Below are 54090 nucleotides of genomic sequence, written 5' to 3'. Positions count from 1 at the left end.
AGGTGCTCGCTTGATCGGCGAGGCGCCCGACTACATGAGCGCGTTCGACGCCGCGCTCGATGCGATCCGCGCGAACGATGCCGCCGCGCTCGACCGCGCTCAAACCGAGATGCGTTTCGAGGAGATGCGCGCTCAAACCGATGGGGAACGGGAGTGAGTTTCAGCCTTAACGAAGTGAAGTTGATCGGCCATCTCGGCGCCGATCCCGAAATCCGGCGCACGCAAGACGGCCGGCCGATCGCAAATTTCTCGCTCGCCACGTCGCAGAAGTGGCGCGACAAGACAACAGGCGAGGCCAAGGAAAAAACCGACTGGCACCGCGTCGTCGTGTTCAATGAGAACCTTTGCAAGGTCATTGAACAGTACGTCAAGAAAGGCGCGCACGTCTTTATCACCGGCTCTTTGCAGACACGCAAATGGACGGATCAGAGCGGCGCCGAGCGCTACGTGACGGAAGTTGTTTGTCAGGGGTTCGACTGCAAGCTTGGCTTGCTCGGCGGCCGTCGCGACGGGGTGCCGGCGAACGATGGATCGGGGCACGACTTCAACCGCGAGCCGACATCCTCCGCACCGCGCCGGGCCGCTGGCGCCGGGCGCAATGCGGACATGGACGACGACATTCCGTTCTGATGGCGCCGGCCTTCGATAGCCGCGCCGAGTGGCAAGATCAGCGCAGCGAGGCCGAGCGGCCCGCTGATTTCTCCGAACCAACCAAGCGCGAACTACGCGAGAAAATCGCTGAGGCGATGCGCAACACTGCGCGACTGCCGATCAAGGGAAAGGGCAAGACGTGAAATCTGTTCTCGATCTCCTCGACACCATCATGCGCACGCCGGGCGTCGATGCCGACGTTAAGACCCGCGCCGGCTTCCTGCGCTGGCGTCTCGCCGGCGCCCTTCGCTCGACCTTCGGGGTGTGAGGGCGCAGCGATGGCCGAATCCTTCTGCGATGGCCGCGTGACGCTGCACCGGGGCGATATGCTCGCGGTGTTGCCGTCGCTGCCCGAGGCGTCGATCGACGCTTGCGTTTGCGATCCGCCCTATGTCCTGCCCAAGGTGGCGGCGCGGTTCGGGAAAGAGGATTCGGCCGTCGCGCAAGGGCGCGTCTATCAGGGCGCGCTTGCGAATTTCGTCGGCAAGCCGGCGATCGTCGGCGATGTCGCGCACAAGGCCGAGACATGGCGCGAGGTGTACCGCGTCTTGAAGCCCGGCGCGTGGGTCGTCGCCTTCTCGGCGGCGAACAATTTCGGCGGCCTGCAAAATGCGCTCGTCGCCGCCGGCTTTGAAGTGCGCGAGGCCGTGCTCGACATCATCGACGCCTCGCACCGCGTCGCCGCCTTCCTTGATTTGCTGTCGGATGCGCAACGGCTCGCGTTCCTCGAATGCGTCGTCGAGCGATCGAGCGCCGGCAATCTCCTCGCGTGGGTGTTCGGCTCGGGCTTCGCGCATGGCAAGCCGATCGGCAAGTTTATGGATCGCCACTATCTCGGCGATCAACTCGACATCGACGAGATCGCGCGCGGGCCGGTGACGCATAGCGCGGCATTCTATGAGGGCGCCGACATCGTTCTCAAGCCGGCTTTCGAGCCTATTGTGATGGTGCGCAAGCCGCTCGTCGGCACCATCGCGGAAAACCTCGCCGCGTTCGGCACCGGAACGCTCAACATCGACGCGTGCCGCGTCAAGGGCACCGATCAGGATCGCAACCCGTCAAACGTCATTCACGACGGCTCGCCGGCGGCGCTCGGCGCGTTTCCGGGCGGCGCCGATCGGTTCTTCTACAGCCCGAAGGCCGATAGCCGCGATCGCGCCGGCTCGCGGCATCCGACGGTCAAGCCGCTCGACGTGATGCAATGGCTCGTGCGGCTCGTGTCGATGCCAGGGCAAACGGTGCTCGATCCGTTCGCCGGCTCGGGCACCACCGGCGAGGCGGCGCTCGCCGAGGGCCGCCGCTCGATCCTCGTCGAGTTGGACAAGCAATTTCAAGACGACATCGCAGATCGCATGCGCACGGCCTTGGCCGGCCCTGACGAGCGCAAGCGCCAACTAATCAAGGCGAAGGGCACCGACACGCCTTTCGAGGCCGGCACGCTGTTCGCAAGCTTGTGGGGGACTACATGAAACCGAAAATCTATCTTGCCGGCCCGATCTTTGGCGCAACCGGCGCAGAGGCGAACGATTGGCGCCGCGATATGATCGCCCGGCTCGCGCCGCACGGCATCATCGGCATTTCGCCGCTGCGCTGCGAGCCCATGGTCGGCACGCGGTACGATCTCCACTATGCCGATCCGTGTTTCGGCACGCCGGCGGCGATCCTCGGCAAGAATTTTCTTGATCTCCGCGCGTGCGATCTCACGCTCGCCTATCTGCCTTCGCCGCCCGAGGTTGCCGAGCTGGGCGCGATCGCCGATCGCATGGGCAGTCTGTCGGGCGTTGTTAGCTCGATCGTCGGACCGGTTGACAGCGAGGAGACGGAAGCGATCGCGGCCGATGCCGAGTCGCTTAAGCGCATTGTGCGCAAGGGCGTGCAACGCTCCGTCGGCACGATCGGCGAAATCTCGTGGTGCTACGCGCTGCAAAAGCCGCTCGCGATCGTGAGCGACGATCCGCTCGTGCGGCATCATCCGTTTTTCACTGAGCAAGCCAATTGGAAGCTTTCGACGCTCGACGAGGCCGAGCGGCTGATCGTCGGCCTCTTTGCGGACTACGCGCGCTCATGAGCAACCGGGGGCAATCCTTCATCGTCGAGGTTCGGCGCAAGCCGAATCCCGACTACCAATCCAAGCCGGGCGACGCGCGTCGCTCGGGCCGCGCCGATCCCTCCGGCCTGGTGCCGGTGCACGTCACTTTCGACGAGCGGGCGCACACGATCGAGGCGCGGCTCGGCGTCGTCACGGTTGGCGCAGTGACGCATGACACGACGAGCAAGGGCTATTTTTGGGCCATCTATCTGCCCGGCATGCCCAACACGCCGAGGCCGGCCAAAGACGCCGACGCGGCTCGCCGTGCGATCCTGCACAAGGTTCGCGAGTGGTGCGAGGCGGCGCGGCTGATCACGGCGGCGCGGCGATGATCACGCCGAAACGGGTAAACGGCGGTGGCGGCATGACATTCGGGCGCGTGGATATGGCGGGGCGCGGCGAGCCGTCGAGCCCCGCACCCCGCGATGGCCGGATCAACTGGCTCGACATGGTGACGGTCATCGACAACGAGCAAGGGCGCCATGTGATCGGCGCCAAGCTGGCGCGCGCCGAGTTGGCCGAGGGGAAGCTAACGGGCGTGGCGCTCGAAACTGCGCAACGTGTGCTCGCCGAGCGCGAGCGGCTTGCCGCGATCTTTGACGCCGTGTCGCGGCTGATCGAGCGCGTGCGCACCGACGCCGTGATGTTGGATCGCCTCGTGAAGCTTGAGCGCGGCGAGGCCGATCAAGACGACGAAATCCGGTACGATTAAGATGATCCCTGATCATGAGCTTTTGGCGCTGAAAGAGCGCAACCCGGTGCACGAGATCGCCGGGCGATGGGTGAAACTGCGGCGCAACGGCCGCAAGGGTTATATCGGGCCGTGTCCTATGTGCTCGGAAAACCCGCAAGGCCGATCCGCGACGAAATTCGAGTGCAACAGCGTCAAATGGGTTTGCGCCGGCCAATGCCAAGACGGCGGCGACGTGATCAAACTCGTGCAGAAGCGCGAGGGGGTGGATTTCCGCGCGGCGATCGAACGGCTCGGCGGCGTGCGCGATGAGAAGCCAACGCCGGCGCTCGCCCGCATGGCCGGGTTGCGAGCATATCAGGCGGGCGAACCGCTCGGCGAGGTGCCGGCGCCGTTCGGCGATGATCCCGATTTGCGCATGGCGTGGGTTCGCGGTTGGGGCGATGGCCGCAAGCGCGCCGACTATGAGGTGTTCGCACGCGAGCGCGAGCGCAAGCGGCTTTATGATTTCTGGCAAGCCGGCTCGCGCTGGCAAGGATCGAGCGTCGAGGATTATCTCGCGTGCCGTGGCGTCCTGGCGCCCGAGAACGCGAGGTTGCGGTTTCATCCCGACATGCCGCTGTTCGCCGACGGGCGCGAGCACGAGCCGTTGCTCGTGCATCGCGGGCCGGCGATGCTGGCGCCGTTCCTCGACGCCGCCGGCGTGTTCCGCGGTTTGCATATCACTTGGATCGACACCTCGGCTGAGCGCTGCAAGGCGATCGTGCATCATCCCGAAACCGGCGAGGTGTTGCCGGCCAAGAAAATGCGCGGCACGAAAGCCGGGTGTTACATCGATCTCGGCACGAGCGACGGCCTCAAGGGGCAACGCGTGCCGCACCCGCGCGTGATCGTCGGCGAGGGCATAGAGACGGTTTTAGCCGTCTACACGGCGTTGTTGCGTGCTGGGCGGGATATGTCCCGCACCACGTTACGCGCTGCCGGTGATCTCGGCAACCTCGCCGGAAGGGCATTAGAGACGGTGCCGCATCCGACGCTCAAGACTGCAGCCGGCCGCGCGCAACGCGTGCCCGGCCCCGATCCCGATCCGCAATCGCCGGCAATGCCGGTGCCCGATCACGTCGCTGAGCTGATCTTGCTTGGTGACGGTGACTCCGAGCCGTTCCTGACGCGCAACGCGCTGGAACGCGCCTCACGCCGCCATGCGCGCGCCGGCCGCACGATTCGCGTCCGCTTCGCACCCGACGGCCTCGACTACAATGATGCACTGCAAGGCAAGAGCAAATGACTAACCACGACGACGACAACGTGCCACCGCACGAGCAAATCGCGGCATGGATCGAGGGCGATCACGACGCCGATCTCTCGGGCTTCGCCGCCGCCTCCTATGCCCCGCACCCCGCCGATGGGGGGTCCAATTTTGAAGGGGCAGGCGAGGAGGATGTCGCGCCGGCTGATGACGAGCGGCCCGCCGACGCCGATACGTTGCCGCGCGAAATCATCGTCGCGTGCTCGCACGAGCCGCAAAACGACACCGGCAACGGCAAGCGCTTGTTGCAATGGTTCGGCGCCGATCTCGTGCATGTGCGTGATATGGGCTGGCACGCGTGGGTCGGGACGCATTGGGAACGCGAGGGCGGGATCGAGGCGGCAACACGTTGCGCGCAAAAGGTGGCCGAGCGCATCGTGCTTGAGGCCGACGTGATGGCCGCGACACCGAACGAACAGAAGGCCATTGACGCCGCGAGCCAAGCCCGAGACGCGGCGGGAGCGATCGAGGCAGCCAAGGGCGCCGAGGCGCGCAAAGATCAGCGCTGGCAAATGCTGATGCGTGTTGTGGCCGCCGGCGAGGCCGCGCAAACCGCCTTGGCGAGCCGCCAAGTCGCCCGCCGCAAATACGCGATCTCAAGCGGCAACGCGGCCAAGGTGCGCAACATGCTCGATCAGGCGATGCCGCATCACACGATCGAGATCGACAAACTCGACGCTGATAAGCTGGCGTTCAACGTGCGCAACGGCACGCTCTGCTTTGTCGCCGACGAGATGCCCGATCCCGACGCGAGCGATCACTCTAACCAGGTGCTCAAGAGGTGGCGCGTCGAGTTTCGTGAGCATAACCGTGCGGACTACATGACAAAGGTCGCGCCGGTTGACTATGATCCGAAAGCGAAGTGCCCGACGTTCGATGCCTCGTTGCGGCGGTTTCAGCCGAGCGCGGACATCAGGCGGTTTTTGCAGCGCTATCACGGCTATGCTTTGACCGGCCTCACGGGCGAGCAATGCTTGATCTTCAACTATGGTGGCGGATCGAACTGGAAATCGACGTTTGTCGAACTGATGTGCCGCATCAGCGGCCCATACGCGCAAACGATCCCGTTCGAATCGATCTCGGGCGACGTGCAAAAGAGCGGATCGCAGGCGTCCCCGGAGTTCGCGCGCTTGCCCGGTTGCCGGCTGTTGCGCGCCGGCGAGCCCGATCCGAACGTGCAATTCAAAGAGGGGCTGATCAAGTCATTAACAGGCGGCGAGCCGATGCTCACGCGGGCTAATTTCAAGGACTTTTTCGAGTTCCGGCCCGACTTCAAGATCGTGCTATCAGGTAATCACAAGCCGAAAATCTCCGGCGTCGATCACGGCATTTGGCGCCGTATCAACCTCGTGCCTTGGGGGATCACGATCGCGGATCACGAAAAGCGGCCGATGCCCGACGTGCTCGCCGAGCTAATGGCCGAGGCGAGCGGCATCCTCAATTGGCTCGTCGCCGGCACGCTCAACTACTTGAACGGCGGATTGAAGCCGCCGCCCGAGGTTGTCGCGGCTACTGCGGCCTATCGTGAGCGTATGGACCCGGTGGGCGCGTTTGTCGGGCAATGTGTCACGGTGTTGCCGCCGCCGGCCGCGCACGCCGGCGCGGCGTTCGTGCCGGCGCGGCAGATGTACGGCGCCTTTGTCGCGTGGTGCTCGGTCAACGAGCAAAAGCCATGGGGCGAAAAGGCGTTCGCCGGCGTGATGGAAGAAAAGGGGTTTGAGCGGCACCGATCCAACGCCGGCATGCGCTACCTGAATGTGCAGCTGCATGACGTGCCCGAGCGCGACGGCATGGGCCGAGACGACGTTCCGCCGCATCCTGGCGCCGACGACGCGCCCGTTCCCGTGTAGCCGTGTAGCGTGGTGTACGGTCGCCGCCAACCCTACACCCGCAATTCGGCTAGGCGGATCAGTAGTTTATCCGCGAAGTGTAGGAAGTGCAGGGAAACGGGGATCTATATCAGTATTTTCTCTAATGGGGGTAAGGGGGAAACTCTCAACTCTCATATGTCACCCGACACCTCAACCCTGCATCCCTACACTTTTGGGGTGTAACTAGCTGATAAAAAAAGAAAAAAACAAGTGTGTAGGGTCAAAAATCTCCCTACACCTCCCTACATCGCTACACTTTTGAAATTCAGCACGATCACCAGGGGGCAATCCGCCGTGAAAACGAAAATCGACATCGAAAAACTCGTGCAATGGGCCGTGCGTGAGGAATTGCCGAAGGGGCAGGCGGTTGCGGCGACGCCGTGGCAGGTGATCACGCAATACTGCGCCCTCGGCGTGCGCGTCGATGTCTCGGCGAGCGGCGGCGGCCTCGGCTTCCTCGCCGGTGATCCTCACCCCGACGCGCTGATCGTCGGCGCCGCGATCCGTGCTCTCGACACGTTCGCGCAATTCGAGGATCGCGTCGAGGTTATGCCGCTGTTCGGCGATCTCGTCGGCATCGCCGGCCATGCGCCCGAGGCGATCATGTCGGCATCGTTCGATCCGCGCTCGATCGTTATTAGTTCGGCGACGCAAGGCTCGCGCCCGAAATGGCGCTTTGACGATCCGGCGCCTCGGCAAGTGTTCGTCGAGGCGCTTAACGAGCGCGGCGAGTTGCGCGCTATGCCGCTTGTGCACGGCCTCGACGCCGAGGGTTATGAGATCGCGATCAAGAAAAATCGCGGCCGTGCTCGCATGCGCGACGGCGAGTGGAACGCATCTATGCGCCCGCGCTCGCCGATCGAGTGGCACGATCCTTCGCCGCTGTCGGTTGCTCACTCGCGCGCCGAATGGGTGGCGTGGCACGGCGCCTTGTCGGCGCTCGCGCTCGATCTCGCCGGTGCGCTGCGCCAGTATGAGCCGACGCCGCCGGCGTTGCCGCTGATGCCTTGGCTCGATCCGGCGCCGCTCGCGGCCCGCGTGATCTTCCGCGATGCGTTCGCCGCCTATGAAGCCAAGGGCTATCCGCTGTCGCCTCGGCGCCGGCCAGCCGGTAAGCCGATCGAGTCACCCATCGAGGCCGAGACGGTCGCGAGCTACAAAAAAGCGAGCCGGGAGAAAATGCGGAAACCCCGTGCGGCATAGGGTTTGCCGGCTTTCTTGATGGGGGTGGGTTGCCGGAACGCGCCGCTTGACATACACCCGGAGCGTTCCAAAAGGCGAACAAAGAAGCCCGCCCGCAAGGCGGGTTTGGCGTTTCTTGATCCTGATTGATTGAGCCTAGATCGCCAACAAGGGAAAACGGCAATGAAGTAACAAGCTTGCTTCCCGGTTTGTGTGAGACTACCCGGCGCGCGAGTGGCGCGGCCGGTTCGACGGGGCGCCGATAGTGGCGCAATGACTGAAAGCCAACGCCCGCTAAATGCGGGTGATTTTGCATCCTACTGATGACGCAACGCGATGCGCCATAGATCGCCGCCTTAACGCACAACAAACCGGATTAACGGTTTCCGACCGGCTCTTGTCGCGGACTATCTGTGCGGTGACATCGGCAAACTCGCAAAGACTGAAAGCCGGAAGGCAAGCGCGCTGCGGCGACGCGCTCTAAAATATCGCGCGCACTGTTTCGAACATCATCACGCGCACGGCGACGGGCCTCCAAGTCAGAAAGCCTTTGTGCGCAAGTGCCGCGTTCGCTCGCGTGATGATCCCCTTTGTGAGGTGTGACATGGGTTGCCGCTGCAATGAACGCAAACAAGCGATCGTGCGCGGCGTGTCCGCCGCCGTGCGTGGTGACGTCAAAACGCTCGCTGAATCGGCGGGCTTTGTGGCGCGCACGCTTTCGCAGGATGCGCGCTCGGGCGCGCTGCGCACGGCGGCGAGTAACCAACTCGCCTTGCTCCGATCCAACCTCACGAGGCCACGCTGATGGCGTTCGCAAAGCTTGAGATCGACGCGGCGAAGGTCGAGCACCTTGCCGCGCTGTTCAAACAAGCCGAGGCGCAAGCGCCGGCGGCGATCAAGCGCGCGGTGTTCCGCACCGGCACGATGGCGAAAACGCGCATGATCCGCGCGCTCGTCAAGCAAACCGGCCTTAAGCGCGCCGTGCTCGCCCGCGCCCTCGTCGGCAAGCCGGCCGGCGGGGGCTATCAAATCAAGTCGCGCGGCGGCAACGTGCACCTCAAGTATTTCGGTGCGCGTGAGACACGCAAGGGCGTCTCGGCGGCGCCGTGGAACAAGCGGCGCGTGTATGGCGGCACGTTTACCAGGGGCGGCAAATTCCCGCATCGTGTCGGCCTCAACCTCGGCGGCCAAGTCTACATGCGGGCAGGCAGGGACCGCACGCCGATCTCGTCGCAGCGCTCGGGCCTGTTCATCCCGAAAGAGATGATCAGCGGCGCGAGTGAGCATGAGTTCCTAGCCGCTGTCGCAACCATTCTTCCCGCGCGTTTGCAGCACGAGATTGCTGCGATCCTCGCCGGCCACGCCTGAGGCGATTATGACGAAACATAAGTTGGTCGAGGTGCTGTTCAATTGGAGCATGCGCGCTGCAATGCTCGGCGTTCTGTTGTCAGGTGCGACGGTAATCTCGCTTGCGGTGTGGCTTGCTGGCGGCTCGGCGACGGCTGTCATGCTGCCATCCCTCGGCGCACTCGTGCTCGGCGGCGTGGCCGGTGCGGTCCTCGTGCGGTAAATCGGCCGGGTCCTTCCGGGGCGCCGCCCCCCTACGGCCCAAGCGCGCCCCGAGATTTCGCCAGCGGCAAAAATCGAAACTTGGGTTGACACGGTTGACAGGTTGACATCATGCGAGTCGTTCTTTGCGTCGTCTGCGCGCTGTTTGTTTGGTGGGTGATCTTGCCAATCGGGTATGAAGCTGTAACGGGTCGTTGGGCGCCGCATTGGATGGATGCACCGTGGTCTCGCGATCGCTCGGCGCCGCAGCCTTGCTTCATTTGTGGAGGGGGATCGCCGCTATGAGCGACGACTCGCGCCTCGATCTCCACGCCGGCCTTTGGCTGTCGGTATCGGAAATTGCGCGCCAGCACGGCAAATCACGGCAAGCGATCGCGAAGCGGGTCGACTCGCTCGTCGAGGCCGGCAAGCTCGAAGCACGGCCGGGGCCGAACGGAACGAAACTCGTGAACCTCGCCGCGTTCGATCTCGCCGTCGGAGAAACCGGCGACGCGATCAAGGAAGGCGCCGCCGAGACGCGCGCCGAGGCCGAGACCGGCAACACGCCGACATCGCCGGCGCTTCGCGATCATCAGGCGCGCAATGCGCAGTATACCGCCGATCTCCGCTATCTCGAGCTTGAGGAACGGCTCGGCCGCCTCGTGCCGGCGGCCGAGGTGAAAGAGGCCGGGCAGAAGGCCGGCGAAAAGATCGTGAGCATTGTTGACGGCTTGCCGACGTTCGCCGAGGCGATCGCCGCCGCCGCCGTCAAGGATGGCGTGCAGGGCGTGCGCGGGCGCCTCAAAGAGATCGCCCGCGATCTCCGCGCGGCGATCGCCGATGCAATGGAAATGCTCGCGTCCGAGGCCGAGCCGTCAATGATCGAGCCGGACGAAAGCGAGCCGGCCTAACCAGCCGGTGCAACATGCTACGTTTCAAACACGCGGCCCTCGCGCTCTATGCGCGCGAGGTCGCGGCGCTTGCGCGCCCGCCGCGCAAGGTGCTGCCGGCCGAGTGGGCGGCGCAAAACCTGATCGTGCCCGACGGCCCGCGAGCCAACACGCTTTGGGACCCTACGCTTACGCCGTACGTCGTCGAGCCGTTGAACAATTCCGGCCCGGACTCGCCGGTCAACAAAGAGGCGATCAAAAAGAGCGCTCAAACCGGGTTCACGGTTATGGCGATCGCTGTCGTCGGCTCGTCGATCGATACCGATCCCGCCGGCGGTATCTTGCTTGTGCAGCCAACCGACGGCGCGCTCGCCGACTTCATCGCCGACAAACTCAATCCGGCGATCGAGCAATCGAAGGCGCTGAAAGCGCGGGTCAAGCCGCAAGTGTCGCGCTCGGGCGAAGGCTCGACGACGTATCTCAAGCGCTACCCCGGCGGATCGATGGCGCTCGCGATCGCCAACTCGACGGCGGATTTGCGCTCAAAGACCAAGCGAAAGATCATCAAAGACGAGGCGAGCGAATATCCGGCCGATCTCGACGGGCAGGGATCGCCGCACGCGATGATCGAGGCGCGTTACGAGTCGTTCCTCGCCACCGGCGACTGGAAAGAGATCAACATCTCGACGCCGACGGTGAAAGGCGCTTGCTACATCGACGAGCAATTCAACGCCGGCGATCAGCGCTATTGGCATGTGAAATGCCCGCAATGTGACGAAAAATTCGCGTTCCGATGGGGGCCGAATTTCAAATTCAACGAGCAATTCCCGTACGCGGCGCACTACATCGCGCCGTGTTGCGGCTATCCGGTGCAGGCGCACGAGAAAAACGATCTCGTGCGCAAGGGCGAGTGGATCGCGACGGCGCCGGCACCGGGCAAATTCCCGTCGTATCATATCGACGCGATGTCCTCGCCGTTCGTGCCATGGGACAAGATCGCCGAGCGATGGATCGCCGCGCAGTCCGATCCCGGAAAGCTGAAAGCGTTCTACAACCTGACGCTCGGCGAGGCGTACGAAATGAAGGGCGACGCGCCCGATCATGTTCGCCTCTTGGAGCGGCGCGAGGATTACGTGCGCGGGCGCATCCCGCCGCGCGGCCTGATGCTCACGGCCGCCGCCGACGTGCAGATGCGCGGCATCTATGTCGAGGTTGTTGCATGGGCGCCGAACCGCGAGTCGTGGGTGGTGTTCACCGACGTTCTGGAAGGCGACACCACCGACGCCAACGCGGGCGCGTTCCTGAAACTCGCCGAGATTTATGATCGCGAGTGGCCGGATGCGTTCGGCGGCAAGCGTCGCGTCGATGGCTTCGCCGTGGACTCGGGCTTTCGCTCGCATGTCGTCTATCATTGGTGCGCCTCGCGTCATCTCGCGTATGCGGTTGACGGCCGCGACGGTTGGCATTTGCCGGCGATCGGCACGCCGAGCGTCAAAGACATCGACTTGGACGGCCGCAAGCTTGGCTTTGCGAAGCTTTGGCCCGTCGGCACATGGTCGCTCAAGGGCCATTGGTACGAGGATTTGAGGCGCGAGGGCAAGGCGGCCGGGCACGAGGTTGATCCGCCGGGTTACTGCCATTTCGGCAAATGGCTCGACGAAATTTACTTCAAGCAGGTTACGGCCGAATACCTGGCTGACATCAAATCGCGCGGGCGGGTTTCGAAGGGTTGGCGCTTGCGCGGCAACCAAGACAACCATTTCCTCGACTGCAGGATCTACAACATGGCGATCGCCGATCACCTCGGCCTTTCGCGCATGACGGCAGACGAGTGGAAAATTCTAGCTCGCGATCGAGCGCCGGCGATCAAGCAAGGCGACTTGTTCGCCCCGCCGCCGCTCGCTGTTCAAGTTGCGTCGTCGAGTCCCGCGTCCGCAACACCGGCGCCCGTCGAGGCGCCGGCCGATCCGCCGCCGGCCGATCCGCCGGCGGCGATCGCGCCCGACGAGCCGCAAGGCTCGGGTTGGCTTGGCCGCGACACGAGCGGATGGCTCGGCGGCGGCTGGTGAAAATTGTTTCGTACGATACAAAAGGGAAATCCGGACCATGAAGCCCAAAGTGATCGTCGTCGGCGCCGACAAGGGCGGCGTCGGCAAAACCACCGTCTCGCGCGCCGTGATCGACTATCTCGATGCGCAGGGCATCGCCAACCGCGCTTTCGACACGCAAAACGACGCGATCGACGACACCGGAAAAGTCGTCGGCGTGCTCAAGCGCTTCTATCCCGAGCGCACCGAGATCGTCGATCTCGCCGACTTGAGCGATCAGATGCGCGTTTTCGACGCGCTCACGGCCGAAACCGTGACGGTGATCGACATCAAGGCGTCGATGTTGTCGCCGTCGCTCGATTTGCTCGCCAACATCGGTTTCCTCGATCAGGCGCGGTTCGACATCGACGTGTTGCATGTGCTCGGCAACAATCAGGCGTCGCTCTCGGAAGTGGTGCCGGTTGCTCGGCGCCTCGCCGGCGGCGCGCGGCACATTCTCGTCGGCAACCGCATCAGCGGCACGAAATTCGACTTCCCGCCCGACGCGATCGAAATTCCGATGCTGATCACCGGCGCCGCCGAGGCCGTCGATAAGTCGAACAAGCCATTTTCGCAGTTCGCCAAGACCGACAAGTCGGCGGTTTTGCGCGGCATGACGCGGACGTGGCTCGATCAGGTGTTCGCGCAATTCGCGGCGAAGAAAATCCCGTAATCGCGGGCAACCGCTTTGTGAGGTGTGGCGATGGCTTACACGCAAGACGACATCGACGCGCTCAAGGAAGCGATCGCAACCGGCGCCCGTCGCGTCAAGTTCGGCTCGGGCGCCGATAGTCGCGAGGTCGAATATCGATCACTCGACGACATGATGACGACGCTCGCTTTCATCGAGTCGCAGGTCAACCCGCAGAACGTGCCGCCGTCGCGTAGCGTCGGCGTGTATCACAGCGGACTCACGCACGGCCATTGGCCGTATGGCGAGTGGGATTGTCGGGGTTGGTTCTGATGGCTGGAAACTGGATTGATCGAGCCATCGGCTACATTTCGCCGGAGCGCGGTGCGCGTCGGGCGGCGGCGCGGGCGCAGATCGACGCTTTCGAAAGCGCCACGGCGCATTACGATGGCGCCTCGCGCTCGTTTCGCATGCGCCGGCATTACCCGGCGACGAGCGCCAACGCCGAGACGATGTTTTCTCTCGGCCGCTTGCGCGACATCTCGCGCGATTTGCGACGCAACAATGCGATCGCGGCGAACGCGATCGAGGTCATCGGTTCGCACGTCGTCGGCGCCGGCATCTTGCCGACCGTCGAGACGGAAAGCGCGCGGGTGAAAGCACGGCTGCAAGGGCTGATCCGCGATCACCTCGAAACGACGGCGATCGATGTCGAGGGCCGGCTCGACATTTACGGCTTGCAACGGCTGATCATGGACACCGTTGTTGAGTCCGGCGAGGCAATCGTCGTGCGGATCACGCCGACGAGCCGGCGCGGCCTGCCGCTGCCGTTTCAGGTCCGCGTGTATGAGCCGGACTACATCAATTCGCTGATCAACGGCCCGACGGGCGACGGCGGCTTCATTTTCGAGGGCATTGAGTTCGACAAGCAAGGCCGCCGGGTCGCCTATCATCTGTTCACCGAGCACCCCGGCGGCGGCGTCACATGGCAGTTGCCAAAGACGATCCGCGTTGCAGCCTCGGAAGTGCTGCACGTCTATCGGCTCGATCGGCCCGGCCAATCGCGCGGCGTGCCGTGGTGCGCGCCCGTCATCATGACGCTTTCGGATTTGCACGATTTCGAGGATGCGGAATTGGTGCGGCAGAAAATCGCCGCGTGCTTCGCCGTGTTCCTTGAGGGCGCGTCGCCGGATCAAAACCTTGCGCAGAAGAACGCGACGCAAATCACGCGCAACGGCACCTTGATCGAGCGGCTTGAGCCGGGTCTCATTCAAAAGCTGCCCTCGGGCGTCAAGGCGACGATGGCCTCGCCGCCGATCGCGCAAGGCTTTTCGGACTACATCAAGAGCAAGGGGCATCGCATCGCCGCCGGCTACGGCGTGCCGTATGAGTTGCTTTCGACGGACAATAGCGACGTGTCGTTCATCTCGGGACGGCTCGGCCTGATCCAGTTCAACAAGAATGTCGATCACTGGCGTTGGCACATGCTGATCCCGCACGGATGCGACGGCATCGGCCGTTGGTTCCTTGAGGCGGCCGGGATCGAGATCGGGCAGGACTTGAGCGGCAAGGTTCGGTTGCGTCATACGCCGCCGCGCCGCGAGATGATCGAGCCGGCGAAAGAGGTGCCGGCGATGCGCGATGCGATCCGCTCGGGCCTCTCCTCGCTGCAAGAGGAGTTGCGCGCGCTCGGGCACGATCCCGACGTGATCCTCGCCGAGATCGCCGAGGCCGGAAAGAAAATCGACAGACTCGGGATCGGTTTGGATTCCGACGGCCGCCGCCCGTACCCGTACAAGGCCGACTTGAGCGGCGTGCTTTCAGACGATGGGAAAAAGGAAGATGGCGGAAACGCAAAGCCTAGTAATTAGCGGGCAAATCTATCTCTACGGCGATGTTGGTGATCCGTGGGGATGGGGCGACGGCTTCACGGCCGAACAGGTCGCGAAAGCGCTCGTCGAGCTTGGCGGCGGCGACGCCACCGTGCGGATCAACTCGGGCGGCGGCATCGCCACCGAGGGCATGGCGATCTATTCGTTGCTCAAGGCGCACCCCGGCAAGATCACGGTTGCGATCGACGGCATCGCGGCCTCGGCCGCCTCGTTGATCGCGATGGCCGGCGACGAGATCGAGATGCGCACCGGCGCCATGATGATGATCCATGATCCGTCCGGCTACACGCGCGGCCCGGCCAAGGTGCACGAGGACGCGGCGGCGTTCCTGCACAAACTCGCTGACAACTACGCATCCGTGTATGCGATCCGCGCCGGCATGGATGCGAAAGAGGTTCGCAAGCTGATGCTTGCGACGACGTGGCTCACGGCCGGCGAGGCCGTCACGCAAGGATTTGCCACTAAGCAAATCGACGAGCCGGCTACCGCGATGGCCGCCTATGACTATCGCGTTTATGCGAGCGCACCCGAGGGCTTGCCCGTTCGGGTTCGCGACGAGTCCAACGCGGCGATCGCCGCAACCAAAAGGGAAAGCAAGACGATGACTCCTGAAGAAATCGCAGCCGCGAACGCTGCCGCCAACGCAACCGCCGCCGTCGTGGTGCCTGGCACCGCTGCCGCGCCGGCCGCGCCGGTTGCCGCCGCTGCGCCCGCTGCCGAGGCCGGCAAGTCTTGGGCCGCCGGCTTCTACGCCTCGGCCGGCAATTCCGGCCTCACGCTCGCCGATCTCAACACGATCGTCGCCGCCTCGGCCTCGCATGAGCAGGCAAAGGATGCGCTGATCGCCAAGCTGTCGGCCGAGCGCACCACGCCGAATCCGGCGGGCGGCCACGGCACCGTTTCGATGGGCCTCGACGCGACCGAGAAGTTCGTCACCGGCGCCACCGCCGGCATCCTCGCCAAGCTGGACATGGCCGGCGGCGAGCGCAATGAGTTCACCGGCCGTCGGCTGTTCGAACTGGCGCGTATGTCGCTCGATCTTCGCGGCGTTCGCCTCCGCACGAGCGACGAGCTGACGATGATCGGGACTGCCATGCAGTCCGTCGTCATGTCGGGCGCGCTCTCGACTTCGGATTTCGTCAACATCCTCGCCAACGTCGCGCACAAGTCGATGTTGAAGGGCTATGAGGAAGCCGAGGAGACGTTCCAGAAGTGGACCGGCACCGGCGTTCTGACTGACTTCAAGACCGCGACGCGCGTCGATCTCGGCGTGTTCCCGGTGCTCGATCAGGTCAACGAAGGCGCCGAGTACAAGTATGCCAAGCTGACCGATCGCGGCGTGACGCTGGCGCTCGCCACCTTCGGCAAGATGTTCTCGATCACGCGCCAGTCGATCAAGAATGACGATCTCAACGCGTTCTCGAAGGTGCCCATGAAGATGGGCCGCGCCGCCAAGCGCACCGTCGGCAATCTCGTGTATGGCGTGCTGACCGTCAATGCCAACATGGCCGACGGAAAGCCGCTGTTCCATACCGCGCACGGCAACCTCGCCACGGGCGCCGGTTCGGTCATGTCCGCGGACTCGCTCGACGCCGGCCGCGCCGCGATGGCGAAGCAGGTCGATCCCGACGCGAACGCCGTCGCGCTCAACATCCGCCCGTCGTTCCTGCTCACGCCGGTCGCGATGCAGGGCAAGGCGCATCAGTTCATGGCCTCGCAGTCCGAGCCGGGACAGAACAACGCCGCCGTCGCGAACCGCGTCGCCAACATGGCCGAGGTCATTTCCGACGCGCGTCTCGATGTCAACTCGGCAACCGCGTGGTATCTCGCCGGCTCGCCGTCGCAGTATGACACGATCGAGGTCGATTACCTCGACGGCGTGGCACAGCCGGTGCTTGAGCAGCGCGAGGGCTGGAACGTCGATGGCGTCGAGTTCAAGGTGCGCCACGATGCCGGCGTGAACCTCCTCGACTACCGCGCGCTCTACAAGTCGGCCGGCGCGTAATCGCGCCGCACTACCTGATGAGTTGAACGGCGATCGCTTACCGGCGATCTCCGTTTTCGTTTCAACCGTGCCAGCAACAGAAAGCAAGCAATGCAGAACTACTATCAGAAGGGCGCCAACCTCAACGTTCCGGCCCCGATCGCGAACATCGCAAGCGGGCAGTTCGTTCTCGTCGGCGCCTCGATCTTCGGGTGCGCCGTGCACAAGACTGTCAACGTCGGCGACGATCTCGAAATCGTGACGCGTGGCGTCTATGACGGCGTGCCGAAGGCGGCCGGCGCGGCCTGGGCGATCGGCGATATTCTCTATTGGGACAACACCGCCGGCAACTTCACCAAGACGGCCACCAACAACACCCGCGTCGGCTCGGCGCTGTCGGTGCAGGCGTCGGGCGATGTCGTCGGCCGCGTCAAGCTGGGCATCAGCACGATCTAACGGGAGTCCACGTCATGCCGTCGCCGTTTGCGCGTGCGATTGCCGCTGCGGCGGCGACGCATGATAGGGTCATGGGCGAACTGTTCACGTTCGCCCCGATGGCCTATCAAACCGATCGCAACGCGCCATTGATCCCGGACTCAAGCCGGGACGTGGTGCAGCATGTGCGTTGCGTGTTTGCCGAGCCGGCCGCTCGGGCCGCCGCCGGCCCGTTCCGGCAACCGGGCGTGCAGCCGGAGCGCGCGGCGCATTCCAGCGAGCGGCCCTATGTGTCGCTCGATCTCGCCTTGCTGCCATGGCGCCCGCGCATCGGCGATCAGGCAGTGCAAGAGGACACCGGGCGCCGCTTCAAGGTGCATGAGGTGTTGCCCTCGACGCCGGGCTTTGTCCGCGTCTCGCTCAACGGGGTTTAGCGATGCTCGCGCGTACGTTCATGCGGCTTTGCGCGCTTGAAGCGCTGCGGCCCTCCTCATTGCTCGCGACAAACGGCCCTTGGCCGACGATCGCCGAGCAATATGTTTCAGACTCGCGCATCGATCCGATCGATGATCTCGCCGGCGACGAGGCTAAGCGGCCGTTGATCGGCGTCTATACGGAAGCGACGAGCCTAACTAAGATCGCGCAAGCCGGCCCGCTGTTTCACAAGGGCGAGGTCGATCTCGTGTTCGAAATCTCGGTTGTGAGCAAGTTCGCCGTCGATGGCGGGCAACCGATCATCGACTTTTGCGAGACGGACGGCGAAACCGAGGCCGCGCTCGACGCGCTTGAGGATGAAATCTATCAGGTGCTCCACTTCGCGCCGAGCGGCGCGTTGTTTCAGAACATGGCGAAGGGCATCGCCGAGAGTTGGGAGTCGAACGCGCATCGATCCGGCGAGGAGGAAATCCGGCTCGCCCGCCGCACGATCCGCGCGCGCTACCGCATGAAAGAAAGCTATCTCGATCCGGCGCCGACAACCGCGCCCGTCGATCTCGCCCGCCTTCCGGCGGCGTTGCAGCCGATTGCGAGCGCGCTCAACGGCTCGACGTATCTCACGGCGCTCGTGCTCGGCGCCGCCCGCGCGGCGTACGTCATGCCGACGCGCGTCAACCTCAACACCGTCGGCATCGGCATGAAGCCGCAACCCGTCACCAATAACCCGGCGTCGGTGCAAGGGGTCGCCGGCAACCTGCAAGGAACGTAAATGGAAAACGTCTATTTGAAGCCCGCGCCGGCTGACGGCGGCGGGGTTGTGCTCGTGCGCGATCCGGCGTCGCTCAAGCCGCTCGACGCGGCCGGCGAGTGGAAGCCCGGCAATCAGTATTGGACGCGGCGCATTCGCGACAAAGATGTTGTCGTGTCATCGCCGCCCGCCGCGACTGCAGTCGCGAGCGCGCCCGCCGCACCGGCGCCGGCGCCGGCCGAGCCGATCGCGGCATCCGAGCCGGCCGCGTTCACAAATTGCGTGACGTGTCCCGAGCCGTCCGTGTGTCGCGTCCGCGCGACGTGCTTGCACCCGCACGCGCCGAACTAGGCGCCTCGCTTCCCCTCTCAAATCGTCAACCTGAAAAACGCCGGCGTCACGCGCCGCGCGATCGAGGAGTCACGTCAACATGGTGTTGTTCAACAACATTCCCGGCAACGAGTTGGTGCCGTTCTTCTATGCCGAGATCAATTCCGGCGGAACGCCGTATCAGGCAAGCCCGCGCGTGCTGATGATCGGCCAGAAGCTTGCGGCCGGCACTGCAACCGCTGGCGTCGTCTATGGCCCGATCCAGAATGAGCGCGAGGCCGACGCAGTGTTCGGCGTCGGTTCGCAGCTTTCCGCGATGTACCGCATCGCCCGCAAGAATGCACCGTTTCAGCCGATTTGGGCGCTGCCGCTCGCCGATCCCGCCGGCGCCGCCGCCGCCGGCTCGGCCACGTTCACGGCGCCCGGCGTCACCGGCGCCGCGATCCTCAACATGCTCGGCCGCCGCGTGGTGTTTCAGGTCAACGCGGCCGACACAGGCGCCAATGTCGCGACCAACGCGGCGACTGCGATCAACGCGATGGGCCTGCCCTACACGGCGGCCGTCGATGGCACCACGCCGGCCAAGGTGAACGTCACGGCCAATCACAAGGGCGCGGTGTTCAACGGGCAGGAATTCGCCGTTGCCACCGACGAGTCGAACGTGCTGTCGGCGAGCAACACGACGATCGTCGGATTGACCGGCGGCTCGGGCGTGCCCGATCTCGCCGGCCCGCTCGCGTCGCTCGGCGATCAGGAATACGATTTCCTCGGCGGCGCCTATTCGGACGCGACTTCGCTCAATGCGGTTCGCGACTTCCTGAATGACAGTTCCGGCCGTTGGTCGCCCATTCAGCAGTTGTACGGGCACTATTTCACGGCGCAGTTCGGCACGCTGTCGTCGCTCGTGACGTTCGGCAACACCCGCAACGATCAGCATGTGACCGTGATCGGTTCGCAGCGTTCGCCAACTCCCGAGTGGGAGTGGGCCGCCGCCGCCGCCGCGCTCGCGAGCGCGCATCTCGGCGACGCGCCGGAAGTGTCGCGCCCGCTGCAAACGCTCGTGCTGCAAGGCGTGCTGCCGCCGCGCGACAATTCGGTGTGGTGGGACGTGAGCGACCGTCAGGCGCTTTACGCGGACGGCATCGCCGGTTGCAAGGTGCGCACCGACGGCCTCGTTGCTGTTGATCGCTTCGTGACCACGTATCAGACGACGGCGGCCGGCGTCGCCGACGGCACGTTCCGCGATGTCGAGACGATGTTTCAGTTGATGTTCATCTCTCGCTACTTCCGCACGGCGGTTTCGAACGTGCATTCGCGGCAGGCGCTTGCGGATGACAACCCGTTCAATCTGCCGCAGATCGCGACGCCGAAGTCGATCCGCAACACGCTGATCCACGCTTACAACGATCTCATTGCGCTCGGCGTGTGTGAGAACGCGAGCGTGTTCGCGCAATATGTCGTCGTCGAGCGTGATCCGAACGATGCGAACCGGGTCAACGCCTATCTGCCGGTGGATGTCGTCAATCAGTTGCGCGTGTTCGCGGCGAACATCACGGCTTATTTGCAGTATCAGACTGCATCGGGCGTGGCCGCCGTCTAAGCGGAACGCTCCTCGTCTCATTGGCGCCCGGTCATTGGCCGGGCGCTTTCGTCATCATTTTGGAGTTGAAAACTCATGGCATCCGATTCCGGCGACAACAGCTTCGGCGGGCGCATCTCGATCTCGATCGGCGGCACGCGATACGCGCCGAGCGACGCCGACATTACCATCGATCCGACGAATATCTCGGTCGATGCAAAGGCCAATCAGGACGGTTCGGCCTGCTACATGGCAAAGCCGAAACTGTTCGCGGCCGAGATCAAGTTCCGGGACAATTCCGGCATCTCGTGGAACGATCAGTTGCGCGCGCTGTCGATCGACGCGACGATCAGCGAGGACGACAACAACCGCACCCACATTTTCACCTCGGCGCGCTTCACCGGCGAACCGAAAGTCAACCTTTCCACCGGCGAGGTTGACGGCATGAAAATCGAGGGTTCGCAGTATCAGAAGCTTAAGGGCTAACCTGATGTGACGCCGGCGGGCGCGATCCCGCCGGCGCTGTTCGGTTCGATCATTTCAAGGGGCGACGCATGGCGCGCGAGACGAAAACCATTCAACTGAAAAAGCCTTTCGAGGGCGCAAAGGGCGTGATCTCGGCGGTTGTTGTGCAGGAGCCGACGGCCGGCGACTTCTTCGCCCTCGGCGCGCCGCAAACGTGGGTGCGCACCTCGGGCGGCATGGCGCTCGTCGATAACGACGCAGCGATCCGCGCCTATGCCGAGCGGCTGATCGTCGAGCCCGATCCGGTGCTCGCGATGAACAATATGTCGGTGCGGGACGCGATCGCGGTCAAGGATGCGATCGTCGGTTTTTTCTCCGAGCCGGCCTAGCCGGCAAGGAAATTCGGGATAGCGAGTTCAAGGGCGATCCCGACAAGCTATTCGAGATCGCGGCCGAGCGCTCGCCGCTCGCGATGGTGTGGGATTTAGTCGTGCTCGTCGATCGCATGGTTGATGCCGACGCGGCCGATCGCGCCGGCTTGTCCGAGTTGGTGCGTTGGGCCGGGCGCGCGATGGCGTTGCGGAAGCGACGCGGGGGGTAGGGTATGAGCAGCACAATCCTAGAAGCGCTTGCCGTCATCAAAGGCAAAGACGAGACCGGCGGCGCCTTCGATGCGGTTGCGCAAAAGATCGGCCGCATTGCTCGCGCGGCCAACTCGCTCAATCGCGACGTGCAGAAGCAAATGAATGTCGCCGCGACGGCCGAGCGCCAGATCGGACGGCTTGAGCGCACGTCGCGGGCGATTGGCACCGGCGCCAAGATGGCCGCCGGCGGCCTCGCCGCCTATGAGGCATCGCGCGCCGCTACCGCGATCGCTGAGCGCACGGCGCGCGTCGCGGTCGATCGTGCGCACGAGGAAACGCGCATGCGCGCGGCGGGCATGACGGAACACGAATTGGCCGAGGCAAACGATCTCGCCGCCGACATCTCCAAGAAATATCCGGCGCTTTCTCAAACTAGCATGTTGCACATGGCGCGCAACGTGCGCTCGATCGTCGGCACCTATGAGGAGGCGACAAAGGTTCTCGATCCGCTCGCCCAATTGAAGGTTGTGGCGATGGGTGCGCACCCCGAGAAGGCCGAGGAGCTTGAAGAAGATTTCGACAAGCTTGCGAAGGGTATGGAAATCAAGGGCGTCACGCAACACGAGGCGCAGTTCAAGCATTACATGGACGGCATGGCGAAGGCGATCAACGTCTTTGGCGACACGCTTCGGCCAACTGATTACTATGAAATGTTCCAGTACGGGCGCGCCGCGACCAACGCGTTGAGCGATGATTTCATGCTTGCCACGGCGCCGACGATTGCCCAAGAGTTCAAGGGCGGCGGCGCCGGCAAGGCGATGTCGGGCTTTCATAGCCAATTCGTCGGCGGCATCATGAAGCACTATGCCGTCAAGCAACTCGCCGATCTTGGCATGATCGACATGAGCAAGGTCGAATTCAACAAGGTTGGCGACGTGAAGCGCGTCAAGCCGAATTTCATGAAGGTCGGCGCCGAGTTTTTGCGGCCTGGGCATGAGGACCCGTATCACTGGACGCAGGCAGCGGTTGAATATCTGCACGGCAAGGGCAAGACCGACGAGCAAATTCAGCAACTGTTTACCTCGATCTCGTCGCGCGAACAGGTGGCGCAGTTGCTCAATACGTTCTTCCTGCAAAAGGCGCGTGTTGAAAAGGATTGGGGATTGATCGGAGGCGCGAAGGGCCTCGACGCGGCGCAACTATTCCTGCACAACGATCCGAAAGTCGCGCAAAAGGCCATTGGCGCGCAAATCGACAACTATCTCGGCAACACGGCGGCGCCGTTCATGCCGGCCGCAACGGGCGGTATGAATTGGCTCGCGAGCGGCTTTAGTTATATGTCGGAGCGCGCCAAGAAAGACCCGAAGCGCTCGGCCGCCGAGCTGGGGTTCTTCGGCGCCATGGCCGCCGCGCTCGGCATCGATATGTCATCGACGGGCTTGAGCAATGCCGGGAGCCTGTTCCGGGGCGAAGGCTTGAGCGGCTTCAAGCTTGGCATGTCCAAGGCAACCGCGATGCTAGCGCCGATCCTCGACATCGCGACGCGGCCCGACGTTCTCGACGCTCGGGGCCGGCGCGGTTATCGGTACGATGACGCCAAGTTCGCCCGCTTGCAGACGCTCGACGACGCCGACAATGCCGCCGGCATCTATGGCGACAAGGATTTCGAGGCCGAGGCGCATGCACGATACGCCAAGGAACGCGCGGCGATCGAGGCCGAGTTGAGCGAAAAGGGTTACGGCCCGGCCGGCGTGCCGGGGCGAGGCATGCCGGCGTCGAGTTTCGACGTGCAGGACATCCAACGCGCGGTTGGGATCGGCGGCACGGCCGAGCCGGTTAAGGCCGTCGTCGAGGGCAACGCCACGCTCGACGCGACGGTGACGGTTAAGCCGAGTTCCGAGTTTTGGGCAACCGTCGAGCAAAAGATCAGCAACGCGATCAACGCGTTTCGATCGAGCAACACGCCGGCCTCGGGCACCTCGGGATCAACCGGCCGGTCTATGCCGGAAGCGGGGGCCGCGCCCTAGCGCCAGAAGGCCACTAGGATCAACACGCGAGGCCGGCCATGCGATGAAATCGCTCGGCCGACACAACCCCGCTCAACACGTCAACGGCGCCCCGGTTTGGGCGCCGTTTTGTTTCGTACGATACAAAAACAGGGGTTCCGACCATGGCATCAGCGCAAGGGCGCGACTGGCTCAAAACGCTTTGGCCGGCATCGTTCAAGGGCGTTCCGTTCTGGTTTGAGCAGGACAAGGAACAGGGCGGGCGCGGCCTCGTCGTGCATACCTTCCCGAATCGCGACGATCCGTTCGTCGAGGATTTGGGCGAGGAGCCGCGCTATTACAGCGGCTCGGCCTATGTGCACGGCGACAACGCCGACGCGCTCGCCGAGACGCTGAAATCCGCGCTCGCGACGCGCGGCGCCGGCGTGCTCGTGGTGCCATATTTCGGCCCGGTGACGGTGTTGTGCCAGACCTTCGAACGCGCGACGCAGCGCGATCAAATGGGCTATGTCGCCTTCGAACTGAAATTCGTTCGGCAGGGCGCGGCGTCGGGCTTGATCTCGATCCCGCTGCTTTCGAACGTCGCATACCTGGCTGCCGAGAACGCGGCGGCCTCGATCGCGCAAACCTTGCCGACGGCGATCTCGACGGCCGGCCAGCCGGCGGCGGCCGTCGCGGCCGTCACCGACACGCTATCGCAGGCGGCAACTGCGCTCGATCTCGTGCGCCAGTCTTACCCAATCGATCCGGCCGTGTCGGCCACGGTGCGCGACGCGATCGCGCCGCTCGTCGCAAGCTTCGCGACATCGATCACCAACGAGGCGGCGCCGGGCGCCGATGCCTCGGCGGCCGTGTCGTCGCTCGTCGGCCTCGTGCGCACAACTATGGATGCGATGCCGGCGGCCTCGGCGACGCGGGCCGCGTTGGAATTGGCGGCCTCGTTTCCAGACACGAGCGGATCGCCAACGGTGCTTGGCGCGGTGACTGCGATCGCGCCCGCCTATCTCACGCCGACGCAGCGCTTGAGCGCGGCCAATGCCGCCGCCGCCGCGCGTGCGGTGCGGCTCGCGGCGCTGATCGCGTACGCCGAGTCGATCTTGCGGACGACATTCGTCTCGCGGCCAGATGGCGTGACGGCGCGTGGCGAGATCGCCGAGCGTTTCGAGAATGAGTTGTTGCAAACCAACGGGGCCGCAAATGTCTCGCTGTTCCTCGCGATCGAGGATTTGCGCGACAAGGTGATCGACTGGCTCACGCAAACGATCACCAACCTCGCGCCGGTGATCACGGTCGAAAGCAATCGGCAACGGCCCTCGTTGGCGCTCGCTTGGCTTTTGTACGCCGATCCGACGCGGGCCGACGAGTTGGTTGCCCGCAATCGTGTACGCAATCCGTTTTTCATGCCGCGCGAGATCACGGCGTTGTCGAGGTGAACCATGCTGAGCATTGCAGAGGCGTTCGCCTTTGGCCTCGGCCATGGCGGGCAAACGCCGATCGTCACGGTAAAGGCGAACGGCTCGCTTTGGACGGCATGGCGCCGCGTCATGGTGCGGGCTTCGTTTCAATCGGCGGCGCGCTCGTTCCAGATCGAGGCGGCGGCCGAGCCGGGCGGGGCCGCGACGGCCTGGACGTTCAAGGCCGGCACGCAAATCGACATCATGTTCGATGGCGATCTCGTGTGTCGCGGCTATGTCGATCGCTATCAGCCGAAACTCGGCGCGCACAACAAGGCAACGATCACGATCTCGGGGCGATCGAAGTCGCAAGATTTCATCGACTCAAGCGCGGTGCATGACACCAACCAATTCAAAAACAAGACGCCGGCCGAGATCGGCGCCGAGATCGACAAATTCGGCGTCGGCGTTTCAACCGACGAGCAATTGCAGAAAGTGCCGGTGTACCGCATCACGCCGGGCGAAACGGCGTTCCGGTGCGTCGAGAAGCTTTGCCGCGAGCAAGGCGTGTTCGTCGTCGGCCAAGCCGACGGCTCGATCCTGATCACCAAAGGCGGCAAGAAGCGGCACGCCGGCGGCCTGATCGAGGGGCAGAACATCAAAGAGATCGAGGGGGATCACAATTGGAGCGGCCGACATTCCGACGTGATCGTGCGCGGCCAAAAGCCTTACGGGCACGGCGACGACGCCTTGCAAGTCGAGGGCATTGCCCGCGACGCCGAGGTTGGCCGCTATCGCCCGGTGATCGTGTTTCACGACGGCGACACCGACAAGGATCGTGCGAAGAAGCGCGCCAAGACCCGCCGCGATCGCGAGGCCGGCAACGCACTGAAAGCCTATGTGACGGTGCAAGGCTTTTTCGACGAGGGCGGGACGCTTTGGGAGCCGGGTGCGCTCGTGCTCGTCGATAGCACGTTTGCGGACGTGCATCAGGACATGGCGATTGAGACGGCCGAGTGGTCGCAGGATCGCGAGGACGGATCGCTAACCGTGCTGTCGCTCGTCGATCCGCGCGCGCTCGGCGGCAAGGGCGCGAAGGGCGGGAGCGCCGGCGCCGCATGGAACACCGACGCGGGAGACGATTAGCAATGTGGATTTGGTTTCCCGAGGGGCAAGAGGGGCTGATCGGCTCGTTGCGCCGCGCGACGGTGCAGAAAACCGACGATAGCGGAACGCAACAGATCCTCAAGAAAATGACCGGCCTCAAAACCGAGACGTTTGAGGACGTGTATCGGCCGCAGATGCACGGCTTTTCATCGCACGCGCCGCGCGGCTCCGAGGGCATGTTTCTCGCGCTCGGCGGCCGATCGGATCGCCTCCTCGCGCTCGGCTTCGAACACAAAGACGCGCGCCCGCGCAACCTGCCCGAGGGCAATGCCACGCTCTATGACGACAAGGGCAACGTTGTTTGGGCGAAGGGTAGCAACGGGGTTTCGCTCAACGCGAAAACCGGCGTCGTCGAGGTGCGATCGCAAGACAACAAAGTGACGGTGAAGCCCGGCGACGGGCAGATCGTCTATCTCGGCGGCGACGGCACCGACGGCTCTTACGATTTCGTTTCGACGGTTTCCGGCCCGTCGATCAACGTCAAGGCGAGGATCGGCTGACATGGCAAACGACGTTGTGATCCGCGCCGCCGAGGGGTGCGCGGCGGAAACAAGCGTGCTTTGGGACTCGGTTTGGGACACGGTTGGCGGCGTCGCCGATTGGGCGATGGCCGGCGCCGACGAGCCGAACAATCGCGGCGGCTTGCGATCGAAAGCGGCGATCGAAACCGCCGTGATCTTGTGTCTGTTTTCCGACAAATGGATCGACAAGGAAAGCCCGTTCTTCTTCCTTGCCGATGGCGATCAACGCGGATGGTGGGGCGACGGTGTTGACGTGCGCGCCGATCTCAACGAGGGGCCGCTCGGTTCATGGCTGTATTTGCTGGAGCGCGCGCCGCTCGAAATCCTCGGCATGCCCGCCTCGCATTGGGCCGAGCAATGGGCGCTTGAAGCGCTGGCAACTCTGAAAACGCAAGGCGTGTGTGTGCGCATCGAAGTCTCGGCCACGCAATACGAGCTTGAAAGCCGGATTGAGCTAACCGTCGCGCTGTATGGCCGCGACGGTTCGCTCGTCTACAACCGAAATTTTGACGTGCTTTGGAATCAGGTGGCGCGCTGATGTTTGCAATTCCAACACTTGCCGAATCTGTTGCGCGCGCGCGCCGGGCGTTCCGCTCCTATCTGCCCGGCTCGGATGCGTGGATTTGGCCTAACAATGTCGGCCCGTCGGCGAAGGTGATCGGCGGGAGCGAACATCTCGTCATGGGGTTCGCCGACTATGTGCAGCAACAGAAATTCGCGTTGACCGCGGATTCGGAAAATCTCGACTTGCACGGCGAGGAGATCGGCCTCGCCCGCCGCCCGGCCTCGCCGGCTGGCGGCAACATCGTGATCGCCGTCAATGATGCGCTCGCCGTCGCGAACGGCGCGGTGCTGACGCGATCCGACGGCGCGCAATATGTCGCGAGCGTCGGCACCTCGATCTCGAGTGCCGGCACGCTCACCTTGAGCGTCGTCGCCATCGCGAACGGCTCGGACGGCAACGCGATCGCCGACACGCCGCTCGATTTGACATCGGGCTTCAGCGGCCCCGGCCTCGCCGACGCGACGGCGAACGTTGACGGGAGCGGCATCGCCGGCGGCCTCGACGTTGAGGACGACGAGACGTTTCGGGCCCGTATCCTTTTCCGCAAGCGCAACCCGCCGGCCGGCGGCGCACCGGCGGATTACGTCACATGGGCGAGTTCGGTGATCGGCGTCACGCGCGTCTTCGTCGAGCGCCGGTTCAACGGCCCCGGAACGGTGCGCGTGTTTCCGCTGATGGATGATCTCTATGCGAACGGCATCCCGCAACCCGCCGACATCGCCCGCGTCGCCGCGTATATCGATACGGTCGCGCCGGCGGGTGCGCTGGTGACGGTCGCGGCGGCGCAAGCGTTGCCGGTGCCTATCGCTGTCGGCGGCCTGCAACCGTTCACAACCGACGTGCAGCAGGCAATTCGGGCCGAGCTGGCGGCGGTGTTTCTCGCCAACTCCCGCGTCGCCGGCATCGATACGCCGATCGCACCGATGCCGTTCATCGCCTCGCCGACATCGTTCTCGCGCTCGTGGGTTTGGCAGGCGATCGCCAACTCGGCCGGCGAGACACGCGCTCGCGTCGATACGCCGACGGCCGACGTTGCGCTCGCGCCGGCGCAAATCGCGACGCTCGGCGCGGTGACGTTCTCCGCTCTTTGATCCCGAGGTGATCATGTCAGTTTGTGAGCAGGCGCGCCCGGCGCCGCTGCAATGCCGCTCGCCTAACGAAGTGTTGCAAGCGGTTGTGCAGATGTTGCCGCGCGGGCGCGCTTGGCAATCCAATGAAGGCGGCCCGCTCATGGGCCTCGTGCGAGCGTTCGATGCCGGTGTGTTCGACGATCCGCCGTTTCAGACGAGGAGCCGCACGCCGAGCGTTATGCTCGGCTTTTGGCGGGCGTTCTCGACTTCGCTCGCGTTCATGCTGTCGCGATGGTGCGACTTGCGCCTCGAATTTTGGTGCAAGACGCACAAGGAAACGGACGATCTTTGGATGGCGGAATACGGCCTTCCCGATGCGTGCGATCCGTTTCCCGATCTATGCGCCAAGGTGGCGGCGCAAGGCGGCTCCACGTGCGAATACTACGCCGAGATTGCCCCGCGCGCCGGCTGGACGATCACTTGCGAAAACATCGTCAACGACTGTGGCGGCGAGGCCGGCACGTTTCAGGCGGGGTGTAGTTGGCCGGGCGGCCAGATCGGCGGCGCCCGCCTTCTGATCATCGTCAACCTCGACGAAAGCCCGTCCTATACGGCGCCGATCGAGGTGTTGCCGTTCGCCGGGCATTTGCAGGCGGGCGCGACGCTCGCGTGCCTGCCCGACATCACGCCGTTGAAATGCATTCTCGATCGCATCGTGCATGCCGAGATCGAGATCACTTATCAGACCATCGGGGGATAACCGACAATGAACGATATTCTTGGGCCGGCGAACGCCGCTAACACGGTGACGCAGCGGCCGGCCGAAACGCGCGTGTTCGGTTCTAACGACTCGTGGTTTCAGGATTGCTCAAGCGCGTCGGCCAATGACGGAACGCGCGTCATGGCGGCTTGGCTCAACGGCATCATTGCGCAGTTGCGCAAGGGCGTTCGCGTCAACGGCAACCTTGCCAGCGGCACCGGCCCCGTCGTCGCCGAGGACAATTCCGACGCGATGTTCGCCAACGCGATGCAATACCTCATTCAGCGCGGACAGACGAATTACGCCGACGACACCGGCACGGCCAACAATCTCGTCGTGAACCTCTCGCCGGCGCCGCAAGAGTTGAAGAAGGGGCAAATCGTCGTCACGACGGTTAAGTTCACGAACAGCGGCCCGACGGTGCTCAATCTCAACGGCTCTGGCAATGCGCCCGTCGTGCGCTCGGATGGCTCGTCGCTCGCCTTTGCCGACATCGTGGCCGGCTCTATGCAGGCGTTCGGCTGGGATGGCTCGCGCTGGCAATTGCTGTGGATGCAGCGCCAGCCGGGAAGCCCGATCTATCTGCAAGCGGCGCAAGATTACTACGTGTCGAACAGCGGATCGGACGCCAACACCGGCCTTTCGCTCGCAACCGCATGGGCGACGTTGCAGCACGCCATGAGCGTTTTGACCCGGTTCAATTTGAACGGGTTCAACGTTCATGTGCATGTGAGCGACGGCAACTATGCGGCGCTCTCGTGCGCCACGATGGCCGGATCGGGTTACGTCTATTGGGTTGGCAATCACGCCAACCCGTCGAATTGCGTCGTGACCGGCGTCAACGTCACGGCGATTTCGATCACGAATTGCGGAAGCGCGCATCAGTTCGACGGTTTCACGGTAACGGCCGGCGGCACGTTCGCCGGATCGGGCGCGCAAGACGGAATGAACGGCGTGCAGGTTTCCGGCGCCGGCACGCAAACCTCGCTGACAAACTTCAATTGGGGGACGTGCAACGGCTCGCACCTCGCCGTGTCGCAGGCGGCCGTCGTGTCCTACGCGGGCGCGATGATCGTGAGCGGATCGCCGCAGGGCGGCAACCCGATGATGACGAGCGGGTGGCACGTCTATTGCGTCGATGGCGCGATCATCCAAATTCCGAGTCTGTCGAGCGTGTCGCTGACGATCACCGCGTCGATCGTGTGCGGCAACGGCGGCGGTTGGGTGGAGTGTGTGACGAGCGCGTTCGTTCAGATCGTTTACACGTCGATCACCAACGGCGGCGCTGTCACCGGGCAGAAATTCTATGTGTCCAATTGGGCGACGATCTCGGTCGTCGGTTCGGGTGTCAATCACTATCCGGGGTCAGTCGCCGGCACGGCGACGCCAACCGGCATTTATGGCTAAGGGGGGGGCAGGATGCCATTTCATTTTAATCCGTCGGATTGGTATTGGCTCGCAAGTGATGGCCGGCTTTGGTCTAGCCGCGCGGCGTCGCTCGTTTCGGCGAGCGATGCGACCTATGTCGCATGGCTCGCCGCCGGCAACGCGCCGACGCCATGGCCGGCGGATGCGAGTGGCGCGCAGACCACGGCGGCATTGCAGGACGTGCTTTCGCCGCTTGGTCTTTGGTGCGATCTCGCGACATACGCCAGCGCGAAGCAGTGGGCGAAGGCGAGTGGCGGCTACGTCGCCACGATCAACGGCGCGCAAGTGTCATTCGCGACATCAACGGAAAGCCTCGCTCTGATCGCCGGCAAGGTTGCGCGCTTGCAGCAAACCAACCCGCCGGCGTCTGTGCAGTGGCAAACCGGCGAAACGACGTTTGTCACCATCGCTGCGGCTGACTTTATCGCCGCCTCGATCGCGATCGCTGACTTTGTGCAAGCGACCTTTGACAAGCTAGCGACCGTGATGGCCGGGATCAGCGCCGGAACGATCACGATGTTTTCGCAGATCGACGCCGCGTTCGCTTAAGCGCCGCGCGCGTTCAAATTCATGAGGGCCGCCCCGATCGGGCGGCCCTTTTTCGTTTCGTGAAGGGGATGCGCTCGGATGAGCATCAAACACGCTAAAACAGTCTTTGCCGAGGATGGTACCGATCCGAATGCGGTGCATCCGTCGGACTGGAACGCCGAGCATGTGCTCGACGGCCTCCTCGCGCTTTGGGGCGATCTCACGCCGGCGCCGAACACTTTCCCCGTCGTCAAGGTTGATGGCTCGGGCGCGCTCGCGCCGATCTCGGCGCCCGCGCTCGCCATGCTGTCGAAAGCGACGGCGCTTGCGATGTTGCAGGCGATCGGCGGCGTCGGGCCGGACAGCCCGAGTTTCACCGGCACGCCGACGGCGCCAACGGCGCCGCTTGGCACCAACACGCAACAGATCGCGACAATGGCCGCGCTGCAAGCGGCGCTCGCGAACCTCGTGTCGTCGGCGCCGGCCACGCTCGACACGCTGCAAGAGTTGGCGAACGCGCTCGGCAACGATCCGAACTATGCGACGACGGTCACAACGGCGCTTTCCAACCGCTTGCGCGTCGATGCGGCGCAAGGGTTGACGGCGGCGCAGAAGGCGCAGGCGATCGCAAACCTGGCGCTCGCTGCCGTCGCAGTTTCGGGCGCATATTCTGATTTGACCGGGCGGCCAACGCTCGGAACGGCCGCCGCGCTCGACGCTGGCACCACGGCCAACAAGGTCGTCCAGTTGGACGCGAGTGGCAAGCTGCCGGCCGTGGATGGTTCGCAACTCCTCAATGTGTCGGGGTACGTGAGCTATCTTGCCGCGCAAGCGCTCACCGATGCGCAGCGACTGCAGGTGCTCGCCAATCTCGGCGTGCCGAAAGAGTGCGGCCGGCTACGCTATTCGAGCGCGACGGCGCTTACCTATCTGCCGTTCAAGGGTGACTTGCTCAAGGTCAACGGGAGCGTATATCGCATTCCAGCATCGGGCATCGCGGGCCTTTCCAACTCGGGCGTGTACGTCAACGGCGTGGCGGGGCAGGCGCTTGCCGGGAGCACGCTATATTATGTCTATGCGTTCGTGAACAACGGCGTTCTCACGGCAGAGTTTTCCACCACCGGGCACGCGACGAGCGCGACTTCCGGTAATGTCGGAACCGAGATCAAGAATGGGGATGACACCCGTTCATTGATCGGCATGGTGTATACGAACGCAAGTCAGCAGTTCAGCGACGCGTTTACCGCGACTTGGTTTAACCGACGCACGCGCGCATTGTCCGGCGCGCTTCTGAGTGGTGTTAGCTCGCCCGGCAGCTATTTCCAGGAGATTGCAGCGGCGACGGGGCCGGCATCGCCGGGCGCTCGTGTGTATTTCCTGGTGTGGGCCGAGGAAAACACGGTGCAGTTCTCGGCGATGTTGAACTATTCGTCGGCGACAACAACAAACATGGGCTGTCAGATGGCCTATGGGCAGGCTGGCGGCGCGGTGAACGCCACTGGCCCGAGCACCGTCCAGTATAGCAACACCGCAAATAATCAATGCGTGAGTGCGGTCGCGTCGGCGGCGTTCACCGAGGGGCTGGCGTTTGCAACCGTGCTCGGCGGCAACAATTCCGGCTCCGCGACTATTTCCGGGCAAGTCACTGTGACAGGCATCAGGGGCTAGGCGCGTGCGATCCTCTTTCGCGCCGCTCGCGCTCGCGCTCGCGTTGGCGGCTTCGCCGGCGTTCGCGCGCCCGTACCACCATCGGCACCACGTCGCCGCCGCCTCGGGCCGGCCGGCGGCGTGCGCGGGCATTCCGTGGTGTGGGTGTTGGCTACGGGTGCACCTCGGCATCGACAATGCGCGCCTCAATCTGGCGCGCGCTTGGGCCTCGATCGGCGAGGCCGTGAGCCGCCCGGCCGCCGGCATCATTGCGGTTTGGCCGCATCACGTCGGGCTGATTACCGAAAATCTCGGCGGCGGAATGATCCGCCTCCTATCCGGCAACGATGGCAACGCGGTGCGCGAGCGTGTTCGCTCGACGCGCGGGATCATCGCCTATCGAAAGGTTTAGCCATGTTTCCCGCTTCACTCGTCAAGACGATCTCGGATGCGGCGACGAAAGCCGGCATCGAAGCGGCGTGCTTGCTGGCGCTCGTCGAGGTCGAAACCTCGGGGTCGCCGTTTGAGAAGGATGGCCGCACGCCGACGTTGCTCTATGAGCGGCACATTGCTTGGCGGCAGGCGGCCAAGGTTTCGCGCGCTTGCCAAGCCGCGTTTGCTCGCCTCGGCCTCGCAATCCCGAAATGGTCAAAGGCGACGCAATACAAGGATCAGGGCACGAGCGCCGGGCGGCTCGCGGTGATCGCCAAGGCGCGCGGCGTCAACGAGGAGGTTGCCAATCAATCCGCATCGTGGGGCCTGGGCCAAACGATGGGGTTTCTCTATGCCGAGTTGGGGTTCAACTCGGCAAGCGAGATGGTGGATCACCTCGCCGGCAACGTTGCCGCTCAACTCGACTGCCTGATCGGCGAGTTGAACAACAAGCATCTCGTCGCGGCGCTCAACGCGCACGAGTGGGCAACCGTCGCGCGCGGCTACAACGGCGCCGGCTATGCTGCGAACCGATACGATGCGCGCCTCGCCGGTGCCTGGAAACGATGGGTGCGCAAGACGGCGAGCACCGCGCCGCCGCACGCGCCCGACGATCTTTCCGCCGACGAGATCACCGACTTGCAACGCAAGTTGCGTCGGCTCGGATATGCGAGCGTTGGCAACCCCGACGGCAAGTTCGGCACAAAGACCGTCGGCGCGCTGGCGCAGTTTCAGGCGCACGAGGGGTTGCCGGTTAGCGGCCGGCTCGACGCCGCCACGCGCGAGGCGCTGAAAACCGCCGAGCCGATCGAGGCGCCGCGCGAGCGCAAGCACGCAACCGCCGGCGATCTCGGCGCCGCCGGATCAAAGACAATCCGCGCGGCCGATCGCGGCTCGCTGTTCGCATGGCTCAAGGGCATCGTCGGCACCGTGCTCGTCGGCGGCGGCGCGGCCGACAAAACCGGATGGCTCGATCAGGCGCAAGACGCGATCGACAAGGCGAACCAAGCCAAGGGCGTTTGGCAATCGTTCCTCGATCTCGTGCACCCGCTCTTTGCGGGGCCGGCGTCGATCCTGATCGGTGTTGTGCTGATCGGTGCCGCCGTCGGGGCGTGGTTCCTGTTCGATCGCATCAAGGGCTATCGCGTCGCCGATCATAACAGCGGCGTGCACGCCGGCCCGAGCAAGGGGGAATAAATGCTCGCATCAATGTTCTGGACGCTCGCCGGCCTCGCTACGGCCGGCGGCGGCCTATGGATCGCCGCGCTATTCGTTCCGACGGTCGCGACGCTCCTCAAGGCGGCTTTCGACTTTCTGAAATCGCCGCTCGGCACCGCGCTCGGCCTCCTCGGCCTTGTCGCGGTCCTGTACGTCGCCGGATGGATCGCCGGCGACGTGCACGGCACGAGCGCCACCAAGGCCGCTTGGCGCGCCGACGTGACGGCCAAGGCCAAGGCGGCGGCCGATCGCGAGGCGGCCTTGCAGGTCGAAATGAAGCGCCTCGCCGATCAGGTGCTCGGCTTTGACGGCAAATCCACGAAACAACTCGACGATGAGGTTGCCAACTATGTTGCGAAAACTCCTAACGTTGCTTGCCGTCGCGCTACTGATGCCGACGTTAGGCGGCTGCTTTCTATTCAGTAGCCCGCCGCCGCTCGATCCGCCGGCGTTGCCGTCGATCGTGCCGCGCGAGTGTCAGCGCATCTTGCGCAAGGTGCCCGATCCCGGCGCGAAAGTCGGCGACGATCTCGGCGACATCGCCGCCAAATATCGCGGCGCCTATCTGAAAGCCAACAACCGGATCGGGGCAGGGGCGGCATGCGAGAACCATCAAGCGGACGCGATCGAGCGGGGCGGCGGAAAATGATCACGCCGCCGCTCGATCACGGCGCGCTCTCACAAGAGGTTGTAAACCTCAAAGAGGGGCATTCGCAGCTTAGGCAGGATTTCCGCAATCTCGAAGGGAAGGTCGATAGCGGCTTTGCCTTGTTAGTGCAGAAACTCGACGCCAAAAGCCAATCTATTTGGACGCCGATCGGCATCATGGTTCCGGCGCTGCTCACGCTCGCCGGGCTGATCGTGTGGCCGATCCGCGAGTCGATCACGCGCAACGAGGCGACGATCGAGGCGATGCGCAAGGAAAACGAGGCGCGCGTCGTCAAGCTTTGGGACGCGGGCAATCAGACAGCGCGCGATCTCGCTTATCTGCAAGGGCAGTTGCACCCGTTGCCGCCGAAATAGTCGGCGCGCCGGGCAGGGGCAAACAACACAACATGATTGACGATATTGAAACGCGGGCCGCTGCTTACAAAGAGCACGGTTCCGAACGGAGGGCCGCGCGCGCGCTCGGCATCTCGAAAACCGCGATGCACGAAAGCATCAAGCGCGCCGCCGAGCGCGGCTTGCTCGGCTTCAGCCCGGTGTTGCCCGGCTATGAGTTGAAGCGCTCGTCGGCGCAACTCGACAAGGCCGGCAAGGTCGAAAAGGAATGGGTGACGCAGCACAAGGAAGCGGGGCCGGCGTTCCAGATGCCGGCCGGCCAAATCCTGAAAGGCGTCTCGGCGCTCGTCGATCACGAGGGCCGGGTGCGGCACCAGTGGATCAAGACGAAAAGCGATAGCGTCGCGCCCGACTTGATTGAGGCCATCAAGGCCGAGTTTCGCGACTATGACGGCCGGGCGCCGGTGATCCGCAAGCCGGCCGTTACCGATCGCGATCTCCTCAACGTGCTCGCGATCGCCGATCCGCACGTCGGAATGCTGTCATGGGGCGAGCAAACCGGCGCGGATTACGATCTCAACATCGCCCGAAAGCGCGTGCTCGCCAAGTCAACCGAGGTGATCAACGCCGCGCCTCGCGCTCGCGAGTTGCTGATCGCCAACCTCGGCGACTGGTATCACGCCAACGATCAGCGCAACGTCACGCCGAAATCGAAACATCAGTTGGACGTTGACGGCCGTTGGTTCAAGGTGCTGCGAACCGGCGTTCGGCTGTTCATCGACATCATTGAGGCCGGGTTGCGCCGGCACGAGCGCGTCGAGGTCGTGAACATTCCAGGTAATCACGATCCCGAGGCGGCGGCCTCGCTGGCGCTGGCGCTGTCGTGTTTCTATTCGCGCAACAAGCGGGTGACGATCGCGTTTCCGTCCGACATCTATTACCGGCAATTCGGGGTAACGCTCCTCGGATGCGCGCACGGCGACAAGGCGCCGCCCTCGCGCATGGCAATGGCGATGGCTGTCGATCAGCGCGAGGCGTGGGGTCGAACGGCCTATCATTGGTTCCTGTACGGCCATATCCACAACGACAAACTCGACACGCACGGCGACGTGAAGGTTGAGGCGTTTTCGACGATCGCCGACAAGGATAGCCACGCGTTCGGCGGCGCGTGGCGCTCGGCGCAATCGCTGCAACTGATCACGTTGCACAAGCGGCTCGGCCCGCATGGCCGGGTGATCCGCAACATCCCGCCGCCCTCCATGAGGCGGGCGGCATGAGCAAGCGCCGGGCGGGTTATCAGCAACTCCAAGACGGCGAGTGGGTTCGCCCGGTTCGGCGCGCGTTCCTCGATCAGTGTTGCGACTGCGGCCTCGTGCATGTCGTCGATTTCGTGATCGAGGGCGGCGTTTTGTATTTCCGCGCGCGGCGAGATAAGCGGCTCACGGGCGCCGCACGCCGCACCAAACGAAAAGGCAAGGGCAATGGCAAAATGGGATCATGACGATTTGCGGGATCGCTCGGGCGATCGCGGCGCCGACGTGATCGCCGAGGGGCAACGCGCGATCCGGCAGTTGGCCGAAAGGGCCGGGCAGGCATCGCCGCCGGCGCGCAAGCGGCTGATCGACGCCGATAGCGCCGCGCGCAAGGAATACCCGATGGCGCGCGGACTCCTCGACTACTTCCCCGACGCGCTCGCCGAGGTGGCGAAACTGTCATATCTCGGCAACCTCAAGCACAACCCCGGCGAGGAGATGCACCACGCGCGCGGCAAGTCGATGGATCACGCCGACTGCATCGTGCGTCACCTCGTCGGGCGCGGCGGGTTCGACGGCGACACGCGCGAAAGCGCCGCCCTCGCATGGCGGGCGCTCGCATTGCTGCAAGAGGAGCTTGAGCGCGAGCACGGCTTGCCGCTGCCGCGTGCCGCGCGGGCCTAACGAAATGCCCGGCGCTAGGCCGGGCTATCCTCGTCGGCTTTGATCAGGCGGCGCGCCTCGGTTGGCGATAGCAACCGCAAGAGCAGTTGCACCGATCTCGGCATCGGAATGCCGCTGTCAGGATCGAGCCAACGGCGGAACGTTGAGGGGTTAACCCGGATGATCCGCGCGAAAGCCTGTTGCGAGACTTCGAGGCGCGCGAGGTGCTCGCGGGCCTCGACGGTTGTCATGGGCGACGGATCAAGAGGCATGATGCCTCGTGACGCTGTAGCCGGAATGGCGAATGTATTCGTCGATCGTGCCGTCGAGGCGCGGCACTGGTACGTTGTAGGGCGCTTGTCCGCTCGGCTTGACGAGGTAGCGATCGCCGTTGTTGGTGATCACGATCATGCCCTCGCGCCCGCGCGATGACACGGCGTTGATCCGGTTCGGGTGCCGGCCCCGATAGGGCCGGCGCTTGGTTGCGGTGAATTTCAGCATTGGGCGAGACTCCATTACCGGACAACGGCGAAGGTGCGCCACACGGGCACGGTAAAGGCGGCCTTGACGAGGCCGGCGTCGCCTCGGCGCGCATATGCGGCGGCCTGATCCTGCACGTCGTCAACGCTCTCGACGATGCCGCGCACCTTCGCGAAATTCGCGATCAGGGCCGCGAACCGTTCGGCGGCGTTGCGGCTGTGACAGGTGACGACGATTTGCGAGCCGTACACCTTGATTTCCTTTGCAGGAATGCCGGCCTTGGCGAGTAGCGCTTGCATGCGTTGCTGCGGCGTTGCGGTCATTGTCTCGGTTCCCGGATCGGCTGCGCATCGTGCGCCCGCCGTGATCATTTGTATAGTGCATTATGCACTATATCGTCAACCCGTCCCGGCAACGAAAAAGCGGCCCGTAATGAGACCGCTGGAACGTGCCGGGGTTTATGGTGGCTTAGCCCTCCTCGCCGGCTTCTTCGCAAACCATGATCACGAACGCGTCGTCGTCGCTGCACTCGCCGCAGATCAGGCGCACGTCGGGCTTGGCCCATGCGTTGAGGCCGCACTGCGGGCATGAGAATTTGGTTTTCGAGGCTTTCTTTTTTGCCTTGCTCTTGGCGGCCTTTTCATCCTCGGCCCAACGATCGCCGAACAGGTCGCGCACGCCGGCGGCTTCCAACTCGGCGAACGTCACGTCGAACGGGCCGCCCTCGACGATATAGTGCGAGACGCGTTGCCCGGTTTCCTTGCCGCCCGGCGCGGCCGTATCCGACGGATAAAGGCCGATCTCTTTCATCTTCGCGGCCCATTCCTTGTTGTGATACCCGCCGCGCGACGGCTCGCCAAAGTGCTGTTGCCAAAGGTGCGCTTGCTCGTGCACGAGCGTCGAAAGCGTTTGCTTGATCGAGCGCTCGGCGAAGTGCATCGGGTTGAGTGCGATCTCGTCGGTGATCGTGGCGCCGTCGCGCGAGCCGAACCGCTCGGGCGCGAAGTAGCCATAAGCGCCCTTGTGGCGTTGCATGGTGATCAGGCAGTGCGGCAGGGCGCCGCCGAACAGCCGGTCATTGAAGAACGCATAGGCATCCTCAAGGCTGTTGTACGTCTGCGCCGTCGGCGTGGCCGGCTCGGCCGGCTTGGCGGCCTGCTGCGGTGCCGGCGCCGACGCGGCGGCGGGCGCCTCGGCCTTCGCCAGCATCAAGAGCGTGTGCAACGTCGTCTTGGCGATGCCGAGCGCTGCGGCGGCCTTGCGCTCGCTGCCGTGCTCTTTGTACGCGGCGACCGCCTTCGCGATCTCGGCGGCCTTGGCGGCCAAGTCGGCCGGTTTTGCTTCGTACGATACAAAAGACATTCGCTTGGTCCCTCGGATCGGCTGCGCACCGAGCGCCCGCCGTGTCCAAGGTTCTAGTGCATTGTGCACTATGTCGTCAAGCAAAACTAGCGTAATTGGCTAGTGCAGTATGCGCGCCGCGTTGGAACGGGGCAGGAACAGGCGCGCGATCAGTGCGCGGATTTTGCGCGTATCTGTTCGCGTTTTAGCGTCATTTTGCGTATCGAAACGCATGTTGGAACCGAGGGCCTGAAATGAAAAAGCCCTGCATCTGCAGGGCTTTAGATGGTGGGCGCACAAGGGATCGAACCTTGGACCTCTCCCGTGTGAAGGGAACGCTCTCCCGCTGAGCTATGCGCCCGGATCCTGGGGGCTGCTGGCCGTGAGGCTTGGAGGCAGCCACCGAAGCAGTCCGTCGGAGCCCGCGATTTACGAAGCGCGGGCGGGGGGTGTCAAGGATTTGCGGCGTTCCGGGCGAGGAAAACTGCTGCGGATGGCCGCAAAGCCTCGATCGCGGTTGAAATCGGTGTTTTCTCGGTCCGTCTCCTACCTGCCGAGGGACGACAGGCAGGTCCGGCCGCGATCGGTCGCGCTTCAAGCCCCGATCTGCCGGGCGCGCGAGGCGTGGGACTGCAGCGCGCGGATGCGGTCGGCCAGCGTGCCGCCTTGCGCGCCCGCCGCGGCGGGGGCCGGCGCGCCATTGGCGTTGGCGGGCTTGGCGGAGACCGGCTCGGCGGCCAGCATGGCCTCGATGGTCGAGTTGGGGCCCTCGATCTGCATCGCGAGCTTGGCGACCTCGGCGGCGATGTCGTTGATGCGCTCACGCAGCAGCGCGTTCTCCATACGCTCCTGGGCCCAGGTGCTTTCGGCCTGCTGCTGGATCGCATTCATCTCGCGCTGCAGCTTGGTGCGCTCATCGCGCGCCGCCTGCAGCTGCTCTTCGAGTGCCGCCTTCTCCGATTTGAGCCGTTCCAGCGCGGCCGACTTGCCGCTGCCGAACCCGGCGATCTCGTCGCGCAGCTCCTTGAGCGCGCGGTCGGCGGCGGCATTGGCCTCGCGCAGCTGGTTGTTCTCGAACTCCCGCTCGGCGAGCAGCTTGCCCTGGGTCGCCAGCCGGCCTTCGAGGTCGGCCACGCGGGTGGCCAGCATCTCGGCTTCCTTGACCTGGACGATCAGCTGGCGATCGAGCTCGGTGACGCGCTGGCTGAGATTCTCGACCCGCGCGCGGGCATCGTTGAGCGCCTTGGTCGCGGTGTCCGATTCGTCGCGCTCCAGCGCCAGGCGGGCCTGGGTTGCGGCGAATTCCTTCTCCGCCTCGGCCACGCGGGTCCGCAACTCCTCGACCTGGGCGCGCACCGACACCAGCTCGACCTGGCGGCTGTCGGCCAGCAGCGACTTGTCGTTCAGCTCGGTGGTGAGGCGGACCAGTTCGGCCTGCTTGTCCTTCAGCGCCTGCTCGGCGGCGCGCAGCGCCTCGGTCTTGGCGGCGAATTCTTCTTCCGTGGCGCGCAGCTGGTCCTTCAGCGCCTTCTCGCGCGCCTCCAGCGCGAAGATCGCGGCGTTCTTCTCGCCGAGCTCGATCTTCATGCGGTTGATGGCGTCGGTCTTCTTGCCGAGATCGGCGAGCTGGCTGGTGGCCTTGTTCTTGAGCGCATCGACGCTCAGCTCGAGCCGCCGCGCGGACATCGCAAATTCGGCGCGCAGCTGGTCCTTGTCGGCCTGGATCTCGGCCATCGACAGCGGCGTGGCCGCCTCCAACCGGCGCGTCGTCAGCCGCACCGCGCGATTGTGCACCAGCGGCACGACCATCAGGGCGCAGAGCATGGCGATCAGAAAACCGATCGCGAAATACATGATCGGCTCGACCATGACGCACAACTCCCGGTCAGAATGATTAACAGAATCACAATGCCACGGCGGGCTGGCTCAAAGCCAGCCCATTGCCGTGTTAACCTTGATCCGTCGCGGGAGAACGTGGCGCCGCGGTATCAGCTGGCGGTCTCAGAACGGGTTCCAGGTCGCCGTCGGCGTGAATTTGAGATAGCCGACATTGGCGCCGAGGCGCAGGCCGATCCCCGAGCGAATCGGCACCAGCACGATGTTGTTGGCGGTCAGCGCCGTCATGCCGAAGCCGCCGACGATGTAGGCGGAGCCGTCGATGCCGACGAAGCGCTGATAGATCGCGCTCGTGGCGGGCAGGTTGTAGACCAGGGTCATGGTGCGCGCGCCGTCGCCGCCCCAATCGAAGCCGAGCGACGGGCCCTGCCAATAGACCCGGAGATCACCGGCATTCTTGGTGTAGAGCGTGCCTTCGCCATAGCGCAGGCCGGCGACGAAGGCGCCGGCGCCCTCCTCGCCGAGAACGTAACCGTTCGGCAGGCCCCATTGGCTGACCGCGCGCTCGATCACCGAAGCAAGGCCGCGCGACACGTTGCCGAAGAAGCGGTGGCCGGCATTGACGAGCTCGTCCGGATTGAAGCTGTCGGGGCTCGGAGCAGGGCGCGGTGGGGGCGCCGGCTGCTGGTAGGGCGGGGCCGGCTGCTGATAGGGCGGCGCAGCCTGGTAGGGCGGCGCCGCGGGCGGGGGCGCCTGCTGCGCGGCGACCGACGCGGTCATGGCCAGGACGGCCGCGAGCGTCGTGGCGGCGAGGCGTGATGCGAAACTCATCGATGGAAATCCCCTGCTAACGGCTGTCCGACCATCGCCTTAACCTGACGCCAACCACATCGGGCGATTGTCGGGAAAGGGCCTCAGCCCCTTGGACTCCCATGTTATCGGCACCAACTATGACGGCACAACGGCAACAATGGAACTGGAGCTGGTCAAAGCCGCTGTTTCGCCGTGCCATCGCCGTCATCGCGCTCGCGCCGCTGCTGTTGGCGCCACTCGCGGCGCCCGCGGCCACGGCCCAGCGAATCATCGCCAACCGCTTCAGCGGGCTGGCGATCGACGGCTTTGACCCCGTCTCCTATTTCGTCGACGGCCAGGCCCTGATCGGGCTGCCCGATTTCGAGGCGGCGCAGGGGGGCGTGGTCTGGCGGTTCCGCAACGAGGGCAACCGCGCCTCGTTCCTGGCTCATCCCGAGGTCTACGGTCCGCAATTCGGCGGCTATGACCCGACCGATGTCGCCCGCGGCGTCACCGTGGCCGGCAATCCGCGCTTCTTTGCCGTCATCGAGGACCGGCTGTTCCTGTTCAACCGCGAGGACAGCCGGGATGCCTTCGTGGCCGATCCGGCGCGCTATCTGCCGCGCGCCGAGGCGCGCTGGCCGACGCTCGAGCAGGATCTGCCGCAATGACACGGCAAGGCAGCCCCCTCAGGGCTTGGGCACGGCCGCAGGGTCGCCCCAGGCAATGAAAGCGGGCACGATGAAATCGTCCTTGCGCTCGCCGAAGCGCAGCGGCGCGCCGGTGTCGCTGGTCACCGTGCCGCCGGCGGCCGTCACCACGGCATGCCCCGCCGCCACGTCCCATTCCGAGGTCGGGCCGAGCCGCGGATAGATGTCGGCCATGCCTTCGGCCAGCCGGCCGAATTTCACGGCGGAGCCGAGCGGCAGCCGCACCGCGCCGGGGCGCGCTGCGATGAAGGCCTCGGTGCGGGCATCGCCATGCGACCGGCTGACCGCCGCCACCCAGGCCTCGCCCGCCACTGGGAGCGGGCGGGTGCGAATCGGCACGGCGGCGCTCAGTCCGGTGTCGTCGTAAGACAGCCGCTCGGCGCCGCGTCCCACCAGGCCGCGCCAGATCAGGCCCAGCGCCGGGGCGCAGACAATGCCGAGCAGCGGACGGCCGTTGCTCACCAGCGCCAGATTGACCGTGAACTCGCCGCGGCCGGCCACGAACTCCTTGGTGCCGTCCAGCGGATCGATCAGGAAGAAGCTGCCCTTGAACGGCGGCGCGCTCGCCCCGACCCGCTCCTCCGACAGAGCGGGGATGTCCGGCGCCAGCCGCGCCAGGCCGTCGGCGATGACGCGATCGGCCGCGAGATCGGCCTCGGTGACCGGCGAACCGTCGGATTTGTCCGTCACCGCCATTGCGCGGCGGTTGATGGCCATGATCGCATGCGCCGCCTGGACCACGAGCTCGGTCAAGGGCGTCATCAGGGCGGCGGCCGCCGCGACGTCGACGGTTCCTGGCGTGGGACCCGCCGTCATCGCCGTGCGCTCCCCCTGTCCGGGCCATAAGCAGCTTGCATGGTCGAATTCCTCGTCTGGGACCGCCCATGGGGCGCATCCGGATACTGCCATCTGACGTTCTATTGAGCGGTGACTGCCTGGAAAACCGCTACGTACTTTCCCGTGGCATGCTCTAAGCTCGGTGGCGGTTCATGCTGTCGCAGTGTATCAAGCCAACAGGCAAGCATGATTCGTCAAAGTTCGCGGATTTCAGGAACACCGAATGTCCGGCACCTCGTCTTCAGAGATCGCAGATCCGATTCCCGCTCCCGACACCCTCGAACTTGCCGCGCTGCTCTGCTCGAAGGTTTGCCACGATCTGATTAGTCCGGTCGGCGCGATCGTCAATGGGCTCGAGGTGCTGGACGACAATCCGAAGCCTGAGGATCGCGACTTCGCGCTCGAGCTGATCCGCAAGAGCGCCAAGACCGCCTCGGCCCGCCTGCAGTTCTGCCGGCTCGCCTTCGGGGCCGCCGGCTCGGCCGGCGCGCAGATCGATCTCGGCGATGCGCAGACCATGGCGCGCGGCCATATCGAGGACGCCAAGACCTCGATCACCTGGAACCTGCCACGGCTGCTGCTGCCCAAGAACAGGGTCAAGCTGCTGCTCAACATGATGGTGGTGGCGCAGCAGACGATTCCGCGCGGCGGCGTCCTCACGGTCGATCCGATCGGCGAGGGCGAGACGATGAGCTTCCGCGTCGCCGCGACCGGGCTCAATGCCCGGCTGCCGCAGAACATCGTCAACCTGCTCGCCGGTGCGCAGCAGTCGACCATCGATGCCCACGCCGTACAGCCTTATTACACGCGCCTGCTCGCCGATGCCTGCGGCCTCAAGGTGACGCTCGCGGCCGATGGCGAAGCGATGGTCGTGCAGGCCGCTTGATCGACGGGCCGTCTTGGCTGCGATCGCGTCCTGGCTGCGATCGCTGCGGTGCGGTCCGGCGCCAGAACCGTTCTTCATGGTTAATGAACTCTTGCCGATGTATCCGGACTTGTCCGGATACGCCTTATCTCTTTGTTGAGTCCGTTCATTTGCGCTTACTCAACTAATATTAAACGCTTTGCACCGAAACTGGCCACGGTTTGAAGGTCGCGTCATGTCGCGTACCGTTGCGTGCGAAGGCCAGTTTCATGGATGACCTGTTGCGTGAGTTTCTGACGGAGACCAGCGAGAGCCTGGACACCGTCGACAATCAGTTGGTGCGGTTCGAGCAGGAGCCGAACAACGCCAAGATCCTCGATAACATCTTCCGCCTGGTGCACACGATCAAGGGGACCTGCGGCTTCCTCGGCCTGCCGCGGCTCGAAGCGCTGGCGCACGCCGCCGAGACCCTGATGGGCAAATTCCGTGATGGCATGCCGGTGACCGGCGAGGCCGTGACGCTGATCCTCACCACCATCGACCGCATCAAGGACCTGCTGGCGCAGCTCGAGGCCAATGAGTCCGAGCCGGAAGGCGAGGACCGCGATCTGATCAGCGAGCTCGAGGCGATGGTCGAGCGCGGCATGGCCGCGATGGCCGCCGGCGAGGCTGCGCCGCCGCTGGTGCCGGCCGCGCCCGCAGCACCGCCGGCCGCGCCCGCGGTGACGCAGGGCTCCTTGATCGACCAGACCCTGGAGCGTCCGCTGCGTCCGGGCGAGGTGTCGCTCGACGAGCTGGAGCGCGCCTTCCGCGAGACTGCGATCGAGACGCCGCCCGCGCATGAGAAGGCGCCGGAGCCCAAAGCGGCCGCGCCCGCGCCGAAGGCCGAGCCGGCCAAGGTCGAGGCAAAGGCGGAGCCCAAAGCCGAAGCCCCGAAAAAGGCGGCGCGAGCCAAGGCCAATGCCGATGGCGAGGTGCATGAGAACGACAAGGTCGCCAACCAGTCGATCCGCGTCAATGTCGACACGCTCGAACATCTGATGACGATGGTCTCCGAGCTGGTGCTGACGCGCAATCAGCTCCTGGAGATCGCCCGCCGCAACGAGGACACCGAATTCAAGGTGCCGCTGCAGCGGCTGTCCAACGTCACCGCCGAACTGCAGGAGGGCGTCATGAAGACGCGCATGCAGCCGATCGGCAATGCCTGGCAGAAGCTGCCGCGCATCGTCCGCGACCTCGCGACCGAACTCGGCAAGCAGATCGAGCTCGAGATGCACGGCGCCGACACCGAGCTCGACCGCCAGGTGCTCGACCTGATCAAGGACCCGCTCACGCATATGGTGCGCAACTCCGCCGATCATGGCCTGGAAACGATGGCGGAGCGCGCCGCGAGCGGCAAGGCCGAGCAGGGCACGATCCGTCTCTCCGCCTATCATGAAGGCGGCCACATCATCATCTGCATCGCCGACAATGGCCGTGGCCTCAACACCGAGCGCATCAAGACCAAGGCGGTCGCGAACGGTCTCGTCACCGAGGCCGAGCTCGAGAAGATGACGGAAGCGCAGATCCACAAATTCATCTTCGAGCCGGGCTTCTCGACGGCCGCCGCCGTCACCTCGGTCTCGGGCCGCGGCGTCGGCATGGATGTGGTGCGCACCAATATCGATCAGATCGGCGGCACCATCGATATCAAATCGGTGGCCGGCGAGGGCACCTCGGTCACCATCAAGATCCCGCTGACGCTCGCCATCGTCTCGGCGCTGATCGTGGAAGCCGGCGGCGACCGCTTCGCGATCCCGCAATTGTCGGTGGTCGAGCTGGTGCGCGCGCGCGCCAATTCCGAGCATCGCATCGAGCGCATCAAGGACACCGCCGTCCTGCGCCTGCGCAACAAGCTCTTGCCGCTGATGCATCTGAAGAAGCTCCTGAAGATCGATGACGGCTCGTCGTCCGATCCGGAGAACGGCTTCATCGTGGTGACGCAGGTCGGCAACCAGACCTTCGGCATCGTGGTGGACTGCGTGTTCCACACCGAGGAAATCGTGGTCAAGCCGATGTCGACCAAGCTGCGGCACATCGACATGTTCTCGGGCAACACCATCCTGGGTGACGGCGCGGTCATCATGATCATCGACCCGAACGGCATCGCCAAGGCGCTCGGCGCCGCCGGCTCGGCCTCGCAGGCGGTCGCCGACGAGCATGCCGCGCATCACGCCATCGGCGGCGAGCAGCTCACCTCGCTCCTGGTGTTCCGCGCCGGCACGGCGCAGCCCAAGGCGGTGCCGCTGGCGCTCGTCACGCGGCTGGAGGAGATCGCGGCCGACAAGATCGAGATCTCCAACGGCCGCTACATGGTGCAGTACCGCGATCAGCTGATGCCGCTGGTGCAGATGGAAGGCGTCTCGGTGCAGACCTCGGGCTCGCAGCCGATCCTGGTGTTCGCCGACGAGACTCGCGCGATGGGCCTCGTCGTCGACGAGATCATCGACATCGTCGAGGAACGGCTCCACATCCAGGTCTCCGGCGCCAAGGACGGCATCCTCGGCTCGGCCGTGATCAAGGGCCAGGCGACCGAAGTCATCGACGTCGGCCACTTCCTGCCGATGGCCTTCGCCGACTGGTTCATCCGCAAGGAGATGGCGACCGAGGCGCAGACGCAGTCGGTGCTGCTGGTCGATGACTCGCCGTTCTTCCGCAACATGCTGGCGCCGGTCCTGAAGTCGGCCGGCTACAAGGTGCGCACGGCGGCTTCCGCCATCGAAGGCCTCGCGACGCTGCGCTCGGGGCATACGTTCGACATCGTCGTCACCGACATCGAGATGCCGGAGATGAACGGCTTCGAATTCGCCGAGGCGATCCGCGCAGACCAGAACCTGCATCAGCTGCCGGTCATCGCGGTGTCGTCGCTGGTGTCGCCGGCGGCGATCGAGCGCGGCCGCCAGGCGGGGCTCTACGACTATATCGCCAAGTTCGACCGGCCCGGTCTGATCGCGGCGCTGAAGGAACAGATCGAGGAACGGGCTCGCGCCGACGCGGCCAAGCGTGCGGCGTGACGGCAAGGCTCAGGAGTAGCGTGCGATGAGCAGCAGCAAGATTGAAACAACCGACGGCGCAGTCGCCGAATACGTCACCGCCGTGATCGGCGGTCAGCTGTTCGGCCTGCCGATCTCGCGGGTGCAGGACGTGTTCATGCCGGAGCGGCTGACGCGGGTGCCGCTGTCCTCGGTCGAGATCGCCGGCGTGCTGAACCTGCGCGGCCGCATCGTCACCGTGATCGACATGCGGGCGCGGCTCGGCCTTGCCAGGGCCGACGACGGCAAGCCGCCGATGGCGGTCGGCGTCGACCTGCGCGGCGAGTCCTACGGCCTGCTGATCGATCAGATCGGCGAGGTGCTGCGGCTGCCCGAGGAAAGCCGGGAGGAAAATCCCGTCAACCTCGATCCGCGCATGGCGAAGCTCGCCGGCGGCGTGCACCGCCTCGATGGCCAGCTGATGGTCATCCTCGATGTCGATCGCGTACTCGAACTCGCTGCCGACAAGATGGCGGCCTAACGGCTGCTGGCGTAAGCCCGCCTACGCGAGACCGCGTCGGTGGATTGGACCCTGACTTCGAGAGGCTGATATGAGAACGTGTCTGGTAGTTGACGATTCGAGCGTCATTCGAAAAGTGGCGCGGCGCATTCTTGAGGGTCTGGATTTCCAGATCGTCGAAGCGGAAGACGGTGAGCAGGCGCTGGAGATCTGCAAGCGCGGCCTGCCGGACGCCGTCCTGCTCGACTGGAACATGCCGGTCATGGACGGCTATGAGTTCCTCGGCAATCTCCGCCGCATGCCCGGCGGCGACGCGCCCAAGGTGGTGTTCTGCACGACCGAGAACGATGTCGCGCATATCGCGCGGGCGCTGCATGCAGGTGCCAACGAGTACATCATGAAGCCGTTCGACAAGGACATCGTGACGGCGAAATTCCAGGAAGTCGGGCTGATCTGAACTCCGCCGGTTCGGATAGCCCGTGCTTGCCCGGGCTTGCCGACATCCTGTGCCTCTGTCCTGTTGGTGAACTATGAGCGTCGCGTTGGCCAGTTCTTCGATTCCAAGTTCGACCAGACAGGAACCTCTCCGGGTGATGGTCGTGGACGACTCCGTCGTCATCCGCGGCATGATCTCGCGTTGGATCGCGTCTGAGCCCGACATGGTCGTGGCGGCATCGCTCCGCACCGGCCTCGAGGCCGTGAACCAGATCGATCGGGTCAATCCCGATGTCGCCGTGCTCGACATCGAGATGCCTGAGCTGGATGGCATCGCCGCTCTGCCGAAGCTGCTTGCGAAGAAGAAGAACCTGGCTGTGATCATGGCGTCGACGCTCACCCGTCGCAATGCCGAGATCAGCTTCAAGGCGCTGTCGCTCGGCGCTGCCGACTATATTCCGAAGCCCGAGAGCACGCGCGAGGCGTCGGCGGCGGACAATTTCCACCACGACCTGATTCAGAAGATCCGCAACCTCGGCGCCAAAGCGCGTCGCTCTGCGCCTGCGTCCTACGCGCCGGCGGCCGCGCCTCACGTTCAGCCCCAGGCACTCCGCCCGCTCGTTGCGCCGGTTCCGGTGCCGGCCGCGCCGACCGCGCCGGCCCAGCTCGCGCGCCGGTCCTTCAGCACGCAGATGCCGAAAGTGTTGCTGATCGGTTCGTCGACCGGAGGTCCGCAGGCCCTGATGTCCGTCGTCACCGAGCTCGGCGCCGTCATCGACCGCTTCCCGGTGCTGATCACGCAGCATATGCCGCCGACCTTCACCACCATTCTCGCCGAACATCTGGCGCGTTCCAGCCGCCGGCCGGCCCACGAGGCGATCGATGGCGAAGTCATCAAGCCGGGCCAGATCTATCTCGCTCCGGGCGGACGCCATATGCGCGTCGCCCGTCATGGGACTGACGCCGTCATCGCGCTCGACAATGGCCCGCCGGTGAATTTCTGCAAACCCGCGGTCGATCCTCTGTTTACCTCCGCCGTGGACGTCTGGCAGGGCGGCACGCTGGCGGTGATCCTGACCGGTATGGGTTCCGACGGCATGCGTGGCGGCAAGGACATCGTCGCGGCCGGTGGCAGCGTCATTGCGCAGGACGAGGCCAGCAGTGTCGTCTGGGGCATGCCGGGCGCGGCTGCCAATGCCGGCATTTGCGCTGCCATCCTTCCCTTGAACCAGATCGCGCCGAAGCTGGTGCGTCTGTTTGCAGGAGACCGTTCGTGACCCCCCTGGACTATGAGTTCTTGCGTAAGCTCCTGAAGGATCGGTCCGGTCTCGACCTCTCGGCGGACAAGCAGTACCTGGTGGAAAGCCGGCTGCTGCCGCTGGCACGCCGGGCCAATCTGGCCGGCATCCCCGAGCTGGTCCAGAAGCTGAGAAGCGGCGGTGATCAGCTTACGACCCAGGTGGTCGAGGCCATGACCACCAACGAGACCTTTTTCTTCCGCGACAAGATCCCGTTCGACCATCTGCGCGACTATGTGCTGCCGGCGCTGATCCAGGCGCGCGCCAGCCGCCGCAGCTTGCGGATCTGGTCCGCGGCCTGCTCGACCGGCCAGGAACCGTATTCGATCGCGATGGGCCTGCGTGAGTACGGCGCCGCGTTGGCCGGCTGGCGCATCGAGATCGTCGCCACCGATCTGTCGCAGGAGGTGCTGGAGAAGTCGAAGGCCGGCCTGTACAGCCAGTTCGAAGTGCAGCGTGGCCTGCCGATCCAGCTGCTGGTGAAGTACTTCACGCAGCTGGGCGAGCTCTGGCAGCTGAGCGCCGACATCCGCGGCATGGTTCAGCATCGCCAGCTCAATCTGCTGCAGGACTTTTCGCATCTCGGCAAGTTCGACGTGATCTTCTGCCGCAACGTGCTGATCTACTTCGATCAGGAGACCAAGTCCGCGATCTTCGAGCGGATGTCCAAGATGCTGGAGGCCGATGGCACGCTGTTCCTCGGCGCCGCGGAGTCGGTTGTCGGCATCACCGATGCATTCCGGCCCAACCAGGAACGGCGCGGTCTGTATCAGATCAATCCGGTCCGCAGCCCGCGCGGCGGAGCGGCGCTGCTGCCGGGGCTCAAGGTCGTGGCGGCGCGCTGAGCCTGCCCGTGTCTTGAGCGACAGCTCTCGGACGCGGGCCATCCTGCGTCATTTTGGCAAGCGAAACGCCCCAATTGCCGAATTCTTCCGGACGCGCTGGAACTTTTGAGGTTCCGGCGCGTCTACTCACGCCCAGGTGCGGGTCTGTGCGTGGTCGGATGACGGCGGGGGATCTAATGAAAACGAGTGTGCGTCCTCGGATTGTGACGCGGGATCTGCCAGTCATTGCGAAATCGCCGACCGGGATCGATGGCCTCGATGAGGTCACTTTCGGCGGCCTGCCGCAGGGACGGCCGACCCTTTTGTGCGGCGCCGCCGGCTGTGGCAAGACGCTGTTCGCCATGACTTTTCTCTACAATGGCGCGGTTGCCTTCAATGAGCCGGGCGTCTTCATCGCGTTCGAGGAGCAGCCCGAGGACCTGATCAAGAATGTCGGCTCGTTGAGCTACGATATCGAGCGGCTGATCGAGCAGAACAAGATCGTCGTCGACCATATCCATCTCGACCGCAACGAGATCGAGGAGGCCGGCGATTATGATCTGGATGGCCTGTTCATCCGCATCGGATTTGCCATCGATTCCATCGGCGCCAAGCGCGTCGTGATCGACACCATCGAGACGCTGTTCGGCGGTCTCGACAATCAGGCCGTCTTGCGCTCCGAGCTGCGCCGGCTGTTCGAATGGCTGAAGAGCAAGGGCGTCACCGCCATCATCACTGGCGAGCGCGGCGACGGCACCCTGACCCGCTACGGGCTCGAAGAATATGTCGCCGATTGTGTGATCCTGCTCGACAACCGCGTGCACGATCAGCTGTCCACGCGCCGGCTGCGTGTCGTGAAGTATCGCGGCACGGCGCACGGCACCAACGAATATCCGTTCATCATCGACCAGGAAGGCATCACAGTGATGCCGATCACCTCGTCGGGACTGGCCCATGACGCCTGGACCGAACGGGTGTCGACCGGGATCACCGATCTCGACGACATGCTCGAAGGCCAGGGCTATTACAAGGGCTCGAGCATTCTGGTCTCGGGCATGGCCGGCTCGGGAAAGTCGACCGTGTCGGCGCATTTCGCCAACTCGATCTGCCAGGCCGGACAGCGCTGCATCTATTTCGCGCTGGAGGAATCGCCGCAGCAGATCGTGCGCAACATGCGATCCGTCGGTCTGGATCTGCAGCAATGGGTGGATCGCGGGCTGCTGCGGTTTTCGGCGCGGCGTCCCAATCTCTATGGGCTGGAGACGCATCTGGCCTCGATGCATCGCGAAGTGAAGGAGTTCGATCCGGCGGCTGTCGTGGTCGATCCGATCTCCGCGCTGATGGGCGCCGGCGTTGCCGGCGACGTGCATTCGATGACTCTGCGGCTGATCGATTTTCTCAAATCGCGTGGCGTCACGGCGCTGTTCACCAATCTCGGCGCAGGCAGCGCCGAGACGGCGACCACGGAGATGCAGATCTCGTCGCTCACCGATACCTGGCTGCTGCTCTATAATCGCGAGACCAATGGCGAGCATAATCGTCAGCTCTATCTGTTGAAATCGCGCGGCATGGCGCATTCCAACCAGGTTCGCGAGTTCCTGATGAGCGCCGGGGGCATTTCGCTGCGCGAGGTCTATGTCGGTCCCGATGGTGTGCTGACGGGATCGGCGCGCCTGGCGCAGGAGGCTAAAGATCGCGCCGATCGCCTGCTGCGCACACAGGAGGTCGAGCGCCGCACCCGGGAGATCGTGCGTCGCCGTCGTGAGATCGCGGCGCAGATCGAAACATTGCAGGCGCAGCTTGCGAGCGAGGAGGGGGAGATGGAGCTTCTGAACCTGGAAGGCAGCGCCCGCGAGGATCAACGCGCGGCCGATCGCATCGCCTTGGCTCAGAGCCGTGCGTCGCGACGGGCGGCGAGCTCGTCGTCGAAGCTGATGACGTCAGGCAAATGACGGCCGCGCCGATGGAACAGGATGGCTACAATCTCCGGCTCTATGTCGCGGGCCAGACGCCGAAATCGCTGGCCGCGCTCGCCAACCTCAAGAAGCTCTGCGAGACCCATCTGCCCGGCCGCTATACGATCGAGGTCATCGACCTGATGAAGGACCCGGCCTTGGCGCAGCGCGACCAGATCGTCGCGATCCCGACGCTGATCCGCCAATTGCCGGAGCCGCTCAAGCGCATCATCGGTGATCTTTCCAACGCGGAGAAGGTCCTGGTCGGTCTGGACATCGCCCCGAGCTGAACGGAGGACGCGTGGCATCAAACGACGCGATGCAGGCGGCACGGCCGCGCAACGAGGCGGAGGAGACGGTCGAGGCCATTCACCGCGGCAATGTCGATGCCGTGGTGGTGCAGGGCCCGAGCGGGCCTCAGGTCATCATGCTGCAGGGCGCGGATGCCCCCTACCATGTCCTGGTCGAGCGGATGAGCGATGGCGCCCTGACGCTCGATGCGGACGGCTGCATCGTCTATGTCAATTCGCGGCTCTGCGCCCTGACCGGACTTGGCGCGCAGGAACTGGTCGGGCGCAGCTTCGCGTCACTGTTTATCGGATCCGTGCCGCAGCAGCGCGCCGATGACACGGCGAGCGACGCGCAGCTGCGCCGGGCCGATGGCGGCGATCTGCCGGTGTCGGTCTGGATGCGGCAGATGGCGATGGGGGGCGTGGTCGCCACGCTTGTGACCCTGACGGACATGTCGATCCAGCGCCGGGCCGAGGAGGTCGCCACGGCCGAGCGCTTCGCGCGCTCGATCCTGGAGCAGGCGACCGACGCCATCGTCGTGCTGGCGCTCGATGGGCGGATCACCCATGCAAGCTGGGTGGCCGAGCAGCTCGCAGGGCGATCCCCCGTCGGACATATGTTCTCGGAGGCATTCGCGCTCGACGCCGAAAGCGCCACTCAGCAAAGCACGTTGGCGCGGTTCTCGCGTGAAAGTCTCGATCAGGCGCTGGCGACCAAGCCGTTTCACGGCGTCGAGGTCCGGCTGCGCGATCCGCGGATGTCCGGCCGTTCCTTCCTGCTCTCGGCCGGGCCGCTGGTGAACGATGCCAAGGATGCTGTCGGCTCGATTGTGACCTTGACCGATATCACCGAGCGCAAGCGCGCCGAGGAGCAGCAAACGATGCTGGTCGCGGAGCTCAATCACCGGGTCAAGAACATCCTCGCCATCGTGCAGTCGGTGGCCGGACAGACATTGCGCACCGCCCCCTCGCTTCCGGCCTTCAACAAGGCATTTTCCGGACGCATTCAGGCGGTGTCGATCGCGCATGACATCCTGACCCAGACGCGCTGGATCGGCATCGGCTTCAACGAGCTGCTGACGACGGTGCTGGCGCCTTATGGCGTCGGGGAGGGCCGTATTGTCATCGAGGGGCCGCCGGTGCTGCTCGAGGCCCGGCTGGTGCTGCCGCTCTCGATGGTGCTGCACGAGCTCGCAACCAATGCCTCGAAATATGGCGCGCTCTCTGCGCCGCTCGGCCAAGTCACGATCTCATGGCGCCTGCGCGATGATCGGCAACGGCTCGAACTGATCTGGCTTGAGCGCGGCGGTCCCCTGGTGGAAGGAGGTGGATCGCGCGGCTTCGGCACTACGCTGATCGATCGGGTCGTGCGCTTCGATCTCGATGGTGACGCCGTGCTGGCATTCGAGCCCGAAGGAATTCGCTGCAAGCTGATCTTTGCCCTGACGGCTGAGACGACACCGGAACATCTGCCGGCATCGGCTGTGCAGCCAGACTAGATCCGGAGAAGCGGAAACCGGTTTCCGAAACGGTCATGATCTAATTGGTGGAGCTGCGCAGGAAGGTCGCCTCGCACATCGCGCGCAACGCGCGCTCGTCGAAGGGTTTGGCGAGCCGGGGCAGGTCTCGGAACTCCGGCGGAAACAGGGTGGCGTCGTCATAGCCCGAGGTGATGATGATCTTCAGCCCGAGCGCAATGAGTTGCGGCAGAATGGCAAAGATCTGCTCACCGCGCAGGTTGACGTCGAGCAGCGCGCCATCGAGGTCGCCGTGCCCGGCCCGGCGCAGAACCTCGGCGACGCGAGAGACCGGGCCGACGACCTCGCAGCCGAATCCCTGCA

General features: G+C 64.6%; 65 protein-coding genes and 1 tRNA gene (2 of these 66 cut by a window edge). 56 read left to right on the top strand and 10 right to left on the bottom strand.

Annotated features, from left to right (window positions below; all coding sequences use genetic code 11):
- The 11 genes in view from BBTA_RS31015 to BBTA_RS38310 are tightly spaced (at most 10 nt apart) and all read left to right on the top strand, a layout consistent with a single transcriptional unit that may run on beyond the window.
- Positions 1-14 carry the end of a hypothetical protein gene (locus BBTA_RS31015; RefSeq protein WP_012046457.1) on the top strand. Its footprint begins 424 nt before the window's first position, so 14 of the gene's 438 nt are visible here — the last part of the coding sequence; its start codon lies off the left edge, out of view; the stop codon is at positions 12-14.
- Positions 11-157 carry a hypothetical protein gene (locus BBTA_RS40970; RefSeq protein WP_168167931.1) on the top strand — a complete coding sequence of 49 codons (147 nt, stop codon included), beginning with the start codon at positions 11-13 and terminating at the stop codon, positions 155-157. The genes BBTA_RS31015 and BBTA_RS40970 overlap by 4 nt, the downstream gene beginning before the upstream one ends.
- On the top strand, positions 154-630 hold the full coding sequence (gene ssb / locus BBTA_RS31010; protein ID WP_012046455.1) for a single-stranded DNA-binding protein: 477 nt from the start codon (positions 154-156) through the stop codon (positions 628-630). Before BBTA_RS40970 ends, ssb begins: the two co-directional genes overlap by 4 nt.
- Positions 630-794 (top strand): hypothetical protein, encoded by a 165-nt coding sequence (locus BBTA_RS40965; RefSeq protein WP_012046454.1) that lies wholly within the window; start codon positions 630-632, stop codon positions 792-794. Before ssb ends, BBTA_RS40965 begins: the two co-directional genes overlap by 1 nt.
- On the top strand, positions 791-919 hold the full coding sequence (locus tag BBTA_RS41695) for a hypothetical protein (protein ID WP_256374680.1): 129 nt from the start codon (positions 791-793) through the stop codon (positions 917-919). The genes BBTA_RS40965 and BBTA_RS41695 overlap by 4 nt, the downstream gene beginning before the upstream one ends.
- A gap of 10 nt (positions 920-929) precedes the next feature.
- Entirely contained in the window at positions 930-2120 is a 1191-nt protein-coding gene (locus tag BBTA_RS31005) for a site-specific DNA-methyltransferase (protein ID WP_012046453.1), read from the top strand.
- Positions 2117-2719: a hypothetical protein gene (locus tag BBTA_RS31000; RefSeq protein WP_041750992.1), complete on the top strand. Its 603-nt coding sequence runs from the start codon at positions 2117-2119 to the stop codon at positions 2717-2719. The genes BBTA_RS31005 and BBTA_RS31000 overlap by 4 nt, the downstream gene beginning before the upstream one ends.
- Complete coding sequence (locus BBTA_RS30995) at positions 2716-3072, top strand: hypothetical protein (RefSeq protein WP_012046451.1); 357 nt, start codon at positions 2716-2718, stop codon at positions 3070-3072. The genes BBTA_RS31000 and BBTA_RS30995 overlap by 4 nt, the downstream gene beginning before the upstream one ends.
- The gene (locus tag BBTA_RS30990; protein ID WP_041750991.1) at positions 3069-3452 is read left to right on the top strand and encodes a hypothetical protein; all 384 of its coding nucleotides are present in this window, start codon (positions 3069-3071) and stop codon (positions 3450-3452) included. The genes BBTA_RS30995 and BBTA_RS30990 overlap by 4 nt, the downstream gene beginning before the upstream one ends.
- Before the next feature lies 1 nt (position 3453).
- Positions 3454-4719 (top strand): CHC2 zinc finger domain-containing protein, encoded by a 1266-nt coding sequence (locus tag BBTA_RS38315; protein ID WP_049795417.1) that lies wholly within the window; start codon positions 3454-3456, stop codon positions 4717-4719.
- Positions 4716-6590, top strand: a complete 1875-nt coding sequence (locus BBTA_RS38310) for a phage/plasmid primase, P4 family (protein WP_012046448.1) — start codon at positions 4716-4718, stop codon at positions 6588-6590. The genes BBTA_RS38315 and BBTA_RS38310 overlap by 4 nt, the downstream gene beginning before the upstream one ends.
- Before the next feature lie 204 nt (positions 6591-6794).
- Here BBTA_RS38310 and BBTA_RS40360 read toward each other — a convergent pair whose 3' ends face one another.
- Positions 6795-7199, bottom strand: a complete 405-nt coding sequence (locus tag BBTA_RS40360; protein ID WP_148221536.1) for a hypothetical protein — start codon at positions 7197-7199, stop codon at positions 6795-6797.
- On the opposite strand from BBTA_RS40360, the gene BBTA_RS30975 reads away from it, so the two are divergent.
- The 35 genes from BBTA_RS30975 (at position 7161) to BBTA_RS30800 (ending at position 37076) form a co-directional block, all read left to right on the top strand.
- Complete coding sequence (locus BBTA_RS30975; RefSeq protein ID WP_148221535.1) at positions 7161-7814, top strand: hypothetical protein; 654 nt, start codon at positions 7161-7163, stop codon at positions 7812-7814. The genes BBTA_RS40360 and BBTA_RS30975 overlap by 39 nt on opposite strands.
- A 583-nt stretch (positions 7815-8397) precedes the next feature.
- Positions 8398-8598: a hypothetical protein gene (locus BBTA_RS30970; RefSeq protein ID WP_041750989.1), complete on the top strand. Its 201-nt coding sequence runs from the start codon at positions 8398-8400 to the stop codon at positions 8596-8598.
- The gene (locus BBTA_RS30965) at positions 8598-9161 is read left to right on the top strand and encodes a hypothetical protein (RefSeq protein ID WP_012046446.1); all 564 of its coding nucleotides are present in this window, start codon (positions 8598-8600) and stop codon (positions 9159-9161) included. The genes BBTA_RS30970 and BBTA_RS30965 overlap by 1 nt, the downstream gene beginning before the upstream one ends.
- A 7-nt stretch (positions 9162-9168) precedes the next feature.
- The gene (locus tag BBTA_RS30960; protein ID WP_012046445.1) at positions 9169-9363 is read left to right on the top strand and encodes a hypothetical protein; all 195 of its coding nucleotides are present in this window, start codon (positions 9169-9171) and stop codon (positions 9361-9363) included.
- Positions 9364-9643: 280 nt separating this feature from the next.
- On the top strand, positions 9644-10252 hold the full coding sequence (locus tag BBTA_RS30955; RefSeq protein ID WP_012046444.1) for a hypothetical protein: 609 nt from the start codon (positions 9644-9646) through the stop codon (positions 10250-10252).
- Positions 10253-10266: 14 nt separating this feature from the next.
- On the top strand, positions 10267-12300 hold the full coding sequence (locus tag BBTA_RS30950; RefSeq protein WP_012046443.1) for a phage terminase large subunit family protein: 2034 nt from the start codon (positions 10267-10269) through the stop codon (positions 12298-12300).
- A gap of 37 nt (positions 12301-12337) precedes the next feature.
- Positions 12338-12991 (top strand): hypothetical protein, encoded by a 654-nt coding sequence (locus BBTA_RS30945; RefSeq protein WP_012046442.1) that lies wholly within the window; start codon positions 12338-12340, stop codon positions 12989-12991.
- A gap of 30 nt (positions 12992-13021) precedes the next feature.
- The gene (locus BBTA_RS30940) at positions 13022-13282 is read left to right on the top strand and encodes a phage head-tail joining protein (RefSeq protein WP_012046441.1); all 261 of its coding nucleotides are present in this window, start codon (positions 13022-13024) and stop codon (positions 13280-13282) included.
- Positions 13283-13488: 206 nt separating this feature from the next.
- The gene (locus tag BBTA_RS30935) at positions 13489-14820 is read left to right on the top strand and encodes a phage portal protein (protein ID WP_244424495.1); all 1332 of its coding nucleotides are present in this window, start codon (positions 13489-13491) and stop codon (positions 14818-14820) included.
- Entirely contained in the window at positions 14792-16846 is a 2055-nt protein-coding gene (locus BBTA_RS30930) for a ClpP-like prohead protease/major capsid protein fusion protein (RefSeq protein ID WP_012046439.1), read from the top strand. The genes BBTA_RS30935 and BBTA_RS30930 overlap by 29 nt, the downstream gene beginning before the upstream one ends.
- Before the next feature lie 90 nt (positions 16847-16936).
- The gene (locus BBTA_RS30925) at positions 16937-17281 is read left to right on the top strand and encodes a DUF2190 family protein (RefSeq protein ID WP_012046438.1); all 345 of its coding nucleotides are present in this window, start codon (positions 16937-16939) and stop codon (positions 17279-17281) included.
- A 71-nt stretch (positions 17282-17352) separates the two neighbouring features.
- Complete coding sequence (locus BBTA_RS30920; RefSeq protein WP_148221534.1) at positions 17353-17694, top strand: hypothetical protein; 342 nt, start codon at positions 17353-17355, stop codon at positions 17692-17694.
- Positions 17695-17942: 248 nt separating this feature from the next.
- Positions 17943-18464, top strand: coding sequence for a hypothetical protein (locus BBTA_RS30915; protein ID WP_148221533.1), 522 nt, complete (start codon positions 17943-17945; stop codon positions 18462-18464).
- On the top strand, positions 18465-18794 hold the full coding sequence (locus BBTA_RS30910) for a DUF2635 domain-containing protein (protein WP_012046435.1): 330 nt from the start codon (positions 18465-18467) through the stop codon (positions 18792-18794). It begins immediately after the preceding gene.
- Positions 18795-18873: 79 nt separating this feature from the next.
- Complete coding sequence (locus BBTA_RS30905) at positions 18874-20373, top strand: phage tail sheath subtilisin-like domain-containing protein (protein ID WP_012046434.1); 1500 nt, start codon at positions 18874-18876, stop codon at positions 20371-20373.
- A gap of 75 nt (positions 20374-20448) precedes the next feature.
- Positions 20449-20838 (top strand): phage tail tube protein, encoded by a 390-nt coding sequence (locus BBTA_RS30900; RefSeq protein ID WP_012046433.1) that lies wholly within the window; start codon positions 20449-20451, stop codon positions 20836-20838.
- 68 nt (positions 20839-20906) lie between these two features.
- Positions 20907-21206: a hypothetical protein gene (locus tag BBTA_RS30895; RefSeq protein WP_012046432.1), complete on the top strand. Its 300-nt coding sequence runs from the start codon at positions 20907-20909 to the stop codon at positions 21204-21206.
- 215 nt (positions 21207-21421) lie between these two features.
- Positions 21422-23428 (top strand): hypothetical protein, encoded by a 2007-nt coding sequence (locus BBTA_RS30890; RefSeq protein WP_012046431.1) that lies wholly within the window; start codon positions 21422-21424, stop codon positions 23426-23428.
- A gap of 143 nt (positions 23429-23571) precedes the next feature.
- On the top strand, positions 23572-24840 hold the full coding sequence (locus tag BBTA_RS30885; RefSeq protein WP_012046430.1) for a DNA circularization N-terminal domain-containing protein: 1269 nt from the start codon (positions 23572-23574) through the stop codon (positions 24838-24840).
- A gap of 3 nt (positions 24841-24843) precedes the next feature.
- The gene (locus BBTA_RS30880; protein ID WP_012046429.1) at positions 24844-25947 is read left to right on the top strand and encodes a phage baseplate assembly protein; all 1104 of its coding nucleotides are present in this window, start codon (positions 24844-24846) and stop codon (positions 25945-25947) included.
- A 2-nt stretch (positions 25948-25949) separates the two neighbouring features.
- A complete protein-coding gene (locus BBTA_RS38305; RefSeq protein WP_012046428.1) occupies positions 25950-26468 on the top strand; it encodes a phage baseplate assembly protein in 519 nt (172 codons plus the stop codon).
- Between the two features lies 1 nt (position 26469).
- The gene (locus BBTA_RS30870) at positions 26470-27027 is read left to right on the top strand and encodes a phage GP46 family protein (protein ID WP_012046427.1); all 558 of its coding nucleotides are present in this window, start codon (positions 26470-26472) and stop codon (positions 27025-27027) included.
- Positions 27027-28145 (top strand): baseplate J/gp47 family protein, encoded by a 1119-nt coding sequence (locus BBTA_RS30865; protein WP_012046426.1) that lies wholly within the window; start codon positions 27027-27029, stop codon positions 28143-28145. The genes BBTA_RS30870 and BBTA_RS30865 overlap by 1 nt, the downstream gene beginning before the upstream one ends.
- Before the next feature lie 13 nt (positions 28146-28158).
- The gene (locus BBTA_RS30860) at positions 28159-28884 is read left to right on the top strand and encodes a hypothetical protein (RefSeq protein WP_012046425.1); all 726 of its coding nucleotides are present in this window, start codon (positions 28159-28161) and stop codon (positions 28882-28884) included.
- 6 nt (positions 28885-28890) lie between these two features.
- Positions 28891-30291 (top strand): hypothetical protein, encoded by a 1401-nt coding sequence (locus tag BBTA_RS30855; RefSeq protein WP_012046424.1) that lies wholly within the window; start codon positions 28891-28893, stop codon positions 30289-30291.
- Between the two features lie 192 nt (positions 30292-30483).
- Positions 30484-30861, top strand: coding sequence for a DUF4376 domain-containing protein (locus tag BBTA_RS30850; protein ID WP_168167930.1), 378 nt, complete (start codon positions 30484-30486; stop codon positions 30859-30861).
- 78 nt (positions 30862-30939) lie between these two features.
- The gene (locus BBTA_RS38300; RefSeq protein ID WP_012046422.1) at positions 30940-32508 is read left to right on the top strand and encodes a hypothetical protein; all 1569 of its coding nucleotides are present in this window, start codon (positions 30940-30942) and stop codon (positions 32506-32508) included.
- Positions 32509-32512: 4 nt separating this feature from the next.
- Positions 32513-32899, top strand: coding sequence for a hypothetical protein (locus tag BBTA_RS41460; RefSeq protein ID WP_012046421.1), 387 nt, complete (start codon positions 32513-32515; stop codon positions 32897-32899).
- A gap of 71 nt (positions 32900-32970) precedes the next feature.
- Entirely contained in the window at positions 32971-34116 is a 1146-nt protein-coding gene (locus tag BBTA_RS38295; protein ID WP_168167929.1) for an N-acetylmuramidase domain-containing protein, read from the top strand.
- Entirely contained in the window at positions 34117-34563 is a 447-nt protein-coding gene (locus BBTA_RS30825) for a hypothetical protein (protein WP_012046419.1), read from the top strand.
- A 25-nt stretch (positions 34564-34588) separates the two neighbouring features.
- Entirely contained in the window at positions 34589-34786 is a 198-nt protein-coding gene (locus BBTA_RS30820) for a hypothetical protein (RefSeq protein WP_041750986.1), read from the top strand.
- Positions 34783-35160 (top strand): hypothetical protein, encoded by a 378-nt coding sequence (locus BBTA_RS30815; protein ID WP_012046417.1) that lies wholly within the window; start codon positions 34783-34785, stop codon positions 35158-35160. Before BBTA_RS30820 ends, BBTA_RS30815 begins: the two co-directional genes overlap by 4 nt.
- The gene (locus BBTA_RS30810) at positions 35085-36416 is read left to right on the top strand and encodes a hypothetical protein (protein ID WP_148221531.1); all 1332 of its coding nucleotides are present in this window, start codon (positions 35085-35087) and stop codon (positions 36414-36416) included. The genes BBTA_RS30815 and BBTA_RS30810 overlap by 76 nt, the downstream gene beginning before the upstream one ends.
- Positions 36413-36640: a hypothetical protein gene (locus BBTA_RS30805; protein ID WP_041750984.1), complete on the top strand. Its 228-nt coding sequence runs from the start codon at positions 36413-36415 to the stop codon at positions 36638-36640. The genes BBTA_RS30810 and BBTA_RS30805 overlap by 4 nt, the downstream gene beginning before the upstream one ends.
- A complete protein-coding gene (locus BBTA_RS30800; RefSeq protein ID WP_012046415.1) occupies positions 36621-37076 on the top strand; it encodes a dATP/dGTP diphosphohydrolase domain-containing protein in 456 nt (151 codons plus the stop codon). The genes BBTA_RS30805 and BBTA_RS30800 overlap by 20 nt, the downstream gene beginning before the upstream one ends.
- 14 nt (positions 37077-37090) lie before the next feature.
- Here BBTA_RS30800 and BBTA_RS38290 read toward each other — a convergent pair whose 3' ends face one another.
- The 7 genes from BBTA_RS38290 to BBTA_RS30775 form a co-directional block, all read right to left on the bottom strand.
- Positions 37091-37306: a hypothetical protein gene (locus tag BBTA_RS38290; protein WP_049795414.1), complete on the bottom strand. Its 216-nt coding sequence runs from the start codon at positions 37304-37306 to the stop codon at positions 37091-37093.
- A gap of 10 nt (positions 37307-37316) precedes the next feature.
- Positions 37317-37556, bottom strand: a complete 240-nt coding sequence (locus tag BBTA_RS38285) for a hypothetical protein (RefSeq protein ID WP_012046414.1) — start codon at positions 37554-37556, stop codon at positions 37317-37319.
- Positions 37557-37570: 14 nt separating this feature from the next.
- The gene (locus tag BBTA_RS30795) at positions 37571-37858 is read right to left on the bottom strand and encodes a hypothetical protein (protein ID WP_012046413.1); all 288 of its coding nucleotides are present in this window, start codon (positions 37856-37858) and stop codon (positions 37571-37573) included.
- A 145-nt stretch (positions 37859-38003) separates the two neighbouring features.
- The gene (locus tag BBTA_RS30790; protein WP_012046412.1) at positions 38004-38897 is read right to left on the bottom strand and encodes a SprT-like domain-containing protein; all 894 of its coding nucleotides are present in this window, start codon (positions 38895-38897) and stop codon (positions 38004-38006) included.
- Between the two features lie 265 nt (positions 38898-39162).
- Positions 39163-39237: transfer RNA gene (locus tag BBTA_RS30785), tRNA-Val, on the bottom strand.
- Between the two features lie 233 nt (positions 39238-39470).
- A complete protein-coding gene (locus BBTA_RS30780; RefSeq protein ID WP_012046411.1) occupies positions 39471-40745 on the bottom strand; it encodes a hypothetical protein in 1275 nt (424 codons plus the stop codon).
- Between the two features lie 132 nt (positions 40746-40877).
- Positions 40878-41543, bottom strand: coding sequence for a DUF1134 domain-containing protein (locus BBTA_RS30775; RefSeq protein WP_041750983.1), 666 nt, complete (start codon positions 41541-41543; stop codon positions 40878-40880).
- A gap of 119 nt (positions 41544-41662) precedes the next feature.
- On the opposite strand from BBTA_RS30775, the gene BBTA_RS30770 reads away from it, so the two are divergent.
- On the top strand, positions 41663-42175 hold the full coding sequence (locus BBTA_RS30770; RefSeq protein WP_049795413.1) for a YHS domain-containing (seleno)protein: 513 nt from the start codon (positions 41663-41665) through the stop codon (positions 42173-42175).
- Positions 42176-42193: 18 nt separating this feature from the next.
- Here the strand turns inward: BBTA_RS30770 and cysQ are convergent, their stop codons facing one another.
- Positions 42194-43030, bottom strand: coding sequence for a 3'(2'),5'-bisphosphate nucleotidase CysQ (gene cysQ / locus BBTA_RS30765; RefSeq protein WP_012046408.1), 837 nt, complete (start codon positions 43028-43030; stop codon positions 42194-42196).
- Positions 43031-43274: 244 nt separating this feature from the next.
- Between cysQ and chpT the strand changes: the two genes are divergently transcribed.
- The 9 genes from chpT to BBTA_RS30720 all read left to right on the top strand — a co-directional run bounded on the left by chpT (position 43275) and on the right by BBTA_RS30720 (position 53748).
- Positions 43275-43937 carry a histidine phosphotransferase ChpT gene (gene chpT, locus BBTA_RS30760; RefSeq protein WP_012046407.1) on the top strand — a complete coding sequence of 221 codons (663 nt, stop codon included), beginning with the start codon at positions 43275-43277 and terminating at the stop codon, positions 43935-43937.
- Positions 43938-44185: 248 nt separating this feature from the next.
- Positions 44186-46969, top strand: a complete 2784-nt coding sequence (locus BBTA_RS30755; protein ID WP_012046406.1) for a hybrid sensor histidine kinase/response regulator — start codon at positions 44186-44188, stop codon at positions 46967-46969.
- 25 nt (positions 46970-46994) lie between these two features.
- Positions 46995-47468: a chemotaxis protein CheW gene (locus BBTA_RS30750; RefSeq protein ID WP_012046405.1), complete on the top strand. Its 474-nt coding sequence runs from the start codon at positions 46995-46997 to the stop codon at positions 47466-47468.
- Positions 47469-47538: 70 nt separating this feature from the next.
- The gene (locus BBTA_RS30745) at positions 47539-47904 is read left to right on the top strand and encodes a PleD family two-component system response regulator (protein ID WP_006613312.1); all 366 of its coding nucleotides are present in this window, start codon (positions 47539-47541) and stop codon (positions 47902-47904) included.
- 73 nt (positions 47905-47977) lie between these two features.
- Entirely contained in the window at positions 47978-49159 is a 1182-nt protein-coding gene (locus tag BBTA_RS30740; protein ID WP_012046404.1) for a chemotaxis response regulator protein-glutamate methylesterase, read from the top strand.
- The gene (locus tag BBTA_RS30735) at positions 49156-50025 is read left to right on the top strand and encodes a protein-glutamate O-methyltransferase CheR (RefSeq protein ID WP_012046403.1); all 870 of its coding nucleotides are present in this window, start codon (positions 49156-49158) and stop codon (positions 50023-50025) included. Before BBTA_RS30740 ends, BBTA_RS30735 begins: the two co-directional genes overlap by 4 nt.
- A 176-nt stretch (positions 50026-50201) precedes the next feature.
- Entirely contained in the window at positions 50202-51956 is a 1755-nt protein-coding gene (gene kaiC / locus BBTA_RS30730; protein WP_012046402.1) for a circadian clock protein KaiC, read from the top strand.
- Complete coding sequence (locus BBTA_RS30725; protein WP_012046401.1) at positions 51953-52249, top strand: circadian clock KaiB family protein; 297 nt, start codon at positions 51953-51955, stop codon at positions 52247-52249. The genes kaiC and BBTA_RS30725 overlap by 4 nt, the downstream gene beginning before the upstream one ends.
- Positions 52250-52260: 11 nt before the next feature.
- Entirely contained in the window at positions 52261-53748 is a 1488-nt protein-coding gene (locus tag BBTA_RS30720; RefSeq protein ID WP_041750981.1) for an HWE histidine kinase domain-containing protein, read from the top strand.
- Positions 53749-53788: 40 nt separating this feature from the next.
- Here BBTA_RS30720 and BBTA_RS30715 read toward each other — a convergent pair whose 3' ends face one another.
- Positions 53789-54090, bottom strand: the 3' portion of a protein-coding gene (locus tag BBTA_RS30715; protein WP_012046399.1) for a response regulator. Its footprint extends 88 nt past the window's final position; 302 of the gene's 390 nt are visible here — the last part of the coding sequence; its start codon lies beyond the right edge, outside the window — the gene reads right to left on this strand; the stop codon is at positions 53789-53791.

The organism is Bradyrhizobium sp. BTAi1, from assembly GCF_000015165.1.
Taxonomy (GTDB): domain Bacteria; phylum Pseudomonadota; class Alphaproteobacteria; order Rhizobiales; family Xanthobacteraceae; genus Bradyrhizobium; species Bradyrhizobium denitrificans.
The sequence above is the reverse complement of the archived record's forward strand: the minus strand, read 5'-3'. Positions and strand labels throughout refer to the sequence as shown.

Excerpts from the sequence above, each read along its gene's own strand:
- BBTA_RS30860 (WP_012046425.1), top strand. The coding sequence starts at position 28,159 with ATGTCAGTTTGTGAGCAGGCGCGCCCGGCGCCGCTGCAATGCCGCTCG.
- BBTA_RS30825 (WP_012046419.1), top strand. The coding sequence starts at position 34,117 with ATGCTCGCATCAATGTTCTGGACGCTCGCCGGCCTCGCTACGGCCGGC.
- BBTA_RS30855 (WP_012046424.1), top strand. The coding sequence starts at position 28,891 with ATGAACGATATTCTTGGGCCGGCGAACGCCGCTAACACGGTGACGCAG.
- BBTA_RS30970 (WP_041750989.1), top strand. The coding sequence starts at position 8,398 with ATGGGTTGCCGCTGCAATGAACGCAAACAAGCGATCGTGCGCGGCGTG.
- BBTA_RS30995 (WP_012046451.1), top strand. The coding sequence starts at position 2,716 with ATGAGCAACCGGGGGCAATCCTTCATCGTCGAGGTTCGGCGCAAGCCG.
- BBTA_RS30815 (WP_012046417.1), top strand. The coding sequence starts at position 34,783 with ATGATCACGCCGCCGCTCGATCACGGCGCGCTCTCACAAGAGGTTGTA.
- cysQ (WP_012046408.1), bottom strand. The coding sequence starts at position 43,030 with ATGACGGCGGGTCCCACGCCAGGAACCGTCGACGTCGCGGCGGCCGCC.
- BBTA_RS30950 (WP_012046443.1), top strand. The coding sequence starts at position 10,267 with ATGCTACGTTTCAAACACGCGGCCCTCGCGCTCTATGCGCGCGAGGTC.
- BBTA_RS30930 (WP_012046439.1), top strand. The coding sequence starts at position 14,792 with ATGGCGGAAACGCAAAGCCTAGTAATTAGCGGGCAAATCTATCTCTAC.
- BBTA_RS30790 (WP_012046412.1), bottom strand. The coding sequence starts at position 38,897 with ATGTCTTTTGTATCGTACGAAGCAAAACCGGCCGACTTGGCCGCCAAG.
- BBTA_RS30990 (WP_041750991.1), top strand. The coding sequence starts at position 3,069 with ATGATCACGCCGAAACGGGTAAACGGCGGTGGCGGCATGACATTCGGG.
- BBTA_RS38310 (WP_012046448.1), top strand. The coding sequence starts at position 4,716 with ATGACTAACCACGACGACGACAACGTGCCACCGCACGAGCAAATCGCG.
- BBTA_RS30940 (WP_012046441.1), top strand. The coding sequence starts at position 13,022 with ATGGCTTACACGCAAGACGACATCGACGCGCTCAAGGAAGCGATCGCA.
- BBTA_RS30920 (WP_148221534.1), top strand. The coding sequence starts at position 17,353 with ATGGGCGAACTGTTCACGTTCGCCCCGATGGCCTATCAAACCGATCGC.
- BBTA_RS30865 (WP_012046426.1), top strand. The coding sequence starts at position 27,027 with ATGTTTGCAATTCCAACACTTGCCGAATCTGTTGCGCGCGCGCGCCGG.
- BBTA_RS30750 (WP_012046405.1), top strand. The coding sequence starts at position 46,995 with ATGAGCAGCAGCAAGATTGAAACAACCGACGGCGCAGTCGCCGAATAC.
- BBTA_RS30880 (WP_012046429.1), top strand. The coding sequence starts at position 24,844 with ATGCTGAGCATTGCAGAGGCGTTCGCCTTTGGCCTCGGCCATGGCGGG.
- BBTA_RS38315 (WP_049795417.1), top strand. The coding sequence starts at position 3,454 with ATGATCCCTGATCATGAGCTTTTGGCGCTGAAAGAGCGCAACCCGGTG.
- BBTA_RS30795 (WP_012046413.1), bottom strand. The coding sequence starts at position 37,858 with ATGACCGCAACGCCGCAGCAACGCATGCAAGCGCTACTCGCCAAGGCC.
- BBTA_RS30775 (WP_041750983.1), bottom strand. The coding sequence starts at position 41,543 with ATGAGTTTCGCATCACGCCTCGCCGCCACGACGCTCGCGGCCGTCCTG.
- BBTA_RS30805 (WP_041750984.1), top strand. The coding sequence starts at position 36,413 with ATGAGCAAGCGCCGGGCGGGTTATCAGCAACTCCAAGACGGCGAGTGG.
- BBTA_RS30725 (WP_012046401.1), top strand. The coding sequence starts at position 51,953 with ATGACGGCCGCGCCGATGGAACAGGATGGCTACAATCTCCGGCTCTAT.
- BBTA_RS38290 (WP_049795414.1), bottom strand. The coding sequence starts at position 37,306 with ATGACAACCGTCGAGGCCCGCGAGCACCTCGCGCGCCTCGAAGTCTCG.
- BBTA_RS31005 (WP_012046453.1), top strand. The coding sequence starts at position 930 with ATGGCCGAATCCTTCTGCGATGGCCGCGTGACGCTGCACCGGGGCGAT.
- BBTA_RS30925 (WP_012046438.1), top strand. The coding sequence starts at position 16,937 with ATGCAGAACTACTATCAGAAGGGCGCCAACCTCAACGTTCCGGCCCCG.
- BBTA_RS40360 (WP_148221536.1), bottom strand. The coding sequence starts at position 7,199 with ATGGCCGGCGATGCCGACGAGATCGCCGAACAGCGGCATAACCTCGAC.
- BBTA_RS31000 (WP_041750992.1), top strand. The coding sequence starts at position 2,117 with ATGAAACCGAAAATCTATCTTGCCGGCCCGATCTTTGGCGCAACCGGC.
- BBTA_RS30965 (WP_012046446.1), top strand. The coding sequence starts at position 8,598 with ATGGCGTTCGCAAAGCTTGAGATCGACGCGGCGAAGGTCGAGCACCTT.
- BBTA_RS30910 (WP_012046435.1), top strand. The coding sequence starts at position 18,465 with ATGGAAAACGTCTATTTGAAGCCCGCGCCGGCTGACGGCGGCGGGGTT.
- BBTA_RS30895 (WP_012046432.1), top strand. The coding sequence starts at position 20,907 with ATGGCGCGCGAGACGAAAACCATTCAACTGAAAAAGCCTTTCGAGGGC.
- BBTA_RS30755 (WP_012046406.1), top strand. The coding sequence starts at position 44,186 with ATGGATGACCTGTTGCGTGAGTTTCTGACGGAGACCAGCGAGAGCCTG.
- chpT (WP_012046407.1), top strand. The coding sequence starts at position 43,275 with ATGTCCGGCACCTCGTCTTCAGAGATCGCAGATCCGATTCCCGCTCCC.
- BBTA_RS30745 (WP_006613312.1), top strand. The coding sequence starts at position 47,539 with ATGAGAACGTGTCTGGTAGTTGACGATTCGAGCGTCATTCGAAAAGTG.
- BBTA_RS30945 (WP_012046442.1), top strand. The coding sequence starts at position 12,338 with ATGAAGCCCAAAGTGATCGTCGTCGGCGCCGACAAGGGCGGCGTCGGC.
- BBTA_RS30870 (WP_012046427.1), top strand. The coding sequence starts at position 26,470 with ATGGCAAACGACGTTGTGATCCGCGCCGCCGAGGGGTGCGCGGCGGAA.
- BBTA_RS30740 (WP_012046404.1), top strand. The coding sequence starts at position 47,978 with ATGAGCGTCGCGTTGGCCAGTTCTTCGATTCCAAGTTCGACCAGACAG.
- BBTA_RS30890 (WP_012046431.1), top strand. The coding sequence starts at position 21,422 with ATGAGCAGCACAATCCTAGAAGCGCTTGCCGTCATCAAAGGCAAAGAC.
- BBTA_RS38305 (WP_012046428.1), top strand. The coding sequence starts at position 25,950 with ATGTGGATTTGGTTTCCCGAGGGGCAAGAGGGGCTGATCGGCTCGTTG.
- BBTA_RS30885 (WP_012046430.1), top strand. The coding sequence starts at position 23,572 with ATGGCATCAGCGCAAGGGCGCGACTGGCTCAAAACGCTTTGGCCGGCA.
- BBTA_RS38285 (WP_012046414.1), bottom strand. The coding sequence starts at position 37,556 with ATGCTGAAATTCACCGCAACCAAGCGCCGGCCCTATCGGGGCCGGCAC.
- BBTA_RS30955 (WP_012046444.1), top strand. The coding sequence starts at position 9,644 with ATGAGCGACGACTCGCGCCTCGATCTCCACGCCGGCCTTTGGCTGTCG.
- BBTA_RS30975 (WP_148221535.1), top strand. The coding sequence starts at position 7,161 with ATGCCGCTGTTCGGCGATCTCGTCGGCATCGCCGGCCATGCGCCCGAG.
- BBTA_RS30780 (WP_012046411.1), bottom strand. The coding sequence starts at position 40,745 with ATGGTCGAGCCGATCATGTATTTCGCGATCGGTTTTCTGATCGCCATG.
- BBTA_RS30900 (WP_012046433.1), top strand. The coding sequence starts at position 20,449 with ATGGCATCCGATTCCGGCGACAACAGCTTCGGCGGGCGCATCTCGATC.
- BBTA_RS30800 (WP_012046415.1), top strand. The coding sequence starts at position 36,621 with ATGGCAAAATGGGATCATGACGATTTGCGGGATCGCTCGGGCGATCGC.
- BBTA_RS40965 (WP_012046454.1), top strand. The coding sequence starts at position 630 with ATGGCGCCGGCCTTCGATAGCCGCGCCGAGTGGCAAGATCAGCGCAGC.
- kaiC (WP_012046402.1), top strand. The coding sequence starts at position 50,202 with ATGAAAACGAGTGTGCGTCCTCGGATTGTGACGCGGGATCTGCCAGTC.
- BBTA_RS30905 (WP_012046434.1), top strand. The coding sequence starts at position 18,874 with ATGGTGTTGTTCAACAACATTCCCGGCAACGAGTTGGTGCCGTTCTTC.
- BBTA_RS30960 (WP_012046445.1), top strand. The coding sequence starts at position 9,169 with ATGACGAAACATAAGTTGGTCGAGGTGCTGTTCAATTGGAGCATGCGC.
- BBTA_RS38300 (WP_012046422.1), top strand. The coding sequence starts at position 30,940 with ATGAGCATCAAACACGCTAAAACAGTCTTTGCCGAGGATGGTACCGAT.
- BBTA_RS30770 (WP_049795413.1), top strand. The coding sequence starts at position 41,663 with ATGACGGCACAACGGCAACAATGGAACTGGAGCTGGTCAAAGCCGCTG.